Below are 56,999 nucleotides of genomic sequence, written 5' to 3'. Positions count from 1 at the left end.
ATCCTGGCAATGATCATCCTGCCGCTGCCGCCCGTGCTGCTCGATATATTGTTCACTTTCAATATCGTGCTGGCTCTGATCGTTATCCTGGTCAGCGTGTCGGCCAAGCGGCCGCTCGATTTCTCTGTCTTCCCGACGGTGATCCTGGCCACCACCATGCTCAGGCTGACGTTGAACGTGGCTTCCACGCGCGTGGTGTTGCTGCACGGCCATACGGGCGCGGACGCGGCCGGTAAAGTGATCGAGGCCTTCGGTAATGTGGTGATCGGTGGTAATTTCGTCGTCGGTATCGTGGTCTTCGTGATCCTGATGATCATCAACTTCGCCGTCGTCACCAAGGGTGCCGAGCGCATCTCGGAAGTGTCCGCGCGCTTTACCCTCGATGCCTTGCCGGGCAAGCAGATGGCCATCGATGCCGACCTGAACGCCGGCCTGATCAACCAGGAAAAAGCCCAGATCCGCCGCAAGGACGTGGCCGCTGAAGCCGATTTCTACGGCGCCATGGACGGCGCGTCGAAGTTCGTGCGCGGCGATGCCGTCGCCAGTATTTTGATTTTGATCATCAATATGGTCGGTGGCGTGGCCATCGGCTCGCTGATGCACGACCTGTCGTTCGGCGATGCTTTCCGTCAATATGCACTGCTGACCATCGGTGATGGCCTGGTGGCGCAGATACCGGCGCTGCTGCTGTCGGCTGCGGCCGCCATTCTCGTCACCCGCATCAGCGATTCGGGCGACTTCGAACAGCAAGTGGCGGGCCAGGTACTGACTTCGCCAACGGTGATCTTCAGCGCGTCGGGCATGATGGTGGCACTGGCATTGATCCCGGGCATGCCGTGGTTCATGTTCATGACCTTCGCAGGCGTGCTGGCCTTCGTGGCATGGCGCCTGACCAAGCGCGTGAAGGGGCCAGATGCGGCTGGCATGGCCGCCATCGAGGCGGCACTGCGCGATGACAAGCCTGCCGAGCTGGAGTGGCAGCAACTGCCCGCCGTGCAACCATTGATGGTCATGCTCGGCTATAAACTGGTGGGCATGGTGGATAAAACGCAAGGCGAACCTTTGACCAAGCGCGTCAAAGGCGTGCGCCAGAGCTTGTCCGAAGCGATGGGCTTGCTGCTGCCGAACATCGGCGTGCGCGATGACCTGGCACTGAAGCCGTCGCAGTACGCCATCGTGCTGTCGGGCACCATCGTGGCGCAGGCGGAAGTGCAGGCCGACCGCCTGATGGCGATCCCGTCGCCGAATGTGTATGGCCAGCTCGATGGCATTCCCGGCATCGAGCCGGCCTACGGCATGCCCGTCACCTGGATTGAGCCGGGCGAAAAGGCGCATGCGCTGGGTCTCGGTTACCAGGTCATCGAGGCGCCCAGCGTGATCGCCACGCACTTGTCGAAAATGGTGCGCGAATACTTGCCGGAACTGTTCCGTCACGAAGACGTCTCCAACCTGATGGAACGCCTGACGGCCATGTCGCCCAAGCTGGCCGGCGCGCTCGACAAGGCGCTCACGCACACGCAGCTGCTGCGCGTGTTCCGCGTCCTGCTGGCAGAAAACGTGTCACTCAAGGATATCGTGCCCATCGCCACCACCTTGCTCGACAGTTCGGAAACCACCAAGGACCCGATCCTGCTGGCGGCCGAAGTGCGCTGCGCGCTGCGCCGCCAGATCGTCAGCGGCCTGTTTGGCCAGAAGATGGAAATGCAGGCGTTTAACCTGGGAGGCGAGCTGGAAAACATGCTGCTTGGTTCGTTGAACCAGGCACGCCAGTCAGGCAAGGTGACGCTGGATAATTACCCGATCGACCCGCATCTGCTGTCGCAATTGCAGGTGAATATGCCGGTGGCGCGCGAGCAGATGAAACAGCAAGGCACGCCGCCGCTGCTGCTGGTGTTGCCGCAGATCCGGCCGTTGCTGGCCCGCTATGCGCGCCTGTTCGCGCCGGGCCTGCATGTGTTGTCGTATAACGAAATTCCGGAAAACCGCGAAGTGAGCATCATCGGCACGGTGGGGTAGTGCGGTGGGATAAAAAACGGCGCTGCGGGCGCCGTTTTTTTTATGCTGTATCAATTCTGTTGCTTCAATCCTGCTCGTCGATAGGCGGCAGCAGCTCGTGCTCCTGCCCGTCGGCCAACAGCAGCACGGTGCTGCTTTGCTTCATTTCTTCCTCATCGCCATAGTCGTAACCGAGCGGCGCCGCCACTTCCTTCGAGGTGACGATGGTTTCCTCTTCGGCAGCTGCTGCAGCTGCCGCGGGCGCATCGGGATCGGCCGCCACTTCCGCTTCCGGTTGCGTCAGCAGCAGCGCCACTTCGGCCATGGCGCGGAACAGGGGCAGCGACAGCGACGCGGCACCCGCCTGCATCGGATAATTGCCATGCACGCGCTGCGCGTGCAACTGGCGGTTCAGGCGGCAGCGCACCACGCGCAGGCCGGCGCGCCGCACGGCGTCGGCAATATCGGGCAGGGCCAGGCGCAAGTGGCGCAAGGCGCTGTCTTCATCGGCCGCCAGTTCCAGCAGCACGCCATCGCCGGCCGGCTCCATCTGGATCACGACGCGGCCGATGCCGATGATGATCAGTTCGACGCGCAGCGCCACCTTGCCGCGCCGCCTGGGCGGCGCATCCTCGTCCTCGTCGCTGGCCAGCACGCGCAGCAGCAGGCGCTGGCCACCCCAGCCATACACGGCAAAGCGCCACGCTTCGCTATCGACGCTCAAGGGTGGACGGGCGCCTTCGCGTAGCAGGGCCGGTTGCTGTTCGGCCATGAACAGGTTGCCCGGCACGTGCTGGCCGCGCGCCTGCTCCTGCAGAGCCGCATATTGTTCGCCATACGTCTTGACCATCACGCGCCACGAGGCGGCCAGTTGCGCCGCGTCGGGCGGCTGCCAGACCAGCTGGCGCGTGAAGAACAGTTGATTGACCTGCATGGCGCTGCTGTCGCGCGGCATGGCGCCGCCGGCGCTATCGGCGTTCGGCTTGATGAGGGATGCCAGGCTGTCCTGGCCCTGTTGCTGTAGTTGCGCGGGCAGGGTGCCGGCATCGGGCGCGGGCGCCATGTAAGGGCCGATGGGCACCAGCGGCTGGACCACGCCTGGCACCATCGGCGTCGCGGGGCTGACGTCAAAGCGCTGGGTAATCAGGGGAACCGGGTTGCCCGATGAAATGCGGTCTATCGCCATGCCACTGTGTCCGGATGAAAGTCTGTAAAGGTCGGTGAATCAGGCTGCTTCAGCCATTATGGCTGCAACAGGGACAGTATCAATTTCTGCATGCTCTGGCTTTGCTTGAGCATGGCCGTGCTGGCTTGCAGCAGCATTTGCGCCGACGTCATGTTGGCGCTTTCTGCCGCATAGTCGACATCCATGATGCGGCCGATGGCGGCCTTGGTATTGGTGACCATGTTGCTCAGGTTACTATGCACATGGTCGAGGCGGTTGGCCGCCGCGCCCAGGGCCGAGCGCACGCCGCCGACCTCATCGATGGCCGTTGCCAGCAAGGCGATGGTGGTGTTGGCGCTGCCCGTCATTTCGGTGCCGCTGGCGGGAGCACCGAAGTTGGTGCTGGCAGCGCCGAGCGAGGCCAGCACGCTGGCCATCTTGCCCGAGACGTCGAATGCCATCGTCTCGCTTTGGCCCGCGCCGATCTGGAACGTCATCGCCGACGCCAGCGTGCCGCCAGCCAGCAGTTTGTTGCCGCCAAAACTGGTGTTCTTCACCACGTTAGCCAGTTCCAGTCCCAGGGCGTCGTATTCGGCCTGCATGGCGAGCTTGTCCTTGGCGCCTGACGATGCATCGGCTGCCTGCGTGGCCAGATCCTTCATGCGGATCAGCATGGTGGTGACTTCATCAAACGCGCCTTCGGCCGTTTGCAGCATCGAGGTGCTGTTTTGCGTGTTGCGCATGGCGACGGCCATGCCGCTCGCCTGCGCCCGCAGCCGGGTGGCGATTTGCAGGCCGGCAGCATCATCCATGGCCGAATTGATGCGAAAGCCGGTGGCGAGGCGCGTCATCGACGTCGACAGCCGCGATTGCGCGCGTGCGGCGGCATTCTGTGCGGCGAGTGCGGCGATATTCGTATGAAGGCTCAGCACTCGGCGATTCCTGTGGATGACGGCTGTTGGATGGGCTTACCTATTAAACAGGCGACCATGCGGGCCACATCGTTAAAGATACGCAGGAAATAGTTTCCCTTGCGCGCAAGGGCGAAGATAGCGAGGGACGAAAAAAAACCAGGCCGCAGCCTGGTTTTCCGACAGGCCGCGAGCGGCCATGCAGGTAGAAATTATTGCAGCAGGGACATGACCATCGAGGACATGCTGTTGCTTTGTTTCAACATTGCGGTGCCAGCTTGCAGCAGCATTTGCGACGACGTCATGTTCGAGCTCTCGGTAGCGAAGTCGACGTCCATGATGCGGCCGGTAGCGGCTTTGGTGTTGGTAGCGATGTTGGACAAGTTGGTGTTGACGTGGTCCAGACGGTTGGCAGCAGCACCCAGTGCCGAGCGAACGGTGCCGACGTCGCCGATTGCCGTTTCCAGCAGGGCGATGGTGGCGTTGGCGGAGCTGGTCAGTTCGGTGCCGGTTGCGGAAGCCGCGTAGTTGGCGGTTGCCGACGTCAACGATGTCGTCAGGCTGGTCATTTTGGCGGAAACGTCAAATGCCATCGTTTCGGTTTGGCTCGCGCCGATCTGGAACGTCATCGACGAGGCCAGGGTGCCGCCTACCAGCAGCTTGTTGCCGCCGAAGGTGGTGTTTTTCATCACGTTCGACAGTTCCAGGCCCAGTGCATCGTATTCCGATTGCATGGCGGTCTTGTCTTTGGCGCCCGACGAAGCATCGGCTGCCTGGGTTGCCAGATCCTTCATGCGGATCAGCATGTTGGTGACTTCGTCAAACGCGCCTTCAGCCGTTTGCAGCATCGAGGTGCTGTTCTGGGTGTTCGACATTGCAACGGTCATGCCGCTGGTTTGTGCTTTCAGGCGGGTTGCGATTTGCAGGCCTGCTGCGTCATCCATTGCCGAGTTGATGCGGAAGCCGGTGCTCAGGCGGGTCATCGAGGTCGACAGTTGGCTTTGGGTGCGGGTGATCGAATTTTGTGCGGACAGTGCAGCGTTGTTAGTGTGAAGGCTCAGCATGGTGTAACTCCTGGTGTGGTGGGTTCAGTCCGGAGCAGCGGTTCTTTGCGCTCTCCCAAGTACAAGACGACCATCCACATGAGCTTATTAAATGCTTTGTGGAAATTTTTTAAAATTCTTTTAAAAAAGTTTCATTTCGGCCGGCGGGCCTGCCATCTACCCTTTAACACTGGCTTGCCGCCGCGATGCAGGCCCGGAAATGCGCGATCTTAGCCTCGTCGCTGGAAAGGAGCTTGAAGCGCGCGCTGTCGGCCGCCTGGACGGCGATGCGCTTGCAGATGGCATGATCTTCCTCGAATACCTGGCGGTTCATCTGCGCGCTCGAATCGAAAAAGCCCTGCAGCGAGGCGCTGGCGGCGGGCTTGGTCGCGGCCATGAGCAGGCGGCTGGAGAAATGCGTGCGTTGCGCTTGCGTCGACGGAAAGAAATGCTGGAGCGAATAAGAATACGAAAACGTCGACGAGAGCATGGTAAACGGGAACAGGTACAGGCTCTGGTAGCCCTCGAACTGGCTGTCGAGCTGGAACAATCGCTTGATGGAGCGCAGCTTTCTGGCCATGCCGGCGTTACCCAGGCCTGCTTCCCATGTCGACGTCCAGTCCGTGAAACGGTTTTCGCCGTCGTCCAGTTGCAACTGCGCCAGCGACTCCGGGTGCACGAACGGCACGTGCAGCGGCTCGAGCGCATTTTCCAGCGCGATGCGCCAGTCGCACTCGAAGTCGTAGGCGCTGAAATCGCCCAGGCCGGCGACGTTGAAGGAAATGTTTTCCAGCGTCTCCTGGGTCTCGCCCAGTTGCGCCCCGAGGGAAAGGCGCGGCTGCGGCGAGGCAAACAGGAAATCGGCACACCACTCCAGCTGCAGCACCTGCAGGCGGGCATTTTCCAGCTCGGCCGGGGCGTAGCGTTCGCGGCAGGGAATGTGCATGGCGCCGGCCCGGTAGGCCCAGCCGTGGTAGGGGCAGGCCAGCGGCGCATTGCCGCGCTTTTCCGTGAAAAAGCGCGTGCCGCGGTGCGGGCACAGATTGTCGAAGGCGATCAGCTCGCCCTGGTCGTTGTAGACGACCACTTCCTCGCCCAACCAGTCGAGTTTCAGGTAGTCGCCGCTGTCGGGCAATTCGCTGCGGTGGCACAGCAGGTGCCAGAAGTGGTCGCGCAGTTGCCGCGCCTGGGACGTGGGAGTCATAAGGTCTTTGCAGGTGGAGCGTACACGGTGGCGCCTTCGGCCACGCGGCGCATGACGACGGCGCCGGCGCCCACGGTCGCGCCGGCGCCGACGCTCACGCGTGGCAGGATGGATGCGCCCGAGCCGACCATGACGGCCTGGCCCAGATGCACGCCGCCGGTGATGTCGACGTGCGAACTGAGCGTGCAGCCCTGTTCCAGCACGGCGTCATGGCCGACGCTGGCGTAGCTGTTGATGGTGACATAGTCGCCCAGTTTGCTGCCCGACGAGACGAGGGCGAACGGGCAGACGACGGCGCCCAGGCCGATGCGGGCCGTGCGCGCGACCACGGCGCTGGGGTGGATCAGCGTATGGAAGCGGGCACCGCGCGCGGCCAGCGCCAGCGCCACTTCCAGGCGGGCCTTCGGCGCACCGATGGCCAGCAGCAGCGTCTCGCCGGGCGCCGGCTGATAGCCGCTGATGCTGCCCAGCACGGGGTAGGGGTAGTCGGCGTCGAGCATGGGCGCGGGCGGCAGTGTGTCGTCGAGCAAGCCGCCGATGCGGGCGGTGGCGGGGTCGAGGCTGTCTTCCAGCCAGCACAGCAATTCTCTGGCGAAGCGTCCGGCGCCGACGATGAGGATGGTTTGCATGAAAACTCCTAACGGGCCAGGTAGCCGCCGTCGACGGCCCAGGTGGCGCCGCTGACCCAACGGGCGGCCGGCGACAGTAAAAAGGCCGCCGTCTGCGCGATATCGTTGCTGCGACCGAAACCGAGCGGATGGCGCTCCGCATAGGCGCGCATCGCTTCGTCCGGCAAGCCACGGCTCAGGCGCGCGTGCATTTCGGTTTCGACGGCGCCGGCGGCGATGCTGTTGACGCGCATGCCGCGCGGCGCCAGTTCGACGGCCAAGGCGCGCACCAGGCCATCGATAGCGGCCTTGGCCGCCGAATACACGCTCATGCCGGACTGGCCGCTCTGGCCCGCCACGGACGACATGAAGAGCAGGGCCGCGCCATCGCTGAGCACGCCGCGCAGCGCGGCGCCGCGCGCCAGCGCGAGCGCGGTCTTGACGCTGGAGGCGAAGACGTCGTCAAACTGCTGGGCCTTGGACAATTTGACCGGGCGCAATAACTCGATGCCGGCCGCATGGAAGATGCCGGTCAGGGGCGCTTCCTGTGTGGCTTGCTTGAGGAAGTCGACGATGTGGTCGCCGCCGTCGAGTTCGAGCACTTCGGCCCGGTGGCCGCTGCCGTCGAGGGCCTGCAGGGTTTGCTCCAGCCGGGCCGGGTCGCGTCCGCTGATCAGCAGTTGCGCGCCGCAGCGCGCCAGCAGCAGGGCCGTGTCGCGGCCGATGCCGGACGAGGCGCCGGTGACGAGGATGCGCTGGCCTGCCAGCATGTCGGGTTGAAAGATCATGGTTCAGACTTCGATAAGGCGGTTGACGGTCAGCGATTGCAGGCCCAGCACGGCCGCCGACCAGGAGTAGCCGACGCCAAAGCCGAACATGGCGATGGTCTGTCCCTGTGCTGCCGCGCCCAGGCTGTCGGCGATCAGCAGGGGAATGGAGGCGCTGGACGTGTTGCCGTAGCGGTCCATATTGATAGGCGCGCGCTCGGCAGGCAGCTTGGCTTTTTTAATAATATGTTTGAGCATGAAGGTATTTGCCTGGTGAAACAGGAAGGCATCAACCTCGTCGCTCTTGCGGTTTGCCAGGCGCAGCAGGTCCGCCACCAGTGGCGGAATGCTCTTCAGCGTGAAATTGAAGATTTCGCCGCCGTCCATGTACAGTTTGGCGGGATCGCGCTGCGCCAGCCGCGCATCGTCACCGGCGTAAGGCCGGCAGGCACTGGCGGCCATCATCAGGTGGCGTTCGCCGCCGCCGTCGCTGCCGACGATGAAATGGGCGGGCGCCGCCGCCGCATCGAATTCCAGCGCAGTCGCCGTGCCGGCGTCGCCAAACAGCAGCGCGGTGGCGCGGTCGGTCTCATCAACGGTCTTGCTGATGGTGTCGCCCACCAGCAGCAGGATGCGGCACATGGCCTGGCCATCAAGCATCTTGGCCGCCAGCCACAGGCCATACGCGTAGGCCGAGCAGCCGAGGTTGATGTCGAAGGCTGCGCAGGCCTTATGCAGGCCCAGCCGTCCATGCAGGGCGCAGGCGGTGGCCGGCAGCACGTAATCGGGGGTTTGCGAGATGAAGATCAAGGCGTCGATGCTGTCGCGCTCCCAGCTCAGGTCGTCAAGCAGGGTTTGCGCCGCCGCCTGGCACAGATCGGCCGTCGTCTGGTCATCGGCAGCGCGGCGGCGCGACTGCACGCCAATCATCTTGCTCACATCGGCCACCGCCTCGGCGCCGAAGCGCTCGGCGAGGTCGGCATTGTGGATCTGCGCGCGTGGCAGCGCGCACACCACGCCGCGCATGGCCAGGTGGGTGGTGCTGAAGGGCAGTCCCGATTCCAGGCGCTGGCTGGACATGGTCAGGCCTTGACGGCGATCAATGCCAGCACGTCTGCCAGAGTTTCGCAGTTGGCCAGGGCCTGGCCTTCGAGCATCTGATCGAACAGCTCATCGGCCAGGGCGATGGTGGAAATGATGGCCAGCGAATCCCAGGCGTAATCGCCGAGTTTCAGGGTCGGCACGACCTTGTCGGCGTCGATTTCCAGGATGTCGGCCATGCCGTTGAAAAATTCTTGCATTGTGTTTCCTTTCAGAGAAGTTCAGGACGCAGACGCGCGGGCGCCTACAGCCGCGCCAGCGTGCCGGCCCAGGAATAGCCAACGCCAAAGCCGAGCAACAGGGCTGTGTCGCCCGGCAGGATGCGCCCCGAGGCGCGCGCGCGGGCGATGGCGATGGGGATGGTCGAGGAGACGGTATTGCCTACAGTATCGATTTCAATCACAAATTTGTCTTCCGGAATGCGTATTTTGCGGCGCAAGGCGTCAAGCATGAATTTGTTTGCCTGATGGAAGATCACGTGATCGATGTCATCGAGGGTCTTGCCGGCCGTGTCCAGCAGCTCCTGCATTGTACGCGGCACGGCGCCCAAGGTGAACTGGACAATCTGCGCGCCATCCATGAACAGGTCGTCCTGGCTGCGCCAGTTGCCGGACGCGTCTTCGACAGGCATGGCCGTGGCCGCGCTGCGGGCCGTGCGCATGCCGCCGGCCGGTACGATCAGCTTGTTCGCGCCGTTGCCATCCGTGCCCAGGATGAATGGTCCCAGTGCCAGTTCGGGTGCGCCGCCGGCAATCACGCTTGCCGCGGCACCATCGCCGAACAGGGTGCGTACGCTTCGGTCGCGCGCATTGATGTACTTGGAATAGGTGTCTGCCGTCAGCAACAGTACCTTTTTGCGGATGCCGCTCTCGATCAGGCCCTTGGCCATGGCGAGTGCGTAGACATAGCCGGAACAGCCCAGGTTGATGTCGAGCGCGCCGCAAGAGGTTGGCAAGCCGAGCCGCTGCTGCAGCACGCAGGCGCTGCTGGGCAGCAGGTAGTCGGGCGCCTGCGTGCACAGGATCAGGAAATCGATGTCGCCGCGCGCGATGTCATGCGTGGCGAACAGCTTTTCCGCGGCATGGAACGCCAGGTCGCTGGCCGTTTCATGTTCCGCGGCGATATGACGTTGCGCAATGCCCGTCTTGTCGAGGATTTTTTGCGCCGGCCAGTCGCTGAACTCCTGCTCCAGCGCGGCATTCGTCAGGATCGCCTGCGGCAGGTGGTAGGCGATCGCGGTAATGTGGGCGTAGTGGGACATGCGGTGGCCGTTTGGTCTGGGTGAATAGGGACGGGCGCGGCGCTCAGGCAGGCCCGGCGATCAGGGCGGTGATTGCGTCCACGCTCGACAGCTCAAGGGCCGGGTAGATCGGCAGGCAGATCACCTGGGACGCTGCCAGGCGCGCCACCGGCAGATTGGCATGCACGGCGGACGGCATGCCACGGTACATGGGGAAATCGCTGATGAGCGGGTAGAAATAGCGCCGCGCATAAATCTCGTGATCGCGCAGCCGCTGGAACAGGGCGTCGCGCGCCAGCGGATACTCGGGCCCGACGAGGATGGGAAAGTAGGCGTGATTGGCCGCTTCGGCATCGGCCGCTTCCAGGCAGGTGATACCCGCGATGCCGGCCAGGCGCTGGCGATAGTGGGCGTCGATGCTGCGCCGCTGCTGCCGCGCCTGGTCGATGCCCTTCAGCTGCAGCAGGCCGAAGGCCGCATTGATTTCGCTCATCTTGCCATTGATGCCGGCGGCGACGACTGTGACTTCGTCGACAAAGCCGAAATTTTTCAGATGGTCGATGCGCTGCTTGGTCTTGGCGTCGGGGCAGACGATGGCGCCGCCTTCGAAGGTGTTGAAGATCTTCGTTGCGTGAAAGCTGATCACGGACAGGTCGCCGTAATTGAGTACGCTGGTGCCCTGGTGGCGCACGCCGAACGCATGCGCGGCGTCGTAGATGACCTTCAGATCATAATTGTCGGCTATCTTCTGTATCGCCTCGACATCGCAGGGTTGGCCATAGCAGTGCACGGGCATGATGGCCGTGGTGTGCGGCGTGATGGCCGCTTCAATGCGCGCCGGATCGAGATTTAGCGTGCGCGCATCGATGTCGGCGAAGACGGGCTTGATGTCATTCCACAGCAGCGAATGTGCCGTGGCAACGAAGGAATACGGCGTCGTAATGACTTCGCCCTTCACGCGCAAGGCTTGCAAGGCCGTCATCAATGCCAGCGTTCCATTGGTAAACAGGCAGATATGCCGCACGCCCAGGTAGTCGCACAGCGCTTTTTCCAGCTGCTGGTGGAAGGGACCGCCATTGGTGAGGATCTTGTTTTCCCAGATGCTTTCCAGGTACGGCAAGAAATCCTGCAAGTCCGGCAGCAGCGGCTGCGTGACGTAGATGGGTTTGGAGTCGCTCATGCAGCCATCTCTCCGGGCATTTGGCTGTCGAGCGGCGCATCGAAGCTGACTGGCGGCAAGCCTTCGCACCAGCGCTGCCAGGCCAGGCGCAGGCTGTTGGCCAGACCTTCTGCAATCAACTTCGGCTGTCCCAGCGCCGTTTGCGCCAGACGGTGCCGGGTGCTGAAGCGGTAGGCGCCCAGCAGCATGGGGTTGGCCGCCATGTACAGGGCCTTGTTGACAAATTCCTCGTCGTCGCGGGCGATAAATTCCTCCAGTTGCACGTGGCGCAGGATCGAAGTGCCGGCGCGGCTCGGTACTGTTGGTCCGGCAACGGTGAGGGTGGGCACGCCCATCCACAAGCCGTGGAAGGTGGTGGTGCCGCCACCGTAGGGCGCCGTGTCGAGGCAGATATCGACGCGGTGGTGCATGGCCAGGAAGTTGGCCATGTTGGCGCGCGGTTCGAAGATCAGCCGGTCGGCGCTGACGCCTTCTTCAGCGAACCAGGCCGTCAGCTCGGGGTGCGGACCGGGCGCCGGCATGGCAGCCAGCAGCATCCTGGCGTCCGGGATGGCGCGTAACACTTTGGCCCAGCGCGCGATGGTCTGGCGGTTGAGCTTGTTAGGGCGGTTGAAGCTGCCGAAAGTCAGGTATTTGTTTTTCAGCACGGGCGCCGGCTGGATGCCGTCCGCATGTTCGGATGGCAGGAACGGCGCTATGGTCGGCAGCAATATCAGTTTTTCCGTGAAATGGCTGGCGAATGTCTCCGGCGGCGAGAAATGGCGGTCGCTCAGGTAGTAATCCATGGCTTGCAAGCCCGTGGTCAGCGGATAGCCGATCCAACTCATCTGTATGGGCGCCGGCTTGCGGGCAAAGGCCAGCAGGCAATTCTTGGCCGTATGGCCGGACAGGTCGATCAGGATGTCGATGCCGTCGGCGCGGATGCGCTCGGCCAGCTTTTCCTGGCTCAAGTGGGTGACTGGCAGCCAGTTGGGCAGCAGTTGCGCGATGCGCATGGTGACATTGTCGACGCGGCTATTGTTGTAGTACGCATACAGCGAAAACTGCGGCATCGCCACCAGCTCCTCGAGCAGCGGCGTAATGAAATGCGCCACCGCGTGGTTGCAGAAGTCGCCCGAGACCAGGCCGATCTTCAACTGGCGTTGCGGGTCGCGGTCGTTTGCGTGCGGTTGCCACGCGGCGCGCAGCGGGGTTTCGTAACGCTCGCCAAAACCGAAATGGTCGGCCACCATGGCGGCAGGGTCGTCGGCATGCATGTGCGACAGGCCGAACAGCATGTTGCTGTAGACCTCATCGTATTCCGGATACCTGGCCATGGCTGTGCGGCACGCCTGGACGGCGTCTTCGGTGCGGCCCATCTCACTGTAGGTCGCGCAGGTGTTCAAATGGGAACCGATGAAGTCGTCCTGGATTTCCAGCGAGCGCGCATAGCTGGCCAATGCTTCGTCGTAGCGCTTCAGGGAGCGCAGGCAATTGCCCATCGTAAAGTGAACGCGGCTGGAGTCGGGCGCGATGTCGCGCGCGCGCAGCAGATACTCCAGTGCCTGTTCCGACTGGCCGCTGTCTTCGAACGCCACGCTCAGATTGCAATGGATCAGCGATGAACGCGGGTCCAGTTCCAGCGCGTGCTGGTAGATGCGGATCGCCTCGGGATAATCGCCGGCGTCCTGCACGGCGATGGCCAGGTCGTTATGCAGGTTGGCGACATCGGGCGCCAGGGTGAGCGCTTGCCGGTAAGCTACTTGGGCTTCCTCAAAACGGCGCATTTGCTTGAGGCAATGTCCGAGGCAGGTGTACGCCTGCAGCTTATCGGGCGCCAGTTGTACCGCACGCTGGTGCAGGGTCAGCGCTTCATCGAGTTCGCCGACTGACTGCAGGCCCAGGCCCAGCTGGGTGTGCGCGTCGGCACTGTCCGGCTGGAGCTGCAGGGCCCGGCGATAGCTGGCGATCGCCGCATCGAATTTACCCTGGCTCACCAGTACGCCGCCCAGGTTGGACTGGGCTTGGGAATAGTCGGGCTGCACGGCCAGCGCCTGGCGATAGGCCTCGGCGGCGTCTTCGAGCCGCTGCTGCGACTGCAGACTGTTGCCCAGGCCATTCCACAGGTCGGCATGGCTTGGCGCCAGCGACAAGGCGCTGCGGTAGCTCTCTTCCGCCTGCGCGTACTGTTCCAGATTCTGTAGCGCGGCGCCGAGGTTGCTGTGTGCCATCACCAGCCGGGGGGCGAGGGCCAGCGCGCGGCGATAGTTGTCGGCCGCTTCCTCATTGCGCTCCAGAGCCTGCAGGGCATTACCCAGGTTGCACAGCACTTCAGCGTCAGCCGGCATGCTCGCCAGGGCGGCGTTGTAGGCGCTGACGGCACCGTCAAGGTCGCCACGCGCGTTACGCGTATTGCCCAGGTTAAAGTGCGCCATGCCATAGTCGGGCCGCAGGGCAATGGCCTGCAGGTAAGCGTCTTCCGCTTCGGCCAGGGCGCCGAGCGCCAGCAGGGCGCCGCCCAGGTTGCTGTGCGCCTCGGCGAACGCCGGATTGAACTGCAGCGCTTGCTGGTAGGACTGGATCGCCTGCGCATGTTCGCCGCGTGCCTGCCAAGCATTGGCCAGGTTGCAATGGGCTTCGGCGTCATACGGGGTGAGCTGGACCGTGGTTAGCAGCGCGTCTAGGGCGTCCTTGCCCTGCGCCTGCAGGACGGTGCCAAGTACGCTCCAGGCAAAATCGGAGGTGGGGTAGCGCGCGATCAGCGCCCGTGTGGCCGTTTCCATTTCCGCATACCGCCCCCCTTGGTACAGCGTCACCACGTGCTGGCACTCTTCGGCCGTCGGCGCGGCGGCAATCGCCGCAGCGATACGCGCACGCAACGTTTGCGCCTGGTCGTTATCGAGACCGCGGCCGATGGCCGTCTCGATGATGTCGAGCGCTTCGTCCCGTTCGCCCGCCTTGAGCAAGCCGTCGGCAAGCGACAGCCAGAACTGGCCTTCGTCAGGATTGACCGATAGCGCCTTGCGCAGATACGGCAGTCCTGCCTGGAATTGGCCGACCTGGCCTGCCAGCAAACCCATATTATGGTTGGCGATGGCATGGTAGGGCTGGATTTGCAGTATGGCGACATACAGGTCTTCCGCCTCTTCCAGGTTGCCGGCCTGGTGCGCCTTCAGCGCCAGCGCCAGTTGGGTGTCGAGTTGCGTTTCCGGGGTGGCGTCAGTGTTCATGGGAGTGGAGGAATGTGTACCAGCGGCAATTGTAACTGCTGGGAGTGGCGAATAGAAAATTTCCCCATGGAATTTTGCCTTAGAGCATCATTGAACAAATTTCCGTGTTCCTGGCAGGCCACAGTGGGTAGAAAGATTGTGATAAAAATAAAAAGCGCGGCTACCCGAGGGTGCCGCGCTGTTGTCGCCAGCTACGTGCAATGTCGACTACATATTCGGATAGTTCGGCCCGCCGCCGCCTTCCGGCGTCACCCACACGATATTTTGCGTCGGGTCCTTGATGTCGCAGGTCTTGCAGTGCACGCAGTTTTGCGCATTGATCTGCAGGCGTTCGGCGCCGTCGTCGTTCTTCACGAACTCGTACACGCCGGCGGGACAGTAACGCGCTTCCGGACCGGCATACGTGGCCAGGTTGACGTCGACGGGCACGCTGGCGTTCTTCAACGTCAGGTGGATGGGCTGGTCTTCCGCGTGGTTCGTGTTCGAGATGAAGACGGACGACATCTTGTCGAAGGTCAGCTTGCCATCCGGTTTCGGGTACACGATCTTTTTCGACTGGGCCGCCGGTTTCAGGCATTCGTGGTCGCCATGCGTGTGGTGCAGGGTCCAGGGCGCCTTGCCGCGGAAGAGGATCTGGTCGATGCCCGTCATCAGGCTGCCCAGGTACAAGCCCTTCGACAGCCAGGGCTTGACGTTGCGCGCCACGTGCAGCTCTTCATGCAGCCATGACTGTTCAAAAGCAACAGGGTAGCTGGCCAGTTCGTCGTGCTGGCGCTGTTCGCCCAGCGCGCCGAAGGCCGCGTCCGCCGCCAGCATGCCGCTCTTGATGGCTGCGTGGCTGCCCTTGATGCGGCTCATGTTCAGGAAGCCCGCATCGCAGCCGATCAGCGCGCCGCCGGCGAACACCAGCTTTGGCAGCGATTGCAGGCCGCCGGCCGTGATCGCGCGCGCGCCGTACGAGATGCGCTTGCCGCCTTCGAAGAATTTGCGGATTTCAGGATGCGTTTTATAGCGCTGGAATTCCTCGTACGGCGACAGATACGGGTTTTCGTAGGCCAGGCCCACCACATAACCGACCATGACCTGGTTGTTTTCCAGGTGGTACAGGAAGGAGCCGCCATAGGTCTTCGCGTCCAGCGGCCAGCCGGTCGAGTGGATCACCAGACCCGGCTGATGCAGGGCAGGGTCGATTTCCCACAATTCCTTGATGCCGATGCCGTACGACTGTGGGTCTTTGCCGGCGTTCAAGTCATACTTGGCCATCAGCTGCTTGCCCAGGTGACCGCGCGCGCCTTCGGCGAACAGGGTGTACTTGGCGTGCAATTCCATGCCCAGCTGGAAGTCGGGACCCGGTTCACCGTCGCGCTTGACACCCATGTTGCCAGTCGCCACGCCCTTGACGGAACCGTCGTCGTTGTAAAGGATTTCCGCGGCAGGGAAGCCCGGGAAGATTTCCACGCCCAGGTTTTCCGCCTGCTGGCCCATCCAGCGCACCACATTGCCCAGCGAGACGATGTAGTTGCCATGGTTTTCAAAGCAGGCTGGCACGGCGAAGTTCGGTGTCTTGTACGCTTTGGTTTCCGTCAGGAACAGGATGCGGTCTTCCGTCACTGCCGTGTTCAGGGGCGCGCCCAGTTCTTTCCAGTTTGGGATCAGTTCGGTCAGCGCTTTCGGGTCCATGATGGCGCCGGACAGAATATGCGCGCCCAGTTCGCCGCCTTTTTCCAGCACGCAGACGGACACTTCCTGGCTCTTTTCAGCCGCCAGCTGCTTCAGGCGGATTGCCGCCGCCAAGCCTGCGGGGCCACCGCCGACGATCACCACGTCATACTCCATGGTGTCGCGCGGTCCGTACTGTTCAACTAAGTTATTAGGCTGTGTCATGGTCTCGATTGTTAGTCACTAAATGGGTGGGTGAGGAATCTTCGGATAAATTTAAGCACGAGTGTGCTTGTTTTTGACGAGGATTGCAACTTTGGCGCCATTTTGCGTGACATTGCCCCTCGCCGCAATCTAAATCCAGCCATTTTGTGTAATGATGGCGTTTACCTTTGCTCAAGTGCGACGCAGGGTATTTGGCCCCTGTGCCAGTAGCACGGCGTAAAGTGTTGTCTAAAATAAAACAGGAGTAGCTCGTGGGTATAGAAGTCAATTTCGAGGGCAAGATTGCCCTGATTACCGGCGCATCGAGCGGCCTCGGCGCGCGTTTTGCGAAAGTACTGGCCCAGGCTGGTGCACAGGTCGTGCTGGCCTCGCGCCGCACCGAACGCCTGAAGGAATTGCGCGCCGAAATCGAAGCCGATGGCGGCGCAGCGCACGTGGTGTCGCTCGACGTGACCGACTTCGCCAGCATCAAGTCGGCCATCGCGCATGCGGAAACGGAAGCGGGTCCCATCGATATCCTCGTCAACAATTCCGGTGTCTCCACCACGCAACGCCTGGTCGACGTCACGCCCGAAGATTACTCGTTCGTGATGGACACCAACCTGCGCGGTTCCTTCTTCGTGGCCCAGCAGACGGCCAAGCGCATGATCGCGCGCGCCAAGGGCGACCCGAAAAAACAGCACCGCATCATCAATATCGCTTCGATGGCGGGTTTGCAAGTGCTGCCGCAGATCGGCGTGTATTGCATGAGCAAGGCCGGCATGGTGCACATGACGCGCGCCATGGCAGTGGAGTGGGGCAAGTACGGCATCAATACCAACGCCATCTGCCCCGGCTACATCTCGACCGAGATCAACGAAGATTATTTCGCCACCGAGCAGGGCAAGAAGCTGATCGAAATGCTGCCGAACAAGCGCCCGGGCAAGCCGGAAGACCTCGACGGCCTGCTGCTCTTGCTGGCGGGCGAGGATTCGCACTTCATCAATGGCGCGATTATCTCCGCCGATGGCGGCATGAGCACGTTCTGACGATGTTTCATGGGCGGCATCGCTGTCAATGCCGCCCATGAGTCTGGCTTTTTTATTTAATCCGTCGAGACGGTGAAGAATTCCGCTTCTGGAAAACTTACGCGTGCCTTGGCCTCGATAATGGCCTGTACCGCCGAGTAAGTCGAGCCGCATACCAGTAATGTGCCGTGCGGCGGCGTGTGTGCGGATGGCCCGCCGGCTTCGCGCCGGACGGGAATGCCCAGGTAATCCGCGCCCGGATAGCGGGTATCGAGGATGCCCTTGATCCGGTGGCGCTCGTCCCCCAGTTTATGCAGCGCTTCGGCCATGAAGGCGGACAGTCCCCAGCACCAGATTTCCTGGCCTTTAGGCGCGGACAATATTTTCTGACGCAGTCGGTCCGAAATGACATCGAAGTGGCCGTTGTAGTTCAACACGGCATTGCTTAACTGTGGGCGGGGAGTGCACAGCACGCGAATGGCCGGCATGCGCGGCGCGCCCTGGGTCTCGAATGCGATGACGCGGAAACCCGCTTTGTGCACCATGTGCAGCAGGGAGCGCTCGGTAAAATAGTGGTAGTGTTCCAGGCAATTCAATGAGAATTTGAGGGTGCTGGCTGGATGTGCCGTGCCAAAATCGGGAACTTCGATATAGACCAGGCTGTTGCTGAAGCGGTGCAGTTCCTGCAGTAGTGCGCCGGGATCGTTCAGGTGCTCGATGACGTGCGATAGCAGGAACAGGTTCTTGTCGTGCAGTTGTTCTTCCAGTTGCTGCGCAATCCTGCCACCATCAACATTCAAATCCATTTTCACGAAATCGAGCGCGGGGAAGGCGACGCGGTCGACAAAGTCCATGACGGTCGCGCGCGGCCGACCGAGCGCCTGCCTGGCCTGCTCAGCCAGTTCGCCGGGGCCGCCGCCAAATTCGACAATCGTGCCATTGACTTGCGTCAGATCGGCTGCATTTTGTATGAAGGCAAAGCGTACGTCTCCGGCCGAGTGATCGGTTGGAATGGCAACATTCGAGTTGTATAGCACCTCGGCTGGAATGCTGTGTGTTAGCTGGCCATGCCCGCAATCCTGGCACAGGTATTGTGCCAGCTCGGTGGCGGGATGCAGCAGGCTGGCGTGCATCGCACAGGAGGCATTCGTGACCGGCTGCATCGGGCCATGGCAAATCGGACAGGCGTGCGCGCTATTGAGTGTCATATTGTCAACTTTAAATGGGGTATTGGGGGAGAATGGCGATGCGGCCAAGTGAGGCGTCATTGTCCCGTACGCAGGGTTTCGGCACGCTCCTTTTCATACTTGATAATTTTCAGGACGCGCGAATTGACGAAATAGCGGATGTAGTTCACGGGCGAATAGAAGATGTCCGTCTGCCATTGGCCGCACAGCAGCTCCTTGCCGGTCGGATCATCGGCAGCCTGCACGATGGTATCGGCCAGGATGCGGTCGATGCCGGAGACATTCGGGCCGGATTCGTGCCACAGGGAACTGTGCATGACGACAAAGTCGCCTGGCTGTAATTCGGGCGTAACCGTGGGCCACTGCATGTCGAATTTCGTCGGATTGATTTCGCCGGCATCGCCGAGAAAACCGAGTTGATGCGAGCCGACATGGAATGTCATGCCGCCATTGTCGCGATTCGCATTGCTGAGCGGCACGAACAGGCTGCATTTGTTGAGGTTGCCCACATGGTAGCAACTGTCCTGATGCAAGAACACTTTGCCCGTGCTGAAGCGGTCCTTGATGACAAAACGATGGTTATACAGTGCGATATGCTCACCCAGTACTTGCCGCATGGTATCCACGAAAACAGGGTGCCGGTACATGGTCGCCAGAGGCGGAGGCAACTGTTCTGATAGTGCAACAGGGTTTGCCTGGTTGATATCGCGACTTTCCTTGAGCTGTGTTGCCTGGAATTCAAGCCAGCTTGCTTGCCATTGCTCAATCGCATCTGCAGGGATCGCATTGCGCATGATAAATACGCCTGCCTTGCGGAAGATATCCGGGTTGAAGACTGGTCCAGACAGTTGATCGAGGATGGCGGTCGTGGGAGCGGAAATTTTTTTCATTGGAACGACTTGAATAGGCAAGCCGGAGAGGCAGGGTTTGCTGACTCTTCATCATAACTTGTATTTTTCCTGCGGGCAACGTTTGATGCTCGTTTGGAGCCGGGTCTTAGCGCCGCAGCTGCAAGCCCACCAGCTTGTGCACCAGCTCGGACGACGTGGATGCGGCAAACTTGCGCATCAGCTTGGCGCGGTGCATTTCCACCGTGCGGGGGCTGAGGTCGATCTGGCGGGCGATGACCTTGCTGGTCTTGCCTTCCACCAGCAGCGCGGCGATTTCGCGCTCGCGCGGGGTCAGCTCCGCCGTCACGGGACGTTTCTCGCTGACATCCTCGAACGTCCAGATGCCGGCCCCCAGTGGCTGGCCCGGCAGCATGGCGTGGCCCGTCACATGGCACCAGAACAATTCTCCATTGCTGCGGCGCATGATGCGCTCGTCCGAATAGCGGCCTTTGGCGTTCATGATGGGGATGATGCGGTCACCCGTGCGCAGGAATTCGTCGTGCGTGGGGTAGAGTACTTCGAAGGACTGGTCGTCGAGCTGGGCGCGCGCATAGCCGAACATGGCCGCCAGCGCCTCGTTGCAGCTGCGCATGATGCGGTTTTCCGACATGCACATGCCCACGGGCGCGTGCAGGAAGATGCTTTCATAATCGATGGCTGACGCGGCGTTCATCTGATACGTATCACTCTCACAGGGGGATGGCTGGGGCACGGCGCCGGTAGTTCTACGGTATTGTACTTTCCACTCGCGTATTTTATGCTGAGTCGCTGCCTGATTGATGGACTCAATCATGGACTCAAGACCAAAGCTTAACAAAAGATAGAGGGACACTCATGAATAAAGTTTATCCTGACGCCGCCTCGGCGCTGGCCGGTATCGTCCAAGATGGCCAGACCATCGCCGTTGGGGGCTTTGGCCTGTGCGGCATTCCCGAAGCCTTGATCGCTGCCTTGCGCGATTCGGGCGTGACGGGCCTGACGGCCATTTCCAACAACGCGGGCGTGGACGGCTTTGGCCTGGGCCAGCTCTTGACCACGCGCCAGATCAAGAAAATGATCGCTTCCTATGTGGGCGAAAACAAGGAATTCGCGCGCCAGTACCTGGCCGGCGAACTGGAACTGGAATTCACACCGCAAGGCACCTTGGCCGAGAAACTGCGCGCCGGCGGCGCCGGCATTCCCGCCTTCTTTACCAAGACGGGCGTGGGCACCATCGTTGCCGACGGCAAGGAACTGCGCGAGTTCGACGGCGAACAATATGTGATGGAACGCAGCCTGGTGGCCGATGTGTCGCTGGTGAAAGCCTACATGGCCGACCGCGCCGGCAATTTGGTTTACCGCAAGACGGCGCGCAATTTCAATCCGAACGTGGCCATGGCGGGCAAGATTACCATCGTCGAAGTGGAAAAACTGGTCGAAGTGGGCGAGATCGACCCGGACCATGTGCATACACCGAGCATCTTCGTGCACCGCATCGTGGTCAACGCGAACCCGGAAAAACGCATCGAGCAGCGCACCGTGCGCACTGAAGCATAAAAAAGAATACGGAGATCAATATGGCTTGGACACGTGATGAAATGGCCGCGCGCGCGGCGAAAGAGCTGCAGGATGGCTTTCATGTGAACCTGGGCATCGGCTTGCCGACCCTGGTGGCGAACTATGTGCCGGAAAATATCGAAGTATTCCTGCAGTCGGAAAACGGCTTGCTGGGCATCGGCCCGTTTCCTACCGATGCTGAAGTCGATGCTGACCTGATCAACGCTGGCAAGCAGACGGTGACGGCCTTGCCCGGTGCTGCTTACTTCAGCTCGGCTGACTCCTTTGGCATGATCCGTGGCGGCAAGATCAACCTGGCCATCCTGGGCGCCATGCAAGTGTCGGAAAAGGGCGACCTGGCAAACTGGATGATTCCAGGCAAGATGGTCAAAGGCATGGGCGGCGCAATGGACCTGGTCGCTGGCGTCAAGCGCGTCGTCGTGCTGATGGAGCACGTGGCCACGGCCAAGGATGGCACGACGTCGCACAAGTTGCTCAAGCAGTGCGACCTGCCGCTGACGGGCGTGGGTGTGGTCGATGTCATCATCAGCGACCTGGGCGTCATCGACGTGACGGAAAACGGCCTGAAGCTGGTGGAACTGGCGCCGGGCGTGACCAAGGAGCAGGTGCAGGCGGCCACGGGCGCGGAACTGGACGTTTCCGCCGTATAAACGGGATGTAAGTGGCTCGTCGTAGTGAAGCAGGGCGGACAGTGATGTCCGCCCTTTTTTTATGCGTCCGCCTTGCCGCGCAAGCCGTCCAGGCTGTACGCGCCGGCGCCCGCTGCCGCGAAGTACAGGAAGGTGAAGCAGTACATCACGGCCAGTTCGCCGCCGTTCAGAATGGGCAGGAAGCCGGCAGGTGCATGCGCCATGAAGTAGGCTGCCGCCATCTGGCCGGACAGGATGAAGGCGACGGGACGCGTGAACAGGCCCACCAGCAGCAAGCTGCCGCCCACCAGTTCGATCACGCCGGCTGCGCCCATCACGGACAACAGTTGCAGGCCGTCGAACATGGCCACATGCGGTGCGCCGAACAGTTTTGCGGTACCGTGCTGCAGGAAGAGGAAGCCGAGGATGATGCGCAGCAGGCCCAGCAGGCGTGGGCTCCAGGTGGCGTAGAAGGCGGGCGTAAGGGACATGACGTACTCCATTCAAAAAGGTGGATGGTTCTGTGTCAGGCTTGTATTAACGCAATGTCATTATGCGCGAGCCTGGCGGCGAACAGGTGACAGCACTGTAATGGTTTTTGATTCATTGATCATTATGGTAAATATTGATGCATGATTTACTGTTGGTTGATGATGCGATCAAACTTGGGCGCATGAAAAAAGCCCCGCAGATTGCTCTGCGGGGCTTTTCAATGGAGAGGTCAGCTTACTTGACGATATTCACGGCCGGTGCAACGTAGGCGTCGTCGGTCGGGTGGGTGGGATGGGCCAGCTCGCTGTGCAGCTTGTCCATGTCCAGTTCTTTTTCCCATTTCGACACGACGATGGTGGCCACGCCGTTGCCGACGAAGTTGGTCAGCGCGCGGCATTCGCTCATGAAACGGTCGATGCCCAGGATCAGCGCCATGCCGGCCACGGGAATCGTCGGCACCACGGCCAGGGTGGCGGCCAGGGTGATGAAGCCGGCGCCGGTGATGCCGGACGCGCCTTTCGAGGTCAGCATCGCCACACCCAGGATGGTCAGTTCCTGCCAGATGGTCAGTTCCGTGTTGGTCGCTTGCGCCACGAACAGGGCGGCCATGGTCATGTAGATGTTGGTGCCGTCCAGGTTGAACGAGTAGCCGGTAGGCACGACCAGGCCGACCACCGGTTTCGAACAGCCCAGGCGCTCGAGTTTCTTCATCAGCGCCGGCAGGGCCGATTCCGACGAGCTGGTACCCAGCACGATCAGCAGTTCTTCCTTGATGTACAACAAGAAGCGGCCGATGGAAAAGCCCGTGTACCTGGCGATCAGGCCCAGCACGACGAAGACGAACAGGAAGCAGGTCAGGTAGAACGAACCCATCAATTTAGCCAGCGGGATCAGCGAAGCCAGGCCGTATTTGCCGATGGTGAAGGCCATCGCGCCGAACGCACCGATGGGGGCGACTTTCATGATGATGTTGACCATGCCGAAGATGGCATGCGACAGTTCGTCGATCAGCTTGGTGACCGGACGGCCGCGCTCGCCCAGCAGGGACAGCGAGAAGCCGAACAGGATGGCGATCAAGAGCACTTGCAGGATGTCGCCCTTGGCGAAGGCGTCGACGAAAGTCTTCGGGATGATGTTCATCAGGAAGTCGACGGTCGTCAAGCCTTCGGCGTGCGTGTATTGGGCGATCGACTTGGCGTCCAGGTGGGCAGGATCGGCGTTGAAGCCGGCGCCCGGTTTGAGGATATTGGCAACCAGCAAACCGATGGCCAGCGCGAAGGTGGAGACCACTTCAAAGTACAGCAGCGCCTTGCCGCCTACGCGGCCGATCTTCTTGACGTCCTGCATGCCGGCAATGCCGGAGACCACGGTACAGAAGATCACCGGGGCGATGATCATCTTGATCAGTTTGATAAAGCCGTCACCCAGCGGTTTCATGTCGACGGCGTTCGATGGGTAGAACACCCCCAGCAGCACGCCAGCCACGATGGCGAACAGGACCTGTACATACAGGATTTTATAGAATGGTTTTTTCACGAGTGGTCTCCTCTTGCGGGTTGATGCTGCGATCATCCGCCCATTGCCGGGCCGGCTCAATTGTGGATAACCGCAGATATGCATTTTCGCTATATCGGGTATTGCCCTTTGGCTGGTGTGTTGCGGTGCAGCATTTCAGGCGTGCGCTTGGAGCATTGCGCGCGCTGCGCTACACTGCCGTAGCGTCGCGCGCGAGGCAACCGGCAAATCGCCGGTTTCTTTGTTTTTTACTACCAAATAACGACGCCGGACAAAACCGTAGCGAGCGGAAGGGAGTTGTGGCCGAGAAGCGCAACCGTGCTGAAGTACGGTGAGCATCGCAGGCCGCAAACACCGACGCGCAGTAGGTTTTCTCCGGTGTTAAAGGAATCGCATGATCGAAGCCAGCATCAAGTCAGTGCAATGCATCTCTCCCGCAGGCTTGCATACCATGTCATACAAGGAGTGGGGCGCGTCCGACAATCCGAACGTGCTCGTCTGCGCCCATGGCGTGACGCGCGTGGCGGACGACTTCGACAATCTGGCGCGCGCCATGGCCAGCGATTACCGCGTCATCTGCCCCGACGTGGTGGGGCGCGGGCGCTCGGGCTGGCTGGCCAATCCGCAGTTCTACCGCGTGCCGCAATATGTGAGCGACATGGTGACTTTGCTGGCGCGCGTGCTGGCCAATGGCGAGCGCCAGACGGTGGACTGGTTCGGCACTTCGATGGGTGGCTTGATCGGCCTGGGCCTGGCATCGTTGCCGAACAGCCCGATCAGCAAGCTGGTGCTGAATGATATCGGCCCGACCCTGGCGCCGGAAGCCTTGCAGCGCATCGGTGACTACATCGGGCAGGACTTGCGTTTCGAGACGTTCGAGCAGGGCGCCAAGTTTGTGCGTGATGTGTCCGCCAGCTTCGGCCCGCATACGGACGCGGAATGGCATAAACTGGCCGTCGATGTGTTACGCCAGGATAAAGATGGCCATTGGCGCCGTCACTATGACATGGGACTGGCCATGCCGTTCCGCTCGGCCACGCCGGAATCGGCGGCCAGCGACGAAGCCATGCTGTGGGCCGCGTATGATGCCGTTCGCTGCCCCACCTTGCTGGTGCGCGGTTCGGAATCCGACCTGCTGTCGCACGCTACGGCGCAAAGTATGCTGGGCCGCGGCCCGAAGGCGCAACTGGTGGAAATCGCCGGTGTGGGCCATGCGCCCACTTTCGTGCACGACGACCAGATCGCCATCGCGCGCAAGTTTCTGCTGGGTAAGTAAGTAGTGATAAGCAATAACGCTGTACAGATTTTGAAACAACTGAAAGAAGAAGCATGGAAATTACACGACTGCACGTAGGCAAACGCCTTTCCGAAGTAGCCATACACAACAACACCATCTACCTGGCTGGCCAGATTGCCGAAGACACGACGCAAGACATCGTCGGCCAGACGCGCGAAGTGCTCGGTCACGTCGATCGCCTGCTGATGGAAGCGGGCAGTGACAAGACTTGCATCCTGTCGTGCCAGATTTACATCGCCGACATGAAAGACTTCCCCGGCATGAATGAAGTGTGGGATGACTGGGTCGCATCCGGCCACACGCCGCCGCGCGCCACCGTGGAGGCGAAGCTGGCCAATCCGGCATGCCTGGTTGAAATCGTCATCATCGCTGCAGAGCGTTAAGTTGGTTAGTTTTTAAGTTTAAAGGCATTACATGGTTTCCATCTCGGCCCCGAATAGCGTCACATCGGAACAACTGGTAGAGGGCTTGAGTGCGCCGGACAGCGCGCGCGTGCTGGACGCGCTCGCGTATGCCACCGAAGCGTATGGCGACAAGCAAACCTTTGCCGGCCGCGCTGCGCTGGACTTCGCCATCGGCGTGGCCACCACCCTGGCTTTCCTGCGCAGCGATGCGGAAACGCGCATTGCCGGACTGATGTTCGAGCTGACCTTGCTGGACCCGGATACGGCGGCCGATATCGAACCGCGCTTCGGCAAGCAGGTGTGCGACCTGGCGACAGGCGTGCGCCAGTTGATCCGCCTGCGCGCGCTGACCCAGGCACAGCACGGCAGCGCTGCCGGTCGCGGCAAGAATGCGGCCCAGCAAGCCGTGGCCCAGGTGGAAACCTTGCGCAAGATGCTGTTGGCGATGGCGTCCGACATGCGCGTCGTGCTGGTGCGCCTGGCCGCTTGCGTGACGACCTTGCGCTATTTCGCCGAATTAAAGCTGTTCAATGAAATGACGCGCGAATATGGCAAGGAAACGCTGGACCTGTACGCGCCGCTGGCCAACCGCCTCGGTATCTGGCAACTGAAGTGGGAACTGGAAGATTTGTCGTTCCGCTTCATCGAGCCGGAAGCGTATAAACGCATCGCCAAGATGCTGGAAGAAAAGCGCATGATGCGCGAGGGCTTTGTTTCCTCGGCGATTCTGCGCCTGCAGACGGAACTGGCGTCGGCCGGCATCCAGGCGGAAGTGTTTGGCCGCCCGAAACACATTTACAGCATCTGGAACAAGATGCGCGGCAAGGAGCTTGACTTCACGGCCCTGTACGATGTGCGCGCGTTCCGCGTCATCGTCGCCGATGTGAAAACCTGCTACACGGTGCTGGGCGTGGTGCACAATATCTGGACGCCCATCCCGAAAGAATTCGACGATTACATTTCGCGGCCGAAACCGAACGGTTACCAGTCGCTGCACACGGTGGTGACGGCCGAGGATGGCCGCCCGCTGGAAGTGCAAATCCGCACGAATGAAATGCACAGCTTTGCCGAATACGGCGTGGCTGCGCACTGGCGCTACAAGGAAGAGGGCGGCTCGAACTTTGCCGGCCAGAAGTACGACGAAAAGATCGCCTGGCTGCGCCAGCTGCTGGCCTGGAAGACGGAAGTGGCCGATGCTGTCGTGGGCCAGGAAGAAATCCAGCGCGAATGGGTGGAAAAGCTCAAGTCCGCCACGCTGGACGACCGCATCTTCGTCATGACGCCGCAGGCGCGGGTGCTGGAATTGCCCGTCGGCGCCACGCCCGTCGATTTTGCGTATCACCTGCACACGGACGTGGGCCACCGCTGCCGCGGCGCCAAGGTCGACGGCATCATGGTGCCCCTGAATACCCAGCTGAAAAACGGCCAGACCTGCGAAATCATCACGGCCAAGGGCGCGCCTGGTACGGCCGGGCCATCGCGCGACTGGCTGGGCGCCGGCTATGCCGTCAGCACGCGCACGCGCTCGAAGATCCGCGCCTGGTTCCATGCCATCGACATGCAGGAGACCCTGGCCCACGGCCGCGCGCTGGTGGAGAAATCCTTGCAGCGCGAAGGCAAGACGGCCGTCAATCTGGAAGCGCTGGCGCAAAAGCTGGGCTTTGCGAAGGTCGACGAACTATTCCTGTCGGTCGGCAAGGATGAATTCAGCCTGCGCCACGTGGAGCAGGCGCTGCACGACAATGGCGAAGTGGTGGTGCCGGAAGACGCCGTGCTGGTCGGCAAGAGCCGCGCTTCCAGCGTGGAGCAGGGCGCCAAGTCCGGCGTGCTGGTGGTGGGCACGGAAGGCTTGATGACGGTGCTGGCCAAGTGCTGCAAACCGGCGCCGCCGGACAGCATCGTCGGCTTCGTCACACGCGGCAAGGGCGTGTCGATTCACCGCGCCACCTGCAAGAATTTCGAGGAAATGCGCGCCAAGGCGCCCGAACGCGTGATCTTCACGGAGTGGGGCAGCACGGGCGTGCACGACACGGTATATCCGGTCGACGTCTTCATTCTCGCCGGCGACCGCCAGGGCTTGCTGCGCGACATCTCCGAAATCTTTTCGCGCGAAAAGATCAACGTCATCGGCGTCAACACCCAAAGCGCCAAGGGCCAGGCCCGCATGACGTTTACTGCCGAGATCAGCTCGACGGCGCAGTTGTTGAAGGCGCTGAATGTGATTAAGGATGTGAGTGGCGTGCTGGAGGCGCGGCGTAGTTAGTTTTGTTGAACCCCAAGAGCAGAGGCTGGGGTCAGACCCCGGTATTTGCCGTTGGGTTCAATTAGTGCGTCTTGTCACCCTGATGCATCCCCGCCATCGCCGCCGTCTCCGGCTGCAAGGTAATATGGTCGATGCCATGCTTGGCCAACAGCATCTTCTTGATCGCGCGCAAGACCTTCGGCCAATAATCGAGGTGCTCGATTTCCACGTGGCCGATCAGGGCCGGCTGGCCCGGCGACATATCCCACACATGCAGATCGTGTACGGCAACCACGCCGTCCACCTGTTCCACGTCCGTGCCCACTTCGATGTAGTCGATGTGCATGGGCACGCCTTCCATCAGGAAGTGATAGGACTCGCGCAGAACGCCGAACGTCGACTTTAAAATCAGCAGGGACACCAGCACCGACAGCAGCGGGTCGACCTGCATCCAGCCCGTAAAGTAAATCACGGCGCCGGCGATGATGGCGGCGACCGAACCGAGCAAATCGCCCATCACATGCACGAGGGCGGCGCGCGTGTTGACGCTTTGCTTGTCTTTTGATAATACCCACGCCACCACCACGTTGATCGCCAGGCCGATGAAGGCGACGATGAAGACCATGCCCCCCTTGACGGGTTGCGGGGCGGAAAAGCGCAGCACGGCTTCATAGCAGATCCAGCCCACCACGCACAGCATGGCCAGGCCGTTGACGAAGGCGGCCAGCGCCTCGGCGCGGCCAAAGCCAAACGAGTGGCGTGGCGAAGGAGGGCGGCGCGCGATGAGCTGCGCCAGCAGGGCCAGGCCTAGCGCGGCCGCGTCCGTGACCATGTGGCCCGCGTCGGAAATCAGGGCCAGCGAATTGGACAGGAAGCCGGCCGCCACCTCGATGCCGGCAAACGACAGGGTCAGTCCCAGCGCCCACGCGAGGATGCTCTGGCTGCGCCCCTCGAACGAGTGGGTGTGCTGGGCGTCGCCCTTCAGATGGGCGTGCAAATGGGTGGCGTCGTGTTCGGTGTGCGTCGGCTGCATGGAATGCTTTGCGGAATGAGGTTGCCGTCAGTGTAATTGAAAAGCAACAAGACAGTCGGCACGACAAAAAACCTGCAGGACCGTAGGCGCTGCAGGTTTTTGATGGAACAGACAACTTTACTGCGCCGCCGTCTCGCCAAACTTGCCTTCGCGGAAATCCTGCACGGCCTGGAACACTTCTGCCTGGGTATTCATGACAAACGGGCCATACTGTGCGATCGGCTCGTTCAAGGGCTGGCCGGCGACGAGAATCACGCGGCCGCCTTGCGGCGCTTCGATGCGCACGCCGTCGCTGCCCGGCGTGTTGGCGAAGATGGCCATGCGCAGGGCGGGCACGGCTTTGCCGTCCACCTGCACTTCGCCACGGAAGGTGTAGAGGAAAGCGTTATGGCCTTGCGGCAATGGCTGTTCGAAGCTGCTGCCGGCCGGCAAGTCGATGTCCAGGTACAGCGGTTCCGTCAGCTCGCGCTGCACGGCGCCTGTCACGCCATGACTGTCGCCGGCGATCACTTGCACGGCCACGCCAGCATCTGTCGTGTAGCGGGGGATTTCGCTGCTGGTGAAATCGCGGTACCACGGCGTGCGCATCTTGTCGCGCGCGGGCAGGTTCAGCCACAGCTGAAAACCTTCCATCACGCCTTCTTCCTGTTCCGGCATTTCCGAGTGGATCACGCCGCTGCCGGCCGTCATCCATTGCACGCCGCCCGAGCTCAGCAAGCCTTCGTGGCCCGCGCTGTCCTTGTGGCGCATGCGCCCCGTGATCATGTACGAGACGGTTTCAAAACCCCGGTGCGGATGCTCGGGAAAGCCGGCGATATAGTCGTTCGGCTTGTCGCTGGCGAAATTGTCGAGCATCAAAAACGGGTCGAGACGGCGCTGCAATTGCTGCGTCAGCACGCGGTTGATCTTCACGCCGGCGCCATCCATGACGGCCTGGCCCGCGATCACGCGCTCGACGGCGCGTGGCTTGTTGACGGTGGTGATGTCGCTCATTGTCCTCTCCAGTTCGGAAGAACGGCGCTCGTGCGCCGCCCCGGTTTGATACCCATCAATTTGTGCTTATACCAGGATCGCGTTGATCTCGGCATCGGCTTGCGCCTGCGCCTTGGCCACGGCTTCCGGACCCATGCCCATGCCTTCCGAATACACGTATTGCACGTCGGTCAGGCCCAGGAAGCCGAACATGGTGTTCAGGTAAGGCACCTGGCTATCGTTGGCGCTGTCGCGGTGCAAGCCGCCGCGGGACAGGCCCACATAGACTTTCTTGCCGGTCAGCAGGCCAACGGGGCCGGTTTCCGTGTACTTGAAGGTGACGTTGGCGCGGGCAATCGCGTCGAACCAGCTTTTCAGTTGCACGGTGATGCCGAAGTTGTACATCGGCGCGCCGATGACGATCACATCCGCTGCTTGTACTTGCGCAATCAGCGCGTCGTCCAGGGCGATGCGGGCCGCTTGTTCCGCCGTGCGCTTGTCCGCCGGCGTGAACAGTGCTTGCAGCGTCGGCTCGTCGAGTACAGGGTGTGGTTGGGCAGCCAGGTCGCGGCGCGCCAGGGTGGCTTCAGGGTTGGCGGCTTGTACGCGGGCAACGATGGCGTCAGCCAGGCGGGTCGAGGCGGAACCGGTGCTGCGGGCGCTGGAATTGATTTGCAGGATGTTCATCTTGTTTCTCCGTGTGAGGTGTCGTGCGATGGATGAACTATAGCAATTCCAAAAACCATCCGGAAGGCGTTAAAATGGATAACATTAATCCACTGATGGAACAATTGAGTTTACAGGTAACTATATGGATATCGATCCTGGAGATTTGCTGCTGTTTGCGCGCGTCGTCGAATGCGGCAGCTTCAGTCGCGCCGCCGTCCGCGTGGACTTGCCCAAGTCGACCCTGTCGCGGCGCATCTCGCAGCTGGAAGCCAGGCTGGGCGAACGGCTGCTGTTGCGCACCACGCGCAAGCTGGCGCTGACAGAGTTTGGCGCCAGCCTGCTCGAGCATGCGCGCAAGGTCGTTGAGGAAACGGAAGCGGCCGGTGCCCTGGCCCAGCATCGTCAGGCGGGTCCCAGCGGCTTGCTGCGCATTTCCATGCCGGCCGACTTTGGCGATGCGCTGATGCGCCAGGTGCTGGCCGAATTCGTGCGCCGCTATCCGGCCATTTCGCTGGAACTGGACTTGTCGGCGCGGCGCGTGGATTTGCTGGAAGAAAATTTTGACCTGGCCATCCGCATGGGCAACTTGCCCGATGATGCCAGCTTGTCCGCGCGCCGCGTGGCGTTTAGCAGTCTGTCCCTGTATGCCTCGCCGCAATACACGAGCGTGCACGGCTTGCCCGAGCATCCCGACGATTTATATGGCCATGATTTGCTCAGCTTGCCCCGCGCCGTGCATGGCCTCGTGCACTGGACTTTGATCCGCGGCAAGACGACGTGGGAGCGCGACTTGCCCGTGCGCCTGCTGGCGAACTCGCCGGAATTGCTGGTGCGCATGGCCTGCACGGGCGTGGGCATCGCGGCCAGCACGGACCGTTTCGCCAAGGCCTATGTGGCGACGGGGGAATTGGTGCGCGTGCTGCCGGAGTGGAGTTTTCCGCTGGTCACGGGCTGGGCCGTGTTTCCCGGGCGGCGTTTGATGCCGGCCAAGACGCGCGCATTCCTGGACTTGATGGAGGAAATGTATCAAACGGACGCGCCCGTGTAAGCGCGCGTCCCGTTGGCTTACTGGGGCACGTTGCCCATGACTTCGCCCAGTTGCACGGGGCCGGCCGGTTGCCACTTGGCGTTGAAGTCCACGGTGCTTTTCGGGAACAGCATGACGACGGTGGAACCGAGCAGGAAGCGGCCCAGCTCTTCGCCCTGTTTCAGCACGACATTGTCGTTGGCATAGCTCCAGTCGCGCACCTGGCCCGTGCGGGGCGGGTTGACGACGCCGTGCCAGACGGTGGCCATGCTGCCGACGATGGTGGCGCCCACCAGGGTCATGACGAAGGGACCGTTGGCCGTGTCGAACACGCAGACGACGCGCTCGTTGCGGGCGAACAGGCCGGGAATGCCGCGCGCCGTCGTCGGGTTGACGGAGAACAATTCACCTGGAACATAAATCATGCGCGTCAGGCGGCCGTCGCACGGCATGTGGATGCGGTGGTAGTCGCGCGGGCTCAGGTACAGGTTGGCGAAGCTGCCGTGTTCGAATTGGGCCGCCAGCGCCGCATCGCCGCCCACCAGGGCCGTGGTGCTGAAGTTGTGCCCCTTGGCCTGGAAGATCTGGTCCTTGTCGATGCTGCCGAACTGGCTGATGCGGCCATCGACGGGGCAGACGTAGTCGGCCTTGGCCAGCGGGCGCGCGTCCGGGCGCAGCGCGCGCGTGAAAAAGTCGTTGAAGCTGGCGTAGTGCGTAATGTCCGGGTCCAGCGCCTCATCCATGTTGACGTTATAGCGGCCGACGAACCAGCGGATCAAACGCGTGGTCATGGCGCCGCCTTTGGCGCCGGCGATCCGGCCGGCAAAATTGGTCAACGCTCCCTTGGGCAGCAGATATTGAGGCAAAACGGCAAGACGGTCAGACACGATGGGAAGCCTTTGACGGGGTGATGGGAACAATGCTGAAAACGCATTATAGCGGCGATGTGGCGCGCAATGATATGTACCGTATGCAAGGGGGCGTATCGCAGTCTGTCACCGAATTTAATTTGCCATAGGAATTATTTTCAGGAAACTGTGCCATAAGAGCAAAATTGTCGCAGAATACGGCTGCCTGTTTTTTAGCTTTTAGCCATTTTTATTCAGCCAACTTTTTTCAGCCAGGTCATGATGCCACGCCGTTGCCTCCGCCTTACCGTCCTTTGTTCCACCGTTTTACTTGCCTGGAATGCCCAGGCCCAGCAATCCGAAACGCCCGCTACTGAAGCTGCCGCCGCCGCGCCGCTGAAGGCCGAAAAGCCCATGCAAATGGTCGAAGTCAAGGGCAGCGGCTATGATCCGCGCCGTGACGATACGGCCAGCAAGATGGTCGTGGGCAGCGAGGAAATCCTCAAGTATGGCGACACGAATGTCACCGACGTGCTCAAGCGCTTGCCCGGCATTACCGTGTCCGGCGCGGCGGGGCGCTCGGGTGGCGAAATCCGCATGCGCGGGCTCGGCAGCGGCTACACGCAGATCCTGCTCAACGGCGAGCGGGCGCCGGCCGGTTTTTCGCTCGACACCCTGTCGCCCGACGTGATCGAACGCATCGAGATTTTGCATGCGGCCAGCGCCGAGTACAGCACGCAGTCGATCGCCGGCACCATCAACGTGGTGCTGAAAAAGGCCGTCAAGACAGCGCAGCGCGAACTCAAGCTGGGCGTGCAGGGCAGCGACGTGAGCTTTTCGCCCAGCGTCAACGTGCAACTATCCGACCGCGAAGGCAATTTTTCGTACTCGATGGCCGGTTCGCTGTTCCGCTATGACTATCATTATGACAATCCCGGACTGGAACTGGGCTACGCGCCCGATGGTCGGCAAAACCTGCTGCGCCGCACGAATGGCACCGGTGATGGCCGCCCGGAAGGCATCAATCTGTCGCCCCGCCTGAACTGGGCGCTGGCCAACGGCGACAATCTGACGGCGCAATTGTTCTTCAACGGCGGGCGCTCGAACCACCGCAATATCAGCCGCGCGGAAACAGAACAGGGCTTGCGCCCCGACTACGACACGAACACGGGCAGCTCCAGCAACCACAATGCCTTCGGCCGCAGCGACCTGACGTGGATGCACAAGCTGGCCGGCGGCGCCAGGCTGGAGCTGAAAATCGGCGCCTCGGCCGCCCGCAATACGTCCGACAGCCTGCAGCAGGGCTTTATCGACGGCAGCGGCCTGGCGCTGGAGCGGCAGGTGGGCGTGAAGGCAACGGAAAACGGCGTCAGTTCCACCGGTAAGTATTCCACGCCCTTGCTGCCGGGCCATGCCCTGTCCATGGGTTGGGATGGTGCCTACACGCAGCGCGAGGAAACGCGCCGCCAGCGCGAAGCGGCCCTGGGCGGGCGTCCGCCCCTCAACAGCGACGAAGGATTCGACGCCACCATCCAGCGCCTGGCCCTGTACGTGCAGGATGAATGGGAAATTACGCCGCGCTGGTCCATGTATGCAGGCGTGCGCTGGGAAGGCATCGATACGCGCAGCGCAGGCGATACCTATGAGGAAGTGAATCAGCGCACCAGCGTGTGGAGCCCGCTGCTGCAAACCCTGTGGAAGTTGCCTGATACCAAGGGCGACCAGGTGCGCCTGGCCCTGACACGCACCTACAAGGCGCAGCCCACGTCCAGCCTGATTCCGCGCCGCAATACCTCGACCAACAATAGCCAGACGGATCCTGACCGCGAAGGCAATCCATATCTGAAACCGGAGCTGGCGCTGGGCATCGATGCCTCGTACGAGCATTATTGGGCCGAAGGCGCCTTGCTCAGCGCACGCGCCTCGGCCCGCCGCATCGACGGCTATACGCGCCAGGGCTTGTTGTTCATCAATGACCGCTGGGTATCGACGCCCGTCAACGATGGCCGCGCGAATACGCAGACATTGGAACTGGAAGCGAAGTTCCCCTTGCGCGCCGTGCTGGCCGCGCCCGTGCCCGCGCTCGACGTGCGCGCCAGCATCAGCCGCAACTGGTCGCAGGTGGAGCAGGTGCCGGGGCCGGACAACCGGCTCGACCAGCAAACCCCCGTCAGCGGCAACGTTGGCCTCGACTACAAGACGCCGGACGGCGTGCTGACCATGGGTGGGAGCTTCAACTTCCGCAATGGCGGTCCCGTGCGCATCACCGAACGCCAGAGCGCGTACACGTCGCCACGGCGCGACCTCGACATTTATGCGCTGTGGAAATTCGATGCGAAGAATCAGCTGCGCCTGGCCGTGTCGAACTTGCTGGCGCAAGATTTTGAAAGCGACACCATCTATACCGACTCCAGCGGCACGATAGTGCGCAACAGCAATTCGCCGAGTTCGCCGCAGGCGCGCGCGACCCTGGAAATGAAGTTCTGATCGTGACGTTCTCGTACTGAAATCCCCGGCCGGCATCCCCGCTGGCCTATAATCTCGGCAATCGCGCGCACGGCCAGTCCGTGCGCGCCACCTTTTCATTTGCCAAGATTGCTTTTCCCATGACGTTTTCCTCCCTCGGCCTGATCGATCCCCTGGTCCGCAAACTTGATGAGCTCGGCTATGCCAAGCCCACGCCCGTGCAGGCGCAAGCGATTCCTGCTGTGCTGGCCGGGCGCGACCTGATGGCCGCCGCCCAGACGGGCACGGGCAAGACGGCCGGCTTTGCCGTGCCGCTGCTGCAGCGCCTGACGCTGGAAGGCGTGGTGGCGCCCCAGTGCGTGCGCGTGCTGGTGCTGGTGCCCACGCGCGAACTGGCCGAGCAAGTCTATGCCAGCTTCCGCAGCTATGGCGGCAACTTGCCGCTGCGCAGCTTTGTCGCCTACGGCGGCGTGCCCATCGAGCCGCAGATCAGCAAGCTGCGCAAGGGCCTCGACGTGCTGGTGGCCACGCCGGGTCGCTTGCTGGACTTGCAGACGCAGGGCGCCGTCAAGTTCGAGCAAGTGCAAACCTTGGTGCTGGACGAGGCGGACCGCATGCTAGACCTGGGCTTCGAGCGCGAGCTCGATATATTGCTGATGAGCATGCCCAAGCAGCGCCAGACCCTGCTGTTCTCGGCCACGTTCTCGGACGCCATCCGCGCCATGGCGAAAACCATGTTGAAGGATCCCGTCTCGGTGGAAGTGAGCGCGCGTAACAGCACGGTCAAGGCCGTGAAGCAGTCGGTGATCGTGTGCGACAAGAAATGCAAGCCGGAACTGTTTTTGCACTTGCTGAAGAAAAAGCGCTGGGGCCAGGTCCTGGTCTTCGTCAAGACGCGCAAGGGTGTCGAGCTGCTGGTGAACACCTTGCTGGAGCAGGGCGTGCGCGCCGATTCCATTCACGGTGACAAGACCCAGCCGAACCGCTTGCGCGCGCTGGCCCGTTTCAAGGCGGCCGAGGTGCAGGTGCTGGTGGCCACCGACGTGGCCGCCCGCGGCCTGGATATCGACCAGTTGCCCGTCGTTGTCAATTTCGACTTGCCCACCGTGGCGGAAGACTATATCCACCGCATCGGCCGCACGGGCCGCGCGGGCGCTTCGGGCGAAGCCATATCGCTCGTCTGCGCCGATGAGGTGGAATTGCTGTCGGCCGTTGAAGCGCTGACGCGGCAAACCCTCAAACGCAACGAAGAGCCCGGTTTCGAGGCGGAACACCGCGTGCCGGGCACGTCTGCCGGCGGCACCATCCAGAAAAAAGCCGTCAAGGTGCTGGCGCCGAAGGCGGCCGAGCGGGCCAAGAAGCGCCGCTTCTACAAATAAGCGGCGCAGTGAGCTTGGCGAGGCAAGGCGCGCTGCATGGATATGGCATTCGTGCCATCATGCGGCTATGACCTCGATACCTTTGTTCCCGCTCAATACGGTGCTGTATCCCGATGGCTATCTGCCCTTGCAGATCTTCGAGGTACGCTATCTGGACATGATACGTCAATGCATCATGGGCGAGCAGCCGTTTGGCGTGGTGCAGTTGCTGGACGGCACGGAAGTACGCAAGCCGGGCCAGCACGAAACATTTGCGCCCGTGGGCACCCTGGCGCGCGTCATCGATTGGGCTGCGCCCCTGTCGGGATTGCTGCATATCAAATGCATGGGCATGCAGCGCTTTCATATCGTCTCCAGCGAGCAGCTGAAGCACGGCTTGTGGATGGCGCAGATTGAAACCTTGCCGCCCGATAAAACCATTCCCATCCCGCAAGAGCAGCAAAACGTGGCCGACGCGCTGGGCGCGCTGATACGCACCTTGCAGGAGCAAAAGATTCTCCCTGAACAAATGCCCCTGCAGCCGCCATACCGGCTCGACGAGTGCGGCTGGGTGGCGAATCGCTGGTGCGAGCTGCTGTCCTTGAGCGCCATGCAAAAGCAATTATTGCTCAGCCAGGACAATCCCGTGCTGCGCCTGGAACTGGTGCAGGATATGTTGACGGACAATGGCTTGCTGGAAGACTAAAACGCCAGAAGCCGCATGCTTGCACAATATTGTGTTGTGCAATTGAAATTTCTATTGAGAAATACTTTACGCTTTGCCGCCGCTGGCATAAGATAATGCCCCTTGGCAAGATTGCCCTGAGTAACATTCAAGAGTACACGATAATGGCAAAAGTTAGCGCGGAACAGATCAATGCGGCAATGGAAGCGATGGCGGGCGAAGGCCAGGCCATCACGGTGCGCGCGTTGCGCGAGCGGCTGGGCAACGGCGCGTGCCTGGGCACCATCAGCAAGCTCTTGCAGCGCCGCAAGGCAGGCGCGCAGCGTCAGATCGCAGCCGCTGCCGAACTGTCGCCCGTGCTGCAGCAAGCCATCCTCGATTATGTAGGACAGGAATTAAGCGCCAGTCACAGCGCGCATGAAGCCGAGATGAACGACTATCAACAGGAATTGATGGACCTGGCCAGCGAGAACGAGCGCCAGCAAGAAATGCTCGACTTGCAGGCGGGCGAACTGGAAACGTTGCGCGAGGAACTCGAACGCGAACGGCAAGTAGCCAACCAGGCCCGCACCGACCTGGCCAAGGCGCAGCTGCGCCTGGAAGGCTTGCCGCGCCTGGAAGAGGCGGCCGAGCAGGCGCGCATGGACCTGGCCAAGGCGCAGTTCAAGCTCGAAGGCATCCCGCGCCTGGAAGAGGCTGCCGAAGCGGCGCGCGCCGAACTGATCCAGGCCCAGCTGAAGCTGGAAAGCCTGACGCGCGTGGAAACGGAACTGGCGGCTGCCCGCCTGGAACTGGAGGCGGAGCGCGAAGAGCTGGGCGAAACGCGCGCCGAGCTGGACGAAGAGCGCACCTTGCGCATCAAGGCGCAGCAGTTCATCGTCGATCCCATCTTCAAGACGCCTGTCTGAGGACACCTGACCAAACCTGCTGCGCGTCGCGCTTTGCGGCCTGCGATGCTCACCGTACTGGAGTACGGTTGCGCTTCTTAGCCACCTCTCCCTTCCGCTCGCGACGGTTTTGTCAGGTGTCGATGCGTCGTAGGGATTGTGTCATGCGTGCTGAAACGGGCCTTGCTGGCTTAAAATGGCGCACTGTCGCGCCATGCCGCGCGGCACCTGATCGCAAAGAAGGTTTATGTCTGTAGAAAAACAAGTGCCGCTCCCGCTTGCGGCCCCCCCTATATCGCCGCGCGCCTTGCCGCCCAGGCCGCCAGCGGAATTCAGTTCGCCCGAAGCGGCGCTTGCGCGCAAGCAAGCGCGCGAAGACAAGGATGCGCAGGTGCGCGGCGTCACGTCCATCGACGCCATGCGCGAGGCCATCAAGCAGGCGGCGCGTGACTTGCCCTCCATCGGCGCCGTGCCGCACTTGGGCAGTCTCAGTGCCGACGTTTTCCGCGCGCGCGCCGCGCAGGGCCTGCCTTTCCTGATGCGCGGGCTGGTGCAGCGCTGGCCCTTGTCCAAGCTCGAGCCAGACATTTTGCGCGAGCAGTTCAGCCATGTGCCCGTGCGCGCCAGGGTGGGCGACTACATCAATACGGCGTTTGCGGCCGACCGCGCCATGCAGGACATGTCGATGGGGCAATATCTGGACCTGGTGGCAGAGGGCAAGTACGCGTTGCCGCCGTATCTGGGCAACCTGGAATTGCGCGAATTGAACCGCCTGTGCCACTGGCCCACGTATTTCGACAAGATGGGCCCGCCACGCTTCTGGGTGGGGCCGGCTGGCACGGTAACGCCTTTGCATTGCGATTACGACGATAATATCTTCGCCCAGGTGTGGGGCCGCAAGCGCATCATTTTATCCCCGCCGCACCACGACGAATTCCTGTATCCCAGCGAAGCGAACGCCATCCTGTTCGGCTCGCCGTTTGACCCGGAAGCACCCGATTTCGAGCGTTTCCCTTTGGCGCGCCAGGCCAGCATGATCGAATGCCTCGTCGAACCGGGCGACATGCTGTATGTGCCCGCCGGCTGGTACCATCAGGTGCGCGCGCTGACGTTTTCTCTCTCCTCGAACCGCTGGGCCAGGGCCATGCCGCTGGCGCTGCATGGCGGGGCGGCGCTGCGGCGGTCCACCGGTTGAACCCTCATTGTTAAACCACTGCTGGAGCAGCATATCGATACCCTGGCCCGTGCCCTGATACTTGCCACCACTTACATCGACGGCCTGGACGCAGCCGACCCCGATGCCGACATTGCCGCACTGGAATCGGTCGCGGCCGAATTGCGGCATGCCAGTGCGGAAGAGCAAGCCAGCCTGGTGCGGGCCGCCTACGCGCTGGGTTTTCCCGATTGGCCGGAGGAGATGGGGCTGCGGTGAAGGCCTGGCGTGCTGCTGTGATTTTGCTCATATCCGGCGATGCATGGTGCCTTGTGCTTGCACGGCTGTGGCCGCGCCGCGTCCGCACCGCCATTCGGTGAGGACGCCCGCGCAAATGAGCAATATCGCCCCGACGCTGGCGAGGGCTGGCCAGCGCTGCCAGCGATGCGCCCGAGCACGTCGGCCTGCACGGCCTCGTCAGCATGGATCTGCGGCGTTTTTTGCCCAATGTGGCCAGCTGACGGGCCGTTACTTGAGACCGCACCCCACCAGCAACAGCATCGGGCGCTCGCGCTCTTCCGCCAGGGCCGGCTGCTGCGCGACCTGTTCGTCTGTCGGGCCCCATTCTTCCACATGTTCCAGCTGGAAGCCGGCGCGTAACAAGGCATTGATGGTCGTGCCCAGGGTGCGGTGCTGCTTGATCACGCCGGGCGCCAGCCAGTCCGACACGCGCGGGCCTTGCTGCTGGTAGCTGTCGACAGGCCAGCACTTGCGGCCTTGCGCATCCGTCAGCCAGCCGGGCTGGCGCGGCGCCATGAAGATCGGGTGTTCGATGGAAAACACCAGCTTGCCACCCGGTTTCAAGCCGTGCCGGATGGTTGCCAGCAAGGTATCGAAACCTTCGATGTAGTGGAAGGCCAGCGAGCTATAGATCAAATCGTAGCTGGCGTGCGGCAAGGCCAGTTGTTCCAGGTTCAGCCGGGCATATGCGACCTCCACATGGCTCCCCATGCCACGCGCCTGCGCCAGCATCTTTTCTGACACGTCGACTCCCAGTACCCGTGCCGCGCCGGCATTGGCAGCCCAGCGGCAGAACCAGCCATAGCCGCAGCCCAGGTCGAGCACGCTTTTTCCCTGCAGTGTGGGCAGCATGGCGCGCAGGGCTGGCCATTCGGGGGCGCTGTCGAGGCCGCCGATGGAGCGGGGCAGCTGGCTGTAGGCCGTGAAGAAAGTGTCGTTGTCGTAGATATTCTGTGTCATGTGTCTTGATCCTTTTGGGCTGTGCGTTTGGCATGCCCGCTTCGCTGCGCCCGGTAAATACCCGCGTGGCCGGAAAACAGATACGCCACGACGCAGGCGATGGCCGCGTAGACGCCGATCTCCGCGCCAAACAGTTCCATCGCCATCAGGGTCGAGGCGATGGGCGTGTTGGCCGCGCCTGCAAACACGGCAACGAAGCCGATGGCGGCCAGCAGGGTGACGGGCTGGTGCAGCAGCGGTCCCAGTGCATTGCCCAGGGTCGCGCCGATGAAGAACAGGGGCGTCACTTCGCCGCCCTTGAAGCCCGTGCCCAGCGAGATGATGGTAAACGCCATCTTGGCGAGAAAATCGTGGGCGGGCAGCGCTTCCTTCAGGGCGTCGACGATGGTGGGAATGCCCAGGCCGATGTAGCGATCCGTACCGATCAGCCAGACGGCAGTGGCGATGACGACCCCGCCGGCCAGCGGGCGCAGTGGCGCGTAGCTGATCCAGCGCTTCATCAGCCCGCTCAAGCCGTGCGTGGCTTGCGCAAACACTTTGCCCGTCACGCCGAACAGCACGCCCGCGATCACCATGGCGCCCAGGGTCCAGGCGGAAATGGCGGGGATCAGCGGCACAGCGTAATGCGTGTGGCTAATGTGCAAAACCGGCCCCCATAGCAGGACCACCTGGTCGGCGATGACGGCAGCAGCCAGGCAGGGCAGCATGGCTTCGTAGCGCAGGCGGCCGATGGCCAGCACTTCCAGGCCGAAGATGGCGCCCGCCAGCGGCGTGCCGAAGACGGAGGCAAAGCCGGCGCTGATGCCGGCCATCAGGATGATGCGCCGGTCTTCATTGTTCAGGCGAAACATGCGGGTCAGCTGGTCGGCCAGCGCGCCCCCCATTTGCACGGCCGTGCCTTCGCGCCCGACAGAAGCGCCGAACAAATGCGAGATGACCGTGCCGCCCAGCACCAGCGGCGCCATGCGCAGCGGGATGATTTTTTTCGGGTCGTGGATTTCATCGATGAGCAGGTTCGCGCCGCCTTCGACACTGCTGCCGTAGCGCAAGTACATCCAGCCGACGGCAAAGCCCGCCACAGGCAGCAGCCAGATCAGCCAGGCGTGCGCCAGGCGCATGCGTGTCGCCCAGTCCAGGGTGAACAGGAAGCCGGCCGAGGCCGACCCTGCCAGCACGGCCACAACAACGGCGATCAGCAGCCATTTCAACAGATGCCATAACAGATCGGTGAGGGCGCTCAGGCGTTGCATCGGGCATCCAGTCAGGGCTGATGGGTGGGTGGGGATTCCTTACAGGCCCAGTTCGGCCACCAGCGCCTGGCCGATGGCGCGCTGTTCGGCCAGGATGGCGCGCAGGTGGTGGGGGCGTGTCCTGACATTTGTCATGACGACGCGCAGCACATTGGTCGGGCCTGGGTAGCGCGTCGATTCGAGCACCGTGCGCGACACAAAGCTGCGGCCCTGTGCCTTTTGCCGGTTTTGCAGCTTGGCGTTGAGCGTGTTCAACTGCTTGTTCAGCTCGCTCGCCGCCTCCACCTGGCCGCTGGCCAGCAAGCTTTCCATGTGCTGGCGCAAGTGCGCTGGCACGTAGCGGTAGGTCAGAATGAAGGTGTCCGAACGCGTGACGAGTTCGAAATCCTGCTGGTCGGCCAATAAATCCTGCAACTGGCCGGACAGGGTGGCCGCCTGCTGCAGCAAGGTCGTGTAGCCGGACACGCCCAGCACCTTGAACGAGGTCCACAGTTTCAAGGCGTCGAAGCGGCGCGAGCCTTCCAGCGACGTCTGGCCCAGGTCGCCCGAGTTGTCGCGCAAGATGTAGTTGGCGTTGTGTTTCAGCAAGTTCAAGCTGGCGCTGTCCTTGAACAGCACCATGCTTTGCGCCATCGGCACCCACAGCAGTTTATGCCCGTCGATGACGACGGAGTCCGCCAGGGCGATGCCGTCGTACAGGGCGCGGTATTGTTCGGCGATCAGCAGGGCGCCGCCCCAGGCCGCATCCACATGGAACCAGATGGATTCGCGCGCGGCAATCGCTGCCATGGCGGCCAGCGGATCGATGGCGCCCGTTTCCGTCGTGCCGGCGATGCCGATCATGGCGATGACCTTGATCTTGCGCGACTTCAATTCGGCAATCGTCGCTTCCAGCGCGGCGACATCGATGCGGTTGTCGCGGTCGACGGCGACCAGGTGCAAGGCGTTTTCACCGAGGCCCAGGGTCGCCAGCGCCTTTTTCACGGAATAATGGCTGCGGGCCGAGCCGATCACGGCCAGTCCCGCGTAGCTAGAATCCTGCATGGCGGCAAACAGGCCACGCTTGCGCGTGCCGGGCAGCTGCTGTTCCAGCGCCACGGCCAGCGCCGTCAAGTTGCCCATGGTGCCGCCATTGACGACATTGCCCAGCGCGCCGCTGGTGGCGGCCATCGCCTGCGTGTAGACGCTATCGGCTTGCTGGTACACCTGGCGGTGCAGCCAGCCGAGGATCTGTTTTTCGATCAGGGTCGACACATACGCTGTCTCGATCTTGACCTGGTTCTGGTTCAGGGTGGCCGTAAACGCTTCGGCCAGCACGCTGATCCAGGGCAAGGCCTGCGTCATGTGACCGATGTATTGCGGGTGGTTCAGCTGGGCCGTATTGGCCAGCACGGTAGCGTCGAGTTCTTGCAGGAAGGCCGCCACGGGCATGCCGTGCGCGGGCAGGCAGGTGTCGGACAGTTGCGTCAGCAGTTCCGCGTATGGCGTGTGCGGATACGGCGTGTCGCGCTCGGCCGCCAGCCAGCCGCCCAGCATGCGCAGCGCCTGCTGCAGGGGCGCGGGCGAGCGTTGCAGCGCATCGATGGAAAAATGCTGCTGCAGCAGTTGTTCGACAGGGGTATCGTTCATGGCGCTTTGTCTTCTCTACGGATTGCTGATGCCACGGTGACAAACGAATTGCGCCCAGGCGAAAGCGGGATTTTACCCGACTCCGCCTGGGCGCATCAGTTTGCTATTCCTGTCTGTGATCAGAAGTAGTTCAGGCCCAGCGCGGACTTGACTTCATCGGCCGTGCGGGCCGCTACTTCGCGTGCCTTGAAGGTGCCTTCCTTGAGCATCTGGATGACTTGGCCCTTGTCCTTGGCGAACTCTTCGCGGCGGGCGCGGATCGGCGCCAGCATTTCCTGCAAGACCAGGTCCAGGCGCTTTTTGACGATGCTGTCGCCCAGGCCGCCACGCACATAATGGGCTTTCATTTCGGCCAGCGCCGCTTTTTCCGGGTCGAACGCATCCAGGTAAGTGAAGGCGATGTTGCCTTCCAGGTGGCCCGGGTCTTCCACGCGCAGGTGCAGCGGGTCGGTATAGACTTTTTTCACGGCTGCCGTGATTTCGGCCGATGTCGCGCCCAGGTTGATGGTATTGCCCAGCGACTTGCTCATCTTGGCCTTGCCGTCGATGCCGGGCAGGCGGCCGATATCCGGCACCAGCGCCTTGCATTCCATCAAGACTTCGCGGTTGTACATGCGGTTGAAGCGGCGCACGATTTCATTTGTTTGCTCGATCATCGGAATCTGGTCTTCGCCCACGGGCACCACGCCTGCCTTGAAGGCCGTGATGTCGGCCGCCTGGCTGGCCGGGTAGGTCAAAAAGCCGGCCGGGATGTCGCGCTCGAAGCCGCGCAGGCGGATTTCTTCCTTGACGGTGGGGTTACGCTCGAGGCGCGCCACGGTGACGATATTCAGGTAGTAAAAGGTCAGTTCGGCCAGTTCCGGAATTTGCGACTGGATGAATACCGTGGTCTTGGCCGGGTCGATGCCGACGGCCAGGTAATCGAGCGCCACTTCGACGACGTTGCGGTGCACCTTGTCGATGTCGTCCATATTGTCTGTCAGCGCTTGCGCGTCGGCCAGCATGATGAATTGCTTGTAGCTGTTCTGGTAGGCGACGCGGTCGCGCAGGCTGCCCACGTAGTGGCCCAGGTGCAAGGGGCCGGTAGGGCGGTCGCCTGTCAGGATCACGGATTGCGAAGCGATGGCGGCGGCGGACAGCGGTGCGGCTGGGGCGTTATCGGTGTCGGGGGTATCGGGGGTGTTAGGCAAGCTCATCAAGTTTCCTTTTGAGCCGCCTGCATCGGGGATGATCCAGGCTGGAACCTGTTACGCCACCGATCGAGGCGGCGTGGATCAAATTCACATCACTATAGAGTGGCCGCGCGAAAGTGAGCGGGACCACCAATTCAAGCAGGCGTGTTGTGACGGGATAAATTTCATGGCGTTATGGTTGCAGTTCGTGCGCGTTCTGTCAAGTTGCGTGCCGATATATCTGCTGCGCTGCGTCAGAGGCTGGCCTACTGCAAAACTTGCTTTCCGGGTACTATTGCCGTTCGGCCACTTTTGCGTGGCATGAATCATTGGAGAACAGTATGCACGTGTCGTCCCCCGTCCGGCTCACCGGCCTGGCCCTGGTATTGAGTACCACCTTCAGCTCCCTGTTTGCCGCGCCCGCGCTGGAGCAAACGCCGCCCATGACGCCCGATATCGGCGCCAGGCTGGTGATGCCCGACCTGAATGACTACGTCAAGCGCGTGGAGATGATACCCATGCGCGACGGGGTCAAGCTGTACACGGTGATCGTCGTGCCGAAGGGCGCGCAGCGCGCTCCCATCATGCTCACGCGCACGCCCTACAATGCGGCCCGCCGCGCCCAGCGCGCGGCCAGCCCCAGCATGCTGGCCACCTTGCCGCAGGGTGACGACACCCTGGTGGAAAACGGCTACATCCGCGTATTCCAGGACGTGCGCGGCAAGCATGGCTCCGAAGGCGACTATGTGATGACGCGCCCTGTGCGTGGTCCGCTGAACGACACCAAGGTCGATAACGTCACGGATGCGTGGGACACCATCGAATGGCTGTCGAAGAATATTCCAGAAAGCAATGGCAAGGTGGGCATGCTGGGTTCCTCGTACGAGGGACATACGGTGCTGATGGCCCTGGTCGACCCGCATCCGGCGCTGAAGGTGGCCATACCCATGAGCGCCATGGTCGATGGCTGGCGCGGCGATGACTGGTTCCATAACGGCGCCTTCCGCATGCCCAGCCTGTCTTACCTGGCATGGCAGACGAGCGTGCGCGGCAGCGGCGACGCGCCTGTGACGGGCGTCTACGACGACTACGACGCGTATCTGCGCATAGGCTCGGCCGCCGACTACGCGAAAAAGTTTGGTATCGACAAGCTGACGTACACGAAAAAACTGTTCGAACACCCGGCTTACGACAGTTACTGGCAGGAGCAAGCGCTCGACAAAATCCTCGCCAAGCGCCAGTTGATCGTACCCACCATGCACGTGGTGGGGCAGTGGGACCAGGAAGACATCTATGGCCCCTACGCCACTTACCGGGCAATGGAGGGGCGCGACAATCGCAACAACCTCAATTACCTGGCCATCGGCCCGTGGCGCCATAGCGGCGTCAACTATGACGGTTCCAGCCTGGGCGCCTTGAAGTTTGACGGCGACACGGCGCGTCAGTTCCGCGAAAAAGTCATGCAGCCGTTCCTCAATCAATACCTGAAGGATGGCGCGCCAGACGCCAACACGCCGCCAGTGACGTCTTACCAGAGCGGCACGAACCAGTGGCAGCGCTTGTGGCAGTGGCCGCTGGCTTGCGAGACCTGCGAAACCAAGCTGACGCCGATCTACCTGCAGGATGGTTACAAGCTGGGCTTTGCGCCGGCGCAAACGGCGGCTGACTCCGCCAATGGCGCGTACGACGAATACGTGGCCGACCCGGCGAAACCTGTGCCGTTTGTCGCGCGTCCCGTGCGCCTCGGCGATGGCGAGCAGTGGAAGCCATGGCTGGTCAGCGACCAGCGCGGCTATGCGGACCGGACGGACGTGCTCAGCTATGTTTCCGAACCGTTGAAGACGGCCGTGCGCATCGCCGGCGCGCCGATGGTCAACCTGTTTGCCGCCACCAGTGGCACGGATGCCGACTGGGTGGTGAAACTGATCGATGTGTATCCGGACGAAGTGCCGTCGCAGCCGGCCATGGGCGGGTATCAATTGGGCGTGGCGATGGATATCTTCCGCGGCCGCTATCGCGATAGTCTCGAACATCCGACGGCTATTCCTGCGGGCAAGGTGGAACGCTACCGCTTCGCCTTGCCGAACGCCAACCACGTCTTCCTGCCCGGCCACCGCATCGCCGTGCAAGTGCAGTCGAGCTGGTTCCCCCTGTATGACCGCAATCCGCAAACCTTCGTGCCGAACATCTTCCTGGCCCAGCCTGGTGATTACAAGAAGGCCACGCAGCGCGTCTACCACGCAGCAGGCGCGGCCAGCGCAATCGAGTTGCCGATAGTGCCGCTAGACGCGCGTTAGGCGATTCGCATCAGGATGGCTCCCGCCGCGATCAGGGTGATGGCCTGGTAGCGGCGGCGATCAGACCCGGCACGCCTGTGTCCCTAGCGCGGGCGTATGCTGAGCGAGAGCATTTCCTGGCGGTGATGACGCTGGAAGCCTTCCATCACGGAACCCGAGCGGCTCGCCTTGTCCAGCAGTTCACGCAGGGCCGCCTGGTCTTCCGCCGTCAGCGACTTGCGCGACAGGTAGACGCCGCTCATGCCCCACGGCAATTCAGGCAGCGCCTCCAGGCGCAGGCGGTCGGCCAGCCCATACACGCGCGCATCGTTTTGCGCCACGCCGGCCAGGATGGTGGGCGCCATGATGGTGGCGTCGATGAAGCCGCTTTGCATCAGGCGTGCCACGGACAGCGCATCGACTTCGTAGAACAGGCGTCCCTGGCTGCTCAGTTCCTTCGCCAGCGCCTGGTAGGGTGCGCCATAGTCGTAGCCGCGCACCAGCGCCACGCGCAATTCGCGCCGTTCGATCAATTCCTGCATGGTGTTGATGGGCGCGCGCGTGCCTTGCAGCGAGATCAGCAGGGGGCGGCTGCCCAGCATGGGGATGAACAGGCCATGCTGGTCGCGCCGCAGTGTGCTGCTGGCCGGCATCAGCATATCGGCCTTGCCCGTCTCGAACATCGCCTCCAGGCGCGCGCGGGGTACGGCCGTGAAGATGAAATTGCAGCCGAGCTTGGCACCCATGCTGCGCAGCAAGTCGGGATAGATGCCACCGATGCTGGCGCCATTGATCACCACGCTGGCGCCGATGGCCGAGACGGGCACCTGGATGTCGCGCGAACATTGCGCGCTGGCCAGCGATGGCAGCGCCAGCGTCAGCATGGCCACGGTTCGGCGCCAGGCGCTGGAATAAAATTCAGTCATACCCATCCTTGCTTACCATCGAATGCCGGGCGTCGGTAACGCGCGGTTGATTATCGCATTCTCGCTTATTTATTTCTCAAATACAATATTATCTTGCCGACTACTTTGTGGTGGAAACCACAAGTCTTGCCTCGCGTTGCGCCTTGAAGTAGCGCCAGGCCACCAGGATGCCCAGGGTTTGCATGATGGCGCATAGATAGAAAGTGCTGCCGATGCGCCAGTCCTGTGGCGGCAAGTGGCTCACTTCGCCCAAGATCATGCTACCGAGCAAGGGCATGATGATGATGCCGAGGCTGCTGATCGATTGCAGGGAACCCATCAGTTCTCCCTGTTCGCTGGCGGCGGACGCCTTCGAAATGATGCCTTGCAAGGCGGGGCCGGCGGCAAAGGCCAGCAGGTTGCACAAAATCAAGGCATACATCATCCAGCCTTGCGTCGCAAGGCCGTACAGCAGGTAGGTGAGGGCGCCCGAGGCCATGCCCAGCAGCGACAGGCGCACTTCGCCAAAACGCTTGATGAGTATCCCCAGCAAGCCCGCCTGCACCACGGCCGCACACAGGCCCACGCAGAACAGGGCGATGCCGTTCTGGCGCGGCGTCCAGTCGAAGCGGAAATGCGTGTACAGCACCCAGGTGGTGTTGAGCATCATTTGCGCAAACGTCATCAGGCCGAAGGCCAGCACCAGGCCGCGGATCTCTACGCGGCGCACCAGTTTCAGCAGGGCGGCAAACGGATTGATGCGCGCCAAAGTAAATGGCGCGCGCGGACCCGGCTGCAACGATTCGGGCACGCAGAAATAGCCATAGATGAAATTGGCTGCCGACAGGCCCGCCGCCACGTAAAACGGCAGGTGCAGATTGATCTCGCCCAGCAGGCCGCCCAGCATGGGGCCGCAAATGAAGCCCAGGCCAAAGGCGGCGCCGATCTTGCCGAAGCTCTTGGCGCGGTTGTCGTGCGTGGAAATGTCGGACGCATAGGCGGACGCGACCGACATGCTGGCCGACGAGACGCCGCCGATGATGCGCCCGATGAACAAACAGGCCAGGTTCGGCGCCCAGCCCGTGGCGAGGAAATTGATGCCCATGCCGGCCATCGAGTACAGCAGCACGGGACGGCGTCCTACGCGGTCGCTGATGGCGCCCAGCATGGGCATGAAGATGAACTGCAGCAAGCCGAAGACGGCCGCCATGATGCCGTACCAGAACGCTTGCGCTTCCTTGCCGTTGACAAAGTCGCCGATCAGGATGGGCAGCACGGGCACCACCAGGCCGATGCCCAGCATGTCGATGAAGACGCAGACGAGGATGAAATTGAGGTTGCCGGCACGAGCGGGCGCGGCTGGGGAGGACGGGGAATGGCTGTCGGGGCTGTTTTTATCGGACATGCATGCTTTCGGCGTGTTGGCGTTGCGCCGGCGCGTTGCAGGTTTCTGCCGACGCGCGGCGCGATAGCTGAAGCTTGCATTATAGACAGCATGTGCGCTGCTGGCTATCGCCACCAAGCTTATGTGCTCATTCCCCATTCGTCGGCAAAGGCGATGCGGAAGTCCGTCAATACGGCCAGGCGCTTCTCGGCCAGCACGCGGCCCGCCGCCGTCTGCATCTTGCCGGGCAGCTTGTCGAGCTTGGTGACGATATGGTCGAGCGCGTAGGCCTTGTCGTCCAGTGCGCGATGTTCGGCCAGCGGATCGTTGCCGTGCGCCAGTGCGCTGTCCATGCGCGCCGCCGTATAGAACAGGCGTGCCAGTCCCACGGCGCCCAGCGCGTCGATGCGGTCGGCATCCTGCACGATTTGCGCTTCGATGGTGTGCGGCGGCAGATTGGCGGAAAAACTGTGGGTCTCGATGGCGTGGGCCACGCCCGCCAGTTTTTCTGCAGGGAAATCCAGCTCCGCCAGCCGGTGGCAAGCCAGCGCGGCTGCCTGGCGCGACGCCAGGTGGCGCTCGGGATGGTTTTTCGGCAAGTTGACCAGGTCGTGCAGGTAGCACGCGGCCATCACGACGAGCGCATCGGCCTGCGCGTGTTCCTGCAGCAAGACGGCGGCGTTGCGCCACACGCGCTGCAAATGGTTGATATCGTGGGCGCTGTCGTCGCCCAAGTCGGCTATGGCCAGTGCCAGCAGGCGTGGCTGCCATTGGGAAAGCAAAGAATGCATGGGTTAAAGTCGTCAACATCAGGGGCCGCCAGTGTGGCATAAAACGCCGCCGCATGTGGCGGGAAGTCTGGCGCCCCGGCGTGCCGTGTTTGCCACATACGTGCATTTTTGGAAAAGCATTGGCCCGGCGATCGCTCTTTTTTAGTGCATGTAAAATTTACATGGGGTAACATTGCCGCACGGAAATTAGAGACATAAGCTAATTGCTAGAAAGTATTTGCAAAAACATACAAGTGGCAGCCATTTCATTAATTGTGGATGGCTCGTCACGTCCAGGGCCCGCGTGCAGCGTGTCCTGGCCTGCGCCCCAGGCGAGTTAACGAAAGGATTATCATGAACACCATTTCCAGCGACACTGGCGCAACCGTTGCCAAGGCTGCCGAATACCTGGCCTTTACCCTGGGCCAGGAAGAGTACGGCATCGACATCCAGAAAGTCAGCGAAATTCGCAGCTATGAAACGCCGACCCGTATCGCCAACGCGCCCGAGTTCGTCAAGGGCGTGGTCAACTTGCGCGGCATCATCGTGCCCATCGTCGACATGCGCATCAAATTCAACCTGGGCACGCCCAGCTATGACCAGTTCACCGTCGTCATCATCCTCAATATCGGCAACCGCGTCGTCGGCATGGTCGTGGACCGTGTGTCCGACGTCACCACCCTGATGCCGGAACAGATCAAGCCGGCGCCGGACATGGGCCGCTCGATCGACACGGAATATGTGATCGGCCTGGGCACCCTCGACGAGCGCATGCTGATCCTGGTCGATATCGACCAGTTGATGTCCAGCGCCGACATGGGCTTGATCGAGAAACTGGCGGCGTAATGCTGCAGTGAAGAGAATTCCCCGGCATATTGTCAAAAACCATTGACATTGAGTATTGCATATCGTTTCCGCAGGGAGCACGCTAGCGCATTTTCCTGGCGCACGGTTCAACTGAACCGTGCGCCAGTTTACTTGGCAGGACAGATTTGGCGGCGTCCGCCCTGCTGTCCCTGGCGCTGGCTACAGGGCCTCTTCTGGATATTAGGATAGTTCACATGAATTTGTTAAGAAACGTCAGCATCGGGGTGCGTCTGGGATTGGGCTTTGCCGTCATTTTGCTGTTTTCCATGCTCATTACGGGCATCAGCGTCTGGCGCCTGCACGACGTGGCCAGCGCCACGCGCGTCATGATGGAGCAGCCGCTGGCCAAGGAGCGCTATATTTCCGACTGGTATGGCCGTATCGACAGCGCCGTGCGCCGCACCATCGCCATTGCCCGCAGCAGCGACACTTCGCTGAGCGGCTATTTCGCCGAAGAATCGAAAGTCTCGTCGTCCAGTTCGGCCGAGCTGCAAAAGAAGATTGAGGCACTGATCGACTTGCCCGCCGAAAAAGCCATGTTCGCGGGCTTGCTGGAACAGCGCAAGGTGTACATCAGTTCGCGCGACCAGGTCTACAAGCTGAAGGGTGAGTCCCAGGTCGAGGCCGCCAATGAAGTGTTTGAAAAGACCTTTGTGCCGGCTGCCGCCAAGTACCAGAAGATGGTGCTGGACTTGCTGGAACACCAGCGCGCCAGCATCGACACGACGGCGCGCGAGATCGACGCCGTCGCCAATGCCAGCCGCAAGTTGCTGCTGGCGCTGGCCGTGCTGGCGCTGGCTTTTGGCGTCGTCTGCGCCTGGGTCTTGACGACGGGCATCGTGCGCCCGCTGCGCACGGCCGTGGACATTGCCCGCAAGGTGGCCGATGGCGACTTGACGGCGCAGATCGATGCCAGCGCCAAGGATGAAACGGGGCAACTGTTGCAGGCGTTGAAGGACATGAACACCAGTTTGCTCAACATCGTGGGCGAAGTGCGCAGCGGTACGGACAGTATCGCCACCTCGTCGACGCAAATTGCCGCCGGCAACCAGGACTTGTCGAGCCGCACGGAAGAGCAGGCCGGTTCGCTGGAAGAAACGGCGTCGTCGATGGAAGAGTTGACGTCGACCGTGAAACAGAATGCGGACAATGCGCGCCAGGCGAACCAGTTGGCGGCGTCGGCCGCGCAAGTGGCCGTCAAGGGCGGCGAAGTCGTGGCGCAAGTGGTGGGCACGATGGAATCGATCAATGCCTCGTCGAACAAGATCGTCGACATCATTTCGGTCATCGATGGCATTGCCTTCCAGACGAACATTTTGGCGCTGAATGCGGCCGTGGAAGCGGCACGTGCAGGCGAGCAGGGTCGCGGCTTCGCCGTGGTGGCGTCCGAAGTGCGCAACCTGGCGCAGCGCTCGGCATCGGCGGCAAAAGAGATCAAGACCCTGATCGGCGCGTCCGTGGAGCAAGTCAACGCGGGCAGCATGCTCGTGGCGCAAGCCGGTTCGACCATGAACGATATCGTCGACAGCGTGCAGCGCGTAAGCGACATCATCACGGAAATCACGGCAGCCAGCAGCGAGCAAAGCGTGGGCATCGACGAAATCAACCGCGCCATCGGTCAGATGGATGCCGTGACGCAACAAAATGCAGCCCTGGTGGACGAGTCGGCGGCGGCCGCCGAATCGATGCAGCACCAGGCGCACAAGCTGGCGCAAGTGGTCAGCGTGTTCAAGCTCCATGGCCAGCAGCAGGCCAAGGTCAACGGCGCGAACGCGATGAAACGCCCGGCAGCGCCGCAAACCGCCTTGCGCCTAGGCGCACGCTGAATGCCGTTGCGGCTGCCCCGCGCAGCCGCAGCCTTCTGTTCCCTTTTATATAGTCTGGTTCCGCTTTTTTAGGATATTCACATGAATTTGTTAAGAAACGTCAGTATTGGTGTGCGTCTCGGCCTGGGTTTTGCCGTCATTTTGCTGTTTTCCATGGTCATTACCGGCATCAGCGTCTGGCGTTTGCACGACGTGGCCACCGCCACGCGCAACATGATGGAGCAGCCGCTGGCGAAGGAACGCTATATTTCCGACTGGTACAGCAAGATCGACAGCGGCGTGCGCCGCACCACGGCCATCGCGCGCAGCAGCGACACGACATTGGGCGCGTATTTTGCGGAAGAAGCCAAGCAATCGTCCGTCGTATCGGGCGAACTGCAAAAGAAAATCGAAGCCTTGATTTCCAGCCCGGAAGAAAAGGAACTGTTCCGCCTCGTGAGCGAACAGCGCAAGGTGTACCTCGATTCGCGCGCGCAAGTGTCGAAGCTGAAGGCCGATGGGCAGGAAGCGGCAGCGGAGCAAACTTTCCAGAACGTCTTCGTGCCCGGTTCGACGAAATACCTGAAAGTGGTCAACGACATGCTGCAGCACCAGCGCACCAGCATCGACACGACGGCGCGCGAGATCGACGAGGTCGCCAAGACGAGCCGCAACTTGCTGCTGACACTGGCTATGCTGGCGCTGGGCTTTGGCGTCGTCTGCGCCTGGTTGTTGACGACGGGCATCGTGCGCCCGCTGCGCACGGCCGTGGACATCGCCCGCAAGGTGGCCGATGGCGACTTGACGGCGCAGATCGATGCCAGTGCCAAGGATGAAACGGGTCAACTGTTGCAGGCATTGAAGGATATGAACACCAGTTTGCTCAACATCGTGGGCGAAGTGCGCAGCGGCACGGACAGTATCGCCACCTCGTCGACGCAAATTGCCGCCGGCAACCAGGACTTGTCGAGTCGCACGGAAGAGCAGGCCGGTTCGCTGGAAGAAACGGCGTCGTCGATGGAAGAGCTGACGTCGACCGTGAAACAGAATGCGGACAATGCGCGCCAGGCAAATCAGTTGGCGGCGTCGGCGGCGCAAGTGGCCGTCAAGGGCGGCGCAGTGGTGGCGCAAGTGGTGGGCACCATGCAATCGATCAATGCCTCGTCGAACAAGATCGTCGACATTATCAGCGTCATCGATGGCATCGCCTTCCAGACGAACATCCTGGCGCTGAATGCGGCCGTGGAAGCGGCACGCGCAGGCGAGCAGGGTCGCGGCTTCGCCGTGGTGGCGTCCGAAGTGCGCAACCTGGCGCAGCGCTCGGCATCGGCGGCAAAAGAGATCAAGACCCTGATCGGCGCGTCCGTGGAGCAAGTCAACGCGGGCAGCATGCTGGTGGCGCAAGCCGGTTCGACCATGAACGATATCGTCGACAGTGTGCAGCGCGTGAGCGATATCATCACGGAAATCACGGCAGCCAGCAGCGAGCAAAGCGTGGGCATCGACGAGATCAACCGCGCCATCGGCCAGATGGATGCCGTGACGCAACAAAATGCAGCTCTGGTGGAAGAATCGGCGGCGGCCGCCGAATCGATGCAGCACCAGGCGCACAACCTGGCGCAAGTGGTCAGCGTCTTTAAATTGCATGGCCAGCAGGCCAGTGTCAGCGGCTTGAAGGGGGTAAAACGTCCGGCAAGCAAGGAAGCCAAGCCTGCCTTGCGGATCGGCCGCGCCGCTTAATCCTTTTCCACCCAGCCGGCGATCGCCAGCTGCGACAGCCGGTCCGCCTCGCCATTCCTGTGGCGGGGCAGCCAGCACAAGCTCACATCGGTGAATTGTTCCAGCAGGGCCACTACGGTGGCCCTGTGCGTTTCCAGTCCCTTGGCGCCGACCGGCGTCGTTCCCAGCACATCGTTGATCACCACCTGGCTGTCGCCGTACAGCAGCAGTTGCGCGGGCGGCGGGCGTATGCTGAGTGCCGCCTGCAGCACGGCTGTCAGGGCCGCATATTCCGCGTCGCTGCTGCTGCCATAACCGGCCGCCTGACTCAGTTCGATGCGCTCGCCGGCCGGCCCCAGCAACAGGGCGCCTATGCCCAGCTTGCCCGGGTTCGGGTGGGCGGAGCCGTCGAACCAGCCGCGCCAGGCCTGCGGGCCGCCATGGTCCTGGCGCATGAGCGCCAGCTGCGCGCGGCGCGCCTGCATCTTTGCTTCCTTGCGCTGTTTGCGTGCCTGTGCTTCCGCCGTCATGGCTTGATGAGCCAGGTGTCGATCAGGCTGCCTATCCAGCACGCCACGAGCACCCCCACGGCCACCGTCATGGCGGGGCCGTCATTGGCGGAGAGTCGCTCCACTTTTTCCATGATCAGCTGCACATCGAGGGGCAGGGCGCCACTGTCGATCTGTGCCATAACCTGGTCCAAACGTGCCATGATCTGGCGTAATACGAGCAACAGGGCGACCAGGGCCGGCACGAGGAACAGGCAGCCACGCGTCTTGCGTCCGAGCAAAAAGTGTCCGCTGCCGGGAAACACCAGCGCCGATAGCAGCAAGGCCTGATGACGCTTGGAAAGAGGGGAAACGCTCATGCGTGCCTTTGTGAGGAGAAAGAGCGTTCCATCATACTATTGCCAGCCGAATTTGCGCAGATACACGCGTTTCATGAACGTCGTCAGCACGGTGTAGCACACCAGGATGCCCAGCAGCCAGGGGAAGTAGCCTAGCGGCAAGGCTTGCAGCTTGAAGTAGGTCGCCAGCGGTCCCATCGGCAGGAACACGCCCACGGCCATGATGGCAGTGGTGGCCACCAGCAAGGGCACGGAGGCGATGCTGTCGATGAAGGGCAGCTTGGGCGTGCGGATCAGGTGCACGATCAGGGTTTGCGTCAGCAAGCCCACGACGAACCAGCCGGACTGGAACAAGGTCTGCTGTTCCGGTGTATTCGCGCCAAACACATGCCACATCAAAATAAAGGTGCTGATGTCGAAGATCGAGCTGATGGGACCGAAGAACACCATGAAGCGGCCGATGTCGCGCGGGTTCCAGCTCAGGGGCTTCTGGATCAGTTCAGCGTCGACATTGTCGAACGGGATGGCGATCTGCGACACGTCATACAGCAGGTTTTGCACCAGCAAGTGCAGCGGCAGCATCGGCAAAAACGGCAGGAAGGCGCTGGCCACCAGCACGGAAAACACATTGCCGAAGTTCGAGCTGGCCGTCATGCGGATGTACTTGAGCATGTTGCTGAAGGTACGGCGGCCCTCCAGCACGCCTTCTTCCAGCACCATCAGGCTCTTTTCCAGCAGGATGATGTCGGCCGCTTCCTTGGCGATATCGACGGCCGAATCGACGGAAATGCCGATGTCGGCGGCGCGCAGGGCGGGCGCGTCGTTGATGCCGTCGCCCATGAAGCCGACGATATGGCCATTGCCGCGCAAGGCGCGCACCAGGCGCTCCTTGTGCAACGGGCTGAGCTTGGCAAACACGGTATTGTCTTCAGCTGCCCTGGCCAGGGTAGCGTCGTCCATGTCGTCCAGTTGCGGTCCTTGCAGCACGCCATGCACGGCCAGACCCACTTCGCGGCAAATCTTCGCCGTCACCAGGTGATTGTCGCCCGTCAAGACCTTCACGGTGACGCCATGTTCGGCCAGCGCGCGCAGGGCGGGCGCCGTCGACTCCTTCGGCGGGTCGAGGAAGGCTACGTAGCCGATCAGGGTCAGCGCCGTTTCATCGGCCACGCCGTACACGGTTTTATGCGGTGGCACTTCCTTGACGGCCACGGCCACCACTCTTAGCCCTTCCGCATTCAGGCCGTGCGTGGTATCGAGCACCTTGGCCAGCAGGGCGGCGTCGAGCGGCACGTTCACGCCATTCAGGCGCAAATGGCTGCAGGCGGCGAGGATTTCCTCGACGGCGCCCTTGCAGATCAGCTCGTGGTGGTCATTCTTTTCGGAAACGACGACGGACATGCGGCGGCGCACGAAATCGAAGGGGATTTCATCGACTTTCACGTAATCGCGGGCCAGCTGCATTTCCGTCTGCAATTCCACATGGTCGAGCACGGCGCGGTCCAGCAGGTTTTTGAGGCCCGTCTGGTAGTGGCTATTCAGGTACGCGAATTGCAGCACTTCATCGGACGGCTGGCCAAACACGTCGGTATGGCGTTCCAGCACGATCTTGTCCTGCGTCAAGGTGCCTGTCTTGTCCGTGCACAGCACATCCATGGCGCCGAAGTTCTGGATCGCATCCAGGCGTTTCACGACGACTTTCTTTTTCGACAGTTTCACGGCGCCCTTGGCCAGCGTGCTGGTGACAATCATGGGCAGCATTTCCGGCGTCAGGCCCACGGCGACAGAGAGGGCGAATAAAAACGCCTCCATCCAGTCGCCCTTGGTCCAGCCATTGATCAGGAACACGAGCGGCGCCATCACGAGGGCGAAGCGGATCAGCAGCCAGCTGACACTGTTCACGCCCGCTTCAAACGCCGTCGGCGTGCGCTCGGTGGCCGTCACGCGCGTGGCGATGGTGCCGAAATAGGTGCGGTTGCCCGTGGCCAAGACCAGCGCCGTGGCGGCGCCCGAAATCACGTTCGTGCCCATGAACAGCAAATTGGCCAGCTCCATCGGGTCGCGGCCGGCGGCATCGGCCAGCTCGGCCATCTTTTCCACGGGCAAGGATTCACCCGTCATGGCGGCCTGGCTGACGAACAGGTCTTTTGCGGAAAGCAAACGGCAATCGGCGGGGATCATGTCGCCGGCCGACAGCACGATGATGTCGCCCTGCACCAGCTGACGGATGGGCAGCTCGCTTTGCTGGCCATTGCGCAGCACGGTGGCCGTATTGCTGACCATGGCTTTCAGGCGCTCCGCGGCGCGGTTCGAGCGGCCTTCCTGCACGAAGCGCAGCAGGGTCGACAAAATCACCATGGTGCCGATGACGATGGTGGCCTTCGGGTCTTCCGTCAAGTAGGAAACAATCGCCAGTACGGTGAGCAGCAGGTTGAACGGATTCTTGTAGCACAGCCACAGGTGCTGGTACCAGGCCAGCGGTTTTTCATG

48 protein-coding genes (2 of these 48 only partly in view) are annotated in these 56,999 nt (G+C 61.9%); 17 read left to right on the top strand and 31 right to left on the bottom strand.

Going from position 1 to position 56,999, the window contains the following annotated elements; all coding sequences use genetic code 11:
* On the top strand, positions 1-2,016 hold the 3' portion of the coding sequence (locus tag ACQ4WN_RS14910; RefSeq protein ID WP_436552249.1) for a flagellar biosynthesis protein FlhA. It extends 72 nt beyond the left edge of the window; 2,016 of the gene's 2,088 nt are visible here — the last part of the coding sequence; its start codon lies beyond the left edge, outside the window; the stop codon is at positions 2,014-2,016.
* A gap of 64 nt (positions 2,017-2,080) precedes the next feature.
* Here the strand turns inward: ACQ4WN_RS14910 and ACQ4WN_RS14905 are convergent, their stop codons facing one another.
* The 12 genes from ACQ4WN_RS14905 to ACQ4WN_RS14850 form a co-directional block, all read right to left on the bottom strand.
* Complete coding sequence (locus ACQ4WN_RS14905; protein WP_436552248.1) at positions 2,081-3,181, bottom strand: hypothetical protein; 1,101 nt, start codon at positions 3,179-3,181, stop codon at positions 2,081-2,083.
* Positions 3,182-3,237: 56 nt separating this feature from the next.
* On the bottom strand, positions 3,238-4,092 hold the full coding sequence (locus tag ACQ4WN_RS14900; RefSeq protein ID WP_436552247.1) for a flagellin N-terminal helical domain-containing protein: 855 nt from the start codon (positions 4,090-4,092) through the stop codon (positions 3,238-3,240).
* A gap of 191 nt (positions 4,093-4,283) precedes the next feature.
* Complete coding sequence (locus ACQ4WN_RS14895; RefSeq protein WP_436552246.1) at positions 4,284-5,135, bottom strand: flagellin N-terminal helical domain-containing protein; 852 nt, start codon at positions 5,133-5,135, stop codon at positions 4,284-4,286.
* A gap of 163 nt (positions 5,136-5,298) precedes the next feature.
* Positions 5,299-6,318 carry an aromatic ring-hydroxylating oxygenase subunit alpha gene (locus ACQ4WN_RS14890; RefSeq protein ID WP_436552245.1) on the bottom strand — a complete coding sequence of 340 codons (1,020 nt, stop codon included), beginning with the start codon at positions 6,316-6,318 and terminating at the stop codon, positions 5,299-5,301.
* The gene (locus ACQ4WN_RS14885) at positions 6,315-6,947 is read right to left on the bottom strand and encodes a NeuD/PglB/VioB family sugar acetyltransferase (protein ID WP_436552244.1); all 633 of its coding nucleotides are present in this window, start codon (positions 6,945-6,947) and stop codon (positions 6,315-6,317) included. Before ACQ4WN_RS14885 ends, ACQ4WN_RS14890 begins: the two co-directional genes overlap by 4 nt.
* A gap of 8 nt (positions 6,948-6,955) precedes the next feature.
* The gene (locus ACQ4WN_RS14880; protein ID WP_436552292.1) at positions 6,956-7,711 is read right to left on the bottom strand and encodes an SDR family NAD(P)-dependent oxidoreductase; all 756 of its coding nucleotides are present in this window, start codon (positions 7,709-7,711) and stop codon (positions 6,956-6,958) included.
* 6 nt (positions 7,712-7,717) lie between these two features.
* Positions 7,718-8,773 carry a ketoacyl-ACP synthase III gene (locus ACQ4WN_RS14875; protein WP_436552243.1) on the bottom strand — a complete coding sequence of 352 codons (1,056 nt, stop codon included), beginning with the start codon at positions 8,771-8,773 and terminating at the stop codon, positions 7,718-7,720.
* A gap of 2 nt (positions 8,774-8,775) precedes the next feature.
* The gene (locus tag ACQ4WN_RS14870; RefSeq protein WP_436552242.1) at positions 8,776-8,994 is read right to left on the bottom strand and encodes a phosphopantetheine-binding protein; all 219 of its coding nucleotides are present in this window, start codon (positions 8,992-8,994) and stop codon (positions 8,776-8,778) included.
* A 44-nt stretch (positions 8,995-9,038) separates the two neighbouring features.
* Positions 9,039-10,055: a ketoacyl-ACP synthase III gene (locus ACQ4WN_RS14865; protein ID WP_436552241.1), complete on the bottom strand. Its 1,017-nt coding sequence runs from the start codon at positions 10,053-10,055 to the stop codon at positions 9,039-9,041.
* Positions 10,056-10,098: 43 nt separating this feature from the next.
* The gene (locus ACQ4WN_RS14860; protein WP_436552240.1) at positions 10,099-11,214 is read right to left on the bottom strand and encodes a DegT/DnrJ/EryC1/StrS aminotransferase family protein; all 1,116 of its coding nucleotides are present in this window, start codon (positions 11,212-11,214) and stop codon (positions 10,099-10,101) included.
* Positions 11,211-14,423: a tetratricopeptide repeat protein gene (locus tag ACQ4WN_RS14855; RefSeq protein WP_436552239.1), complete on the bottom strand. Its 3,213-nt coding sequence runs from the start codon at positions 14,421-14,423 to the stop codon at positions 11,211-11,213. The genes ACQ4WN_RS14860 and ACQ4WN_RS14855 overlap by 4 nt, the downstream gene beginning before the upstream one ends.
* A gap of 207 nt (positions 14,424-14,630) precedes the next feature.
* The gene (locus tag ACQ4WN_RS14850) at positions 14,631-16,307 is read right to left on the bottom strand and encodes an electron transfer flavoprotein-ubiquinone oxidoreductase (protein WP_436552238.1); all 1,677 of its coding nucleotides are present in this window, start codon (positions 16,305-16,307) and stop codon (positions 14,631-14,633) included.
* 251 nt (positions 16,308-16,558) lie between these two features.
* On the opposite strand from ACQ4WN_RS14850, the gene ACQ4WN_RS14845 reads away from it, so the two are divergent.
* Positions 16,559-17,335, top strand: a complete 777-nt coding sequence (locus ACQ4WN_RS14845) for an SDR family oxidoreductase (protein ID WP_034752351.1) — start codon at positions 16,559-16,561, stop codon at positions 17,333-17,335.
* Between the two features lie 56 nt (positions 17,336-17,391).
* Here the strand turns inward: ACQ4WN_RS14845 and ACQ4WN_RS14840 are convergent, their stop codons facing one another.
* The 3 genes from ACQ4WN_RS14840 to ACQ4WN_RS14830 form a co-directional block, all read right to left on the bottom strand.
* On the bottom strand, positions 17,392-18,522 hold the full coding sequence (locus ACQ4WN_RS14840) for a class I SAM-dependent methyltransferase (protein WP_436552237.1): 1,131 nt from the start codon (positions 18,520-18,522) through the stop codon (positions 17,392-17,394).
* 56 nt (positions 18,523-18,578) lie between these two features.
* Positions 18,579-19,391: a phytanoyl-CoA dioxygenase family protein gene (locus ACQ4WN_RS14835; protein ID WP_436552236.1), complete on the bottom strand. Its 813-nt coding sequence runs from the start codon at positions 19,389-19,391 to the stop codon at positions 18,579-18,581.
* 106 nt (positions 19,392-19,497) lie between these two features.
* The gene (locus ACQ4WN_RS14830) at positions 19,498-20,064 is read right to left on the bottom strand and encodes a LuxR C-terminal-related transcriptional regulator (RefSeq protein ID WP_436552235.1); all 567 of its coding nucleotides are present in this window, start codon (positions 20,062-20,064) and stop codon (positions 19,498-19,500) included.
* 161 nt (positions 20,065-20,225) lie between these two features.
* Between ACQ4WN_RS14830 and ACQ4WN_RS14825 the strand changes: the two genes are divergently transcribed.
* Positions 20,226-20,927: a CoA transferase subunit A gene (locus ACQ4WN_RS14825; protein WP_436552234.1), complete on the top strand. Its 702-nt coding sequence runs from the start codon at positions 20,226-20,228 to the stop codon at positions 20,925-20,927.
* Between the two features lie 20 nt (positions 20,928-20,947).
* Positions 20,948-21,598 carry a CoA transferase subunit B gene (locus tag ACQ4WN_RS14820; RefSeq protein ID WP_436552233.1) on the top strand — a complete coding sequence of 217 codons (651 nt, stop codon included), beginning with the start codon at positions 20,948-20,950 and terminating at the stop codon, positions 21,596-21,598.
* A 59-nt stretch (positions 21,599-21,657) separates the two neighbouring features.
* Here the strand turns inward: ACQ4WN_RS14820 and ACQ4WN_RS14815 are convergent, their stop codons facing one another.
* Positions 21,658-22,068, bottom strand: coding sequence for a DoxX family protein (locus ACQ4WN_RS14815; RefSeq protein ID WP_436552232.1), 411 nt, complete (start codon positions 22,066-22,068; stop codon positions 21,658-21,660).
* 235 nt (positions 22,069-22,303) lie between these two features.
* The gene (locus ACQ4WN_RS14810) at positions 22,304-23,641 is read right to left on the bottom strand and encodes a dicarboxylate/amino acid:cation symporter (protein WP_436552231.1); all 1,338 of its coding nucleotides are present in this window, start codon (positions 23,639-23,641) and stop codon (positions 22,304-22,306) included.
* Between the two features lie 337 nt (positions 23,642-23,978).
* Here ACQ4WN_RS14810 and ACQ4WN_RS14805 point away from each other — a divergent pair, with 337 nt between their 5' ends.
* From ACQ4WN_RS14805 to ACQ4WN_RS14795, 3 genes are read left to right on the top strand one after another with little or no spacing between them, the layout of a single operon-like run.
* Positions 23,979-24,860 (top strand): alpha/beta fold hydrolase, encoded by an 882-nt coding sequence (locus ACQ4WN_RS14805; protein ID WP_436552230.1) that lies wholly within the window; start codon positions 23,979-23,981, stop codon positions 24,858-24,860.
* Between the two features lie 53 nt (positions 24,861-24,913).
* A complete protein-coding gene (locus ACQ4WN_RS14800) occupies positions 24,914-25,264 on the top strand; it encodes a RidA family protein (protein ID WP_101480849.1) in 351 nt (116 codons plus the stop codon).
* Positions 25,265-25,295: 31 nt separating this feature from the next.
* Complete coding sequence (locus tag ACQ4WN_RS14795; protein ID WP_436552229.1) at positions 25,296-27,548, top strand: RelA/SpoT family protein; 2,253 nt, start codon at positions 25,296-25,298, stop codon at positions 27,546-27,548.
* A 61-nt stretch (positions 27,549-27,609) separates the two neighbouring features.
* Here ACQ4WN_RS14795 and ACQ4WN_RS14790 read toward each other — a convergent pair whose 3' ends face one another.
* The 3 genes from ACQ4WN_RS14790 to ACQ4WN_RS14780 form a co-directional block, all read right to left on the bottom strand.
* Complete coding sequence (locus ACQ4WN_RS14790) at positions 27,610-28,560, bottom strand: cation diffusion facilitator family transporter (protein WP_436552228.1); 951 nt, start codon at positions 28,558-28,560, stop codon at positions 27,610-27,612.
* Between the two features lie 117 nt (positions 28,561-28,677).
* Positions 28,678-29,553, bottom strand: a complete 876-nt coding sequence (locus ACQ4WN_RS14785) for a pirin family protein (protein ID WP_436552227.1) — start codon at positions 29,551-29,553, stop codon at positions 28,678-28,680.
* Between the two features lie 66 nt (positions 29,554-29,619).
* Positions 29,620-30,219 (bottom strand): FMN-dependent NADH-azoreductase, encoded by a 600-nt coding sequence (locus ACQ4WN_RS14780; RefSeq protein WP_436552226.1) that lies wholly within the window; start codon positions 30,217-30,219, stop codon positions 29,620-29,622.
* Positions 30,220-30,343: 124 nt separating this feature from the next.
* Between ACQ4WN_RS14780 and ACQ4WN_RS14775 the strand changes: the two genes are divergently transcribed.
* On the top strand, positions 30,344-31,249 hold the full coding sequence (locus tag ACQ4WN_RS14775) for a LysR family transcriptional regulator (protein ID WP_436552225.1): 906 nt from the start codon (positions 30,344-30,346) through the stop codon (positions 31,247-31,249).
* A gap of 17 nt (positions 31,250-31,266) precedes the next feature.
* On the opposite strand, the gene asd is transcribed toward ACQ4WN_RS14775, so the two are convergent.
* A complete protein-coding gene (gene asd / locus ACQ4WN_RS14770) occupies positions 31,267-32,115 on the bottom strand; it encodes an archaetidylserine decarboxylase (protein WP_436552224.1) in 849 nt (282 codons plus the stop codon).
* A gap of 375 nt (positions 32,116-32,490) precedes the next feature.
* Here asd and ACQ4WN_RS14765 point away from each other — a divergent pair, with 375 nt between their 5' ends.
* The 5 genes from ACQ4WN_RS14765 (at position 32,491) to ACQ4WN_RS14745 (ending at position 38,667) form a co-directional block, all read left to right on the top strand.
* Complete coding sequence (locus tag ACQ4WN_RS14765) at positions 32,491-34,563, top strand: TonB-dependent receptor plug domain-containing protein (RefSeq protein WP_436552223.1); 2,073 nt, start codon at positions 32,491-32,493, stop codon at positions 34,561-34,563.
* Between the two features lie 119 nt (positions 34,564-34,682).
* Positions 34,683-35,921: a DEAD/DEAH box helicase gene (locus tag ACQ4WN_RS14760; RefSeq protein WP_436552222.1), complete on the top strand. Its 1,239-nt coding sequence runs from the start codon at positions 34,683-34,685 to the stop codon at positions 35,919-35,921.
* Positions 35,922-35,988: 67 nt separating this feature from the next.
* Complete coding sequence (locus ACQ4WN_RS14755) at positions 35,989-36,606, top strand: LON peptidase substrate-binding domain-containing protein (RefSeq protein WP_436552221.1); 618 nt, start codon at positions 35,989-35,991, stop codon at positions 36,604-36,606.
* 143 nt (positions 36,607-36,749) lie between these two features.
* Positions 36,750-37,493, top strand: coding sequence for a DNA-binding protein (locus ACQ4WN_RS14750; protein ID WP_436552220.1), 744 nt, complete (start codon positions 36,750-36,752; stop codon positions 37,491-37,493).
* A 226-nt stretch (positions 37,494-37,719) separates the two neighbouring features.
* Positions 37,720-38,667, top strand: a complete 948-nt coding sequence (locus tag ACQ4WN_RS14745) for a cupin-like domain-containing protein (RefSeq protein WP_436552219.1) — start codon at positions 37,720-37,722, stop codon at positions 38,665-38,667.
* A gap of 486 nt (positions 38,668-39,153) precedes the next feature.
* Here the strand turns inward: ACQ4WN_RS14745 and ACQ4WN_RS14740 are convergent, their stop codons facing one another.
* The 4 genes from ACQ4WN_RS14740 to trpS all read right to left on the bottom strand — a co-directional run bounded on the left by ACQ4WN_RS14740 (position 39,154) and on the right by trpS (position 43,960).
* Positions 39,154-39,885 carry a class I SAM-dependent methyltransferase gene (locus ACQ4WN_RS14740; protein WP_436552218.1) on the bottom strand — a complete coding sequence of 244 codons (732 nt, stop codon included), beginning with the start codon at positions 39,883-39,885 and terminating at the stop codon, positions 39,154-39,156.
* Positions 39,882-41,135: a voltage-gated chloride channel family protein gene (locus ACQ4WN_RS14735; protein WP_436552217.1), complete on the bottom strand. Its 1,254-nt coding sequence runs from the start codon at positions 41,133-41,135 to the stop codon at positions 39,882-39,884. Before ACQ4WN_RS14735 ends, ACQ4WN_RS14740 begins: the two co-directional genes overlap by 4 nt.
* A gap of 39 nt (positions 41,136-41,174) precedes the next feature.
* Complete coding sequence (locus ACQ4WN_RS14730) at positions 41,175-42,764, bottom strand: pyridoxal-dependent decarboxylase (RefSeq protein ID WP_436552216.1); 1,590 nt, start codon at positions 42,762-42,764, stop codon at positions 41,175-41,177.
* A 119-nt stretch (positions 42,765-42,883) separates the two neighbouring features.
* Positions 42,884-43,960 carry a tryptophan--tRNA ligase gene (trpS, locus tag ACQ4WN_RS14725; protein WP_436552215.1) on the bottom strand — a complete coding sequence of 359 codons (1,077 nt, stop codon included), beginning with the start codon at positions 43,958-43,960 and terminating at the stop codon, positions 42,884-42,886.
* A gap of 317 nt (positions 43,961-44,277) precedes the next feature.
* Here trpS and ACQ4WN_RS14720 point away from each other — a divergent pair, with 317 nt between their 5' ends.
* On the top strand, positions 44,278-46,233 hold the full coding sequence (locus tag ACQ4WN_RS14720; RefSeq protein ID WP_436552214.1) for a CocE/NonD family hydrolase: 1,956 nt from the start codon (positions 44,278-44,280) through the stop codon (positions 46,231-46,233).
* 83 nt (positions 46,234-46,316) lie between these two features.
* On the opposite strand, the gene ACQ4WN_RS14715 is transcribed toward ACQ4WN_RS14720, so the two are convergent.
* The 3 genes from ACQ4WN_RS14715 to ACQ4WN_RS14705 form a co-directional block, all read right to left on the bottom strand.
* Positions 46,317-47,138: a substrate-binding periplasmic protein gene (locus tag ACQ4WN_RS14715; protein ID WP_436552213.1), complete on the bottom strand. Its 822-nt coding sequence runs from the start codon at positions 47,136-47,138 to the stop codon at positions 46,317-46,319.
* Between the two features lie 100 nt (positions 47,139-47,238).
* On the bottom strand, positions 47,239-48,522 hold the full coding sequence (locus ACQ4WN_RS14710; protein ID WP_436552212.1) for a TCR/Tet family MFS transporter: 1,284 nt from the start codon (positions 48,520-48,522) through the stop codon (positions 47,239-47,241).
* 119 nt (positions 48,523-48,641) lie between these two features.
* Positions 48,642-49,292 (bottom strand): HD domain-containing protein, encoded by a 651-nt coding sequence (locus ACQ4WN_RS14705; RefSeq protein ID WP_436552211.1) that lies wholly within the window; start codon positions 49,290-49,292, stop codon positions 48,642-48,644.
* 333 nt (positions 49,293-49,625) lie between these two features.
* Between ACQ4WN_RS14705 and ACQ4WN_RS14700 the strand changes: the two genes are divergently transcribed.
* The 3 genes from ACQ4WN_RS14700 to ACQ4WN_RS14690 all read left to right on the top strand — a co-directional run bounded on the left by ACQ4WN_RS14700 (position 49,626) and on the right by ACQ4WN_RS14690 (position 53,683).
* The gene (locus tag ACQ4WN_RS14700) at positions 49,626-50,117 is read left to right on the top strand and encodes a chemotaxis protein CheW (RefSeq protein WP_436552210.1); all 492 of its coding nucleotides are present in this window, start codon (positions 49,626-49,628) and stop codon (positions 50,115-50,117) included.
* Positions 50,118-50,332: 215 nt separating this feature from the next.
* The gene (locus ACQ4WN_RS14695; RefSeq protein ID WP_436552209.1) at positions 50,333-51,964 is read left to right on the top strand and encodes a methyl-accepting chemotaxis protein; all 1,632 of its coding nucleotides are present in this window, start codon (positions 50,333-50,335) and stop codon (positions 51,962-51,964) included.
* Positions 51,965-52,045: 81 nt separating this feature from the next.
* Complete coding sequence (locus ACQ4WN_RS14690) at positions 52,046-53,683, top strand: methyl-accepting chemotaxis protein (protein ID WP_436552208.1); 1,638 nt, start codon at positions 52,046-52,048, stop codon at positions 53,681-53,683.
* Here the strand turns inward: ACQ4WN_RS14690 and ACQ4WN_RS14685 are convergent.
* The 3 genes in view from ACQ4WN_RS14685 to mgtA are tightly spaced (at most 36 nt apart) and all read right to left on the bottom strand, a layout consistent with a single transcriptional unit that may run on beyond the window.
* Positions 53,680-54,192: a ribonuclease HI family protein gene (locus ACQ4WN_RS14685; RefSeq protein WP_436552207.1), complete on the bottom strand. Its 513-nt coding sequence runs from the start codon at positions 54,190-54,192 to the stop codon at positions 53,680-53,682. The two genes, ACQ4WN_RS14690 and ACQ4WN_RS14685, sit on opposite strands and share 4 nt — an antisense overlap.
* The gene (locus ACQ4WN_RS14680) at positions 54,189-54,530 is read right to left on the bottom strand and encodes a hypothetical protein (protein WP_436552206.1); all 342 of its coding nucleotides are present in this window, start codon (positions 54,528-54,530) and stop codon (positions 54,189-54,191) included. Before ACQ4WN_RS14680 ends, ACQ4WN_RS14685 begins: the two co-directional genes overlap by 4 nt.
* Positions 54,531-54,566: 36 nt before the next feature.
* Positions 54,567-56,999, bottom strand: the 3' portion of a protein-coding gene (gene mgtA / locus ACQ4WN_RS14675; RefSeq protein WP_436552205.1) for a magnesium-translocating P-type ATPase. 252 nt of this gene lie beyond the right edge of the window; only the last 2,433 of its 2,685 coding nucleotides appear in the window; its start codon lies beyond the right edge, outside the window; it ends in the stop codon at positions 54,567-54,569.

Source organism: Janthinobacterium pasteuri (assembly GCF_051380775.1).
Lineage (GTDB): Bacteria > Pseudomonadota > Gammaproteobacteria > Burkholderiales > Burkholderiaceae_D > Janthinobacterium.
This window is presented reverse-complemented; position numbering and strand designations above follow the sequence as displayed.

Excerpts from the sequence above, each read along its gene's own strand:
- ACQ4WN_RS14705 (WP_436552211.1), bottom strand. The coding sequence starts at position 49,292 with ATGCATTCTTTGCTTTCCCAATGGCAGCCACGCCTGCTGGCACTGGCC.
- ACQ4WN_RS14720 (WP_436552214.1), top strand. The coding sequence starts at position 44,278 with ATGCACGTGTCGTCCCCCGTCCGGCTCACCGGCCTGGCCCTGGTATTG.
- ACQ4WN_RS14840 (WP_436552237.1), bottom strand. The coding sequence starts at position 18,522 with ATGACACTCAATAGCGCGCACGCCTGTCCGATTTGCCATGGCCCGATG.
- ACQ4WN_RS14830 (WP_436552235.1), bottom strand. The coding sequence starts at position 20,064 with ATGAACGCCGCGTCAGCCATCGATTATGAAAGCATCTTCCTGCACGCG.
- ACQ4WN_RS14700 (WP_436552210.1), top strand. The coding sequence starts at position 49,626 with ATGAACACCATTTCCAGCGACACTGGCGCAACCGTTGCCAAGGCTGCC.
- ACQ4WN_RS14680 (WP_436552206.1), bottom strand. The coding sequence starts at position 54,530 with ATGAGCGTTTCCCCTCTTTCCAAGCGTCATCAGGCCTTGCTGCTATCG.
- ACQ4WN_RS14775 (WP_436552225.1), top strand. The coding sequence starts at position 30,344 with ATGGATATCGATCCTGGAGATTTGCTGCTGTTTGCGCGCGTCGTCGAA.
- ACQ4WN_RS14905 (WP_436552248.1), bottom strand. The coding sequence starts at position 3,181 with ATGGCGATAGACCGCATTTCATCGGGCAACCCGGTTCCCCTGATTACC.
- ACQ4WN_RS14735 (WP_436552217.1), bottom strand. The coding sequence starts at position 41,135 with ATGCAACGCCTGAGCGCCCTCACCGATCTGTTATGGCATCTGTTGAAA.
- ACQ4WN_RS14730 (WP_436552216.1), bottom strand. The coding sequence starts at position 42,764 with ATGAACGATACCCCTGTCGAACAACTGCTGCAGCAGCATTTTTCCATC.
- ACQ4WN_RS14750 (WP_436552220.1), top strand. The coding sequence starts at position 36,750 with ATGGCAAAAGTTAGCGCGGAACAGATCAATGCGGCAATGGAAGCGATG.
- ACQ4WN_RS14765 (WP_436552223.1), top strand. The coding sequence starts at position 32,491 with ATGCAAATGGTCGAAGTCAAGGGCAGCGGCTATGATCCGCGCCGTGAC.
- ACQ4WN_RS14795 (WP_436552229.1), top strand. The coding sequence starts at position 25,296 with ATGGTTTCCATCTCGGCCCCGAATAGCGTCACATCGGAACAACTGGTA.
- trpS (WP_436552215.1), bottom strand. The coding sequence starts at position 43,960 with ATGAGCTTGCCTAACACCCCCGATACCCCCGACACCGATAACGCCCCA.
- ACQ4WN_RS14865 (WP_436552241.1), bottom strand. The coding sequence starts at position 10,055 with ATGTCCCACTACGCCCACATTACCGCGATCGCCTACCACCTGCCGCAG.
- ACQ4WN_RS14685 (WP_436552207.1), bottom strand. The coding sequence starts at position 54,192 with ATGACGGCGGAAGCACAGGCACGCAAACAGCGCAAGGAAGCAAAGATG.
- ACQ4WN_RS14780 (WP_436552226.1), bottom strand. The coding sequence starts at position 30,219 with ATGAACATCCTGCAAATCAATTCCAGCGCCCGCAGCACCGGTTCCGCC.
- ACQ4WN_RS14790 (WP_436552228.1), bottom strand. The coding sequence starts at position 28,560 with ATGCAGCCGACGCACACCGAACACGACGCCACCCATTTGCACGCCCAT.
- ACQ4WN_RS14875 (WP_436552243.1), bottom strand. The coding sequence starts at position 8,773 with ATGTCCAGCCAGCGCCTGGAATCGGGACTGCCCTTCAGCACCACCCAC.
- ACQ4WN_RS14740 (WP_436552218.1), bottom strand. The coding sequence starts at position 39,885 with ATGACACAGAATATCTACGACAACGACACTTTCTTCACGGCCTACAGC.
- ACQ4WN_RS14785 (WP_436552227.1), bottom strand. The coding sequence starts at position 29,553 with ATGAGCGACATCACCACCGTCAACAAGCCACGCGCCGTCGAGCGCGTG.
- ACQ4WN_RS14810 (WP_436552231.1), bottom strand. The coding sequence starts at position 23,641 with ATGATCGCAGCATCAACCCGCAAGAGGAGACCACTCGTGAAAAAACCA.
- ACQ4WN_RS14890 (WP_436552245.1), bottom strand. The coding sequence starts at position 6,318 with ATGACTCCCACGTCCCAGGCGCGGCAACTGCGCGACCACTTCTGGCAC.
- ACQ4WN_RS14895 (WP_436552246.1), bottom strand. The coding sequence starts at position 5,135 with ATGCTGAGCCTTCACACTAACAACGCTGCACTGTCCGCACAAAATTCG.
- ACQ4WN_RS14755 (WP_436552221.1), top strand. The coding sequence starts at position 35,989 with ATGACCTCGATACCTTTGTTCCCGCTCAATACGGTGCTGTATCCCGAT.
- ACQ4WN_RS14800 (WP_101480849.1), top strand. The coding sequence starts at position 24,914 with ATGGAAATTACACGACTGCACGTAGGCAAACGCCTTTCCGAAGTAGCC.
- ACQ4WN_RS14805 (WP_436552230.1), top strand. The coding sequence starts at position 23,979 with ATGATCGAAGCCAGCATCAAGTCAGTGCAATGCATCTCTCCCGCAGGC.
- ACQ4WN_RS14815 (WP_436552232.1), bottom strand. The coding sequence starts at position 22,068 with ATGTCCCTTACGCCCGCCTTCTACGCCACCTGGAGCCCACGCCTGCTG.
- ACQ4WN_RS14885 (WP_436552244.1), bottom strand. The coding sequence starts at position 6,947 with ATGCAAACCATCCTCATCGTCGGCGCCGGACGCTTCGCCAGAGAATTG.
- ACQ4WN_RS14870 (WP_436552242.1), bottom strand. The coding sequence starts at position 8,994 with ATGCAAGAATTTTTCAACGGCATGGCCGACATCCTGGAAATCGACGCC.
- ACQ4WN_RS14825 (WP_436552234.1), top strand. The coding sequence starts at position 20,226 with ATGAATAAAGTTTATCCTGACGCCGCCTCGGCGCTGGCCGGTATCGTC.
- ACQ4WN_RS14850 (WP_436552238.1), bottom strand. The coding sequence starts at position 16,307 with ATGACACAGCCTAATAACTTAGTTGAACAGTACGGACCGCGCGACACC.
- ACQ4WN_RS14695 (WP_436552209.1), top strand. The coding sequence starts at position 50,333 with ATGAATTTGTTAAGAAACGTCAGCATCGGGGTGCGTCTGGGATTGGGC.
- ACQ4WN_RS14855 (WP_436552239.1), bottom strand. The coding sequence starts at position 14,423 with ATGAACACTGACGCCACCCCGGAAACGCAACTCGACACCCAACTGGCG.
- ACQ4WN_RS14835 (WP_436552236.1), bottom strand. The coding sequence starts at position 19,391 with ATGAAAAAAATTTCCGCTCCCACGACCGCCATCCTCGATCAACTGTCT.
- ACQ4WN_RS14690 (WP_436552208.1), top strand. The coding sequence starts at position 52,046 with ATGAATTTGTTAAGAAACGTCAGTATTGGTGTGCGTCTCGGCCTGGGT.
- ACQ4WN_RS14710 (WP_436552212.1), bottom strand. The coding sequence starts at position 48,522 with ATGTCCGATAAAAACAGCCCCGACAGCCATTCCCCGTCCTCCCCAGCC.
- ACQ4WN_RS14820 (WP_436552233.1), top strand. The coding sequence starts at position 20,948 with ATGGCTTGGACACGTGATGAAATGGCCGCGCGCGCGGCGAAAGAGCTG.
- ACQ4WN_RS14745 (WP_436552219.1), top strand. The coding sequence starts at position 37,720 with ATGTCTGTAGAAAAACAAGTGCCGCTCCCGCTTGCGGCCCCCCCTATA.
- ACQ4WN_RS14715 (WP_436552213.1), bottom strand. The coding sequence starts at position 47,138 with ATGACTGAATTTTATTCCAGCGCCTGGCGCCGAACCGTGGCCATGCTG.
- ACQ4WN_RS14860 (WP_436552240.1), bottom strand. The coding sequence starts at position 11,214 with ATGAGCGACTCCAAACCCATCTACGTCACGCAGCCGCTGCTGCCGGAC.
- ACQ4WN_RS14760 (WP_436552222.1), top strand. The coding sequence starts at position 34,683 with ATGACGTTTTCCTCCCTCGGCCTGATCGATCCCCTGGTCCGCAAACTT.